General features: G+C 66.2%; 51 protein-coding genes and 4 pseudogenes (2 of these 55 running past the window's edge). 21 read left to right on the forward strand and 34 right to left on the reverse strand.

Annotated elements, in window-relative coordinates:
- The 3 genes from D466_RS0104555 to D466_RS20540 form a co-directional block, all read right to left on the reverse strand.
- Positions 1-273, reverse strand: the 5' end (the start) of a protein-coding gene (locus D466_RS0104555; RefSeq protein ID WP_156004002.1) for a hypothetical protein. The gene continues 1,680 nt to the left of window position 1, outside the view; the window shows 273 of its 1,953 coding nt (coding positions 1-273); it begins with the start codon at positions 271-273; its stop codon lies off the left edge, out of view.
- Positions 270-1,037 (reverse strand): hypothetical protein, encoded by a 768-nt coding sequence (locus D466_RS0104560; protein WP_156004004.1) that lies wholly within the window; start codon positions 1,035-1,037, stop codon positions 270-272. Before D466_RS0104560 ends, D466_RS0104555 begins: the two co-directional genes overlap by 4 nt.
- A 619-nt stretch (positions 1,038-1,656) precedes the next feature.
- Positions 1,657-2,655, reverse strand: a complete 999-nt coding sequence (locus tag D466_RS20540) for a DNA-binding protein (protein WP_018912528.1) — start codon at positions 2,653-2,655, stop codon at positions 1,657-1,659.
- Between the two features lie 137 nt (positions 2,656-2,792).
- Between D466_RS20540 and D466_RS0104570 the strand changes: the two genes are divergently transcribed.
- The gene (locus D466_RS0104570) at positions 2,793-3,905 is read left to right on the forward strand and encodes a site-specific integrase (RefSeq protein WP_156004006.1); all 1,113 of its coding nucleotides are present in this window, start codon (positions 2,793-2,795) and stop codon (positions 3,903-3,905) included.
- A gap of 293 nt (positions 3,906-4,198) precedes the next feature.
- On the opposite strand, the gene D466_RS0104580 is transcribed toward D466_RS0104570, so the two are convergent.
- From D466_RS0104580 to D466_RS0104600, 5 genes are all read right to left on the reverse strand, one after another.
- Complete coding sequence (locus tag D466_RS0104580) at positions 4,199-4,552, reverse strand: copper-binding protein (RefSeq protein ID WP_038165240.1); 354 nt, start codon at positions 4,550-4,552, stop codon at positions 4,199-4,201.
- A 157-nt stretch (positions 4,553-4,709) separates the two neighbouring features.
- On the reverse strand, positions 4,710-5,270 hold the full coding sequence (locus D466_RS0104585; RefSeq protein ID WP_018912532.1) for a hypothetical protein: 561 nt from the start codon (positions 5,268-5,270) through the stop codon (positions 4,710-4,712).
- Between the two features lie 2 nt (positions 5,271-5,272).
- Complete coding sequence (locus D466_RS0104590; protein WP_026284881.1) at positions 5,273-8,428, reverse strand: CusA/CzcA family heavy metal efflux RND transporter; 3,156 nt, start codon at positions 8,426-8,428, stop codon at positions 5,273-5,275.
- On the reverse strand, positions 8,421-9,779 hold the full coding sequence (locus tag D466_RS0104595) for an efflux RND transporter periplasmic adaptor subunit (RefSeq protein WP_231385657.1): 1,359 nt from the start codon (positions 9,777-9,779) through the stop codon (positions 8,421-8,423). Before D466_RS0104595 ends, D466_RS0104590 begins: the two co-directional genes overlap by 8 nt.
- 179 nt (positions 9,780-9,958) lie before the next feature.
- Complete coding sequence (locus tag D466_RS0104600) at positions 9,959-11,269, reverse strand: TolC family protein (protein WP_026284882.1); 1,311 nt, start codon at positions 11,267-11,269, stop codon at positions 9,959-9,961.
- A 312-nt stretch (positions 11,270-11,581) separates the two neighbouring features.
- Between D466_RS0104600 and D466_RS23815 the strand changes: the two genes are divergently transcribed.
- Positions 11,582-11,749: a hypothetical protein gene (locus D466_RS23815; RefSeq protein ID WP_018912536.1), complete on the forward strand. Its 168-nt coding sequence runs from the start codon at positions 11,582-11,584 to the stop codon at positions 11,747-11,749.
- A 275-nt stretch (positions 11,750-12,024) separates the two neighbouring features.
- On the opposite strand, the gene merR is transcribed toward D466_RS23815, so the two are convergent.
- Positions 12,025-12,441 carry an Hg(II)-responsive transcriptional regulator gene (gene merR, locus D466_RS0104610; protein ID WP_026284883.1) on the reverse strand — a complete coding sequence of 139 codons (417 nt, stop codon included), beginning with the start codon at positions 12,439-12,441 and terminating at the stop codon, positions 12,025-12,027.
- An 88-nt stretch (positions 12,442-12,529) separates the two neighbouring features.
- On the opposite strand from merR, the gene D466_RS20545 reads away from it, so the two are divergent.
- The 10 genes and pseudogenes from D466_RS20545 (at position 12,530) to D466_RS0104660 (ending at position 20,668) form a co-directional block, all read left to right on the forward strand.
- Positions 12,530-13,105: a redoxin domain-containing protein gene (locus tag D466_RS20545; RefSeq protein ID WP_018912538.1), complete on the forward strand. Its 576-nt coding sequence runs from the start codon at positions 12,530-12,532 to the stop codon at positions 13,103-13,105.
- The gene (locus tag D466_RS0104620; protein WP_026284884.1) at positions 13,102-13,623 is read left to right on the forward strand and encodes a hypothetical protein; all 522 of its coding nucleotides are present in this window, start codon (positions 13,102-13,104) and stop codon (positions 13,621-13,623) included. Before D466_RS20545 ends, D466_RS0104620 begins: the two co-directional genes overlap by 4 nt.
- Positions 13,624-13,718: 95 nt before the next feature.
- Positions 13,719-15,137, forward strand: a pseudogene (gene merA, locus D466_RS20550) (mercury(II) reductase); the annotation flags it as partial.
- A 220-nt stretch (positions 15,138-15,357) separates the two neighbouring features.
- Complete coding sequence (locus D466_RS0104630; protein ID WP_018912541.1) at positions 15,358-16,026, forward strand: metalloregulator ArsR/SmtB family transcription factor; 669 nt, start codon at positions 15,358-15,360, stop codon at positions 16,024-16,026.
- A gap of 15 nt (positions 16,027-16,041) precedes the next feature.
- Positions 16,042-16,392, forward strand: a complete 351-nt coding sequence (locus D466_RS0104635) for a DsrE/DsrF/TusD sulfur relay family protein (RefSeq protein WP_018912542.1) — start codon at positions 16,042-16,044, stop codon at positions 16,390-16,392.
- 27 nt (positions 16,393-16,419) lie between these two features.
- Positions 16,420-17,151, forward strand: a complete 732-nt coding sequence (locus D466_RS0104640) for an MBL fold metallo-hydrolase (protein WP_018912543.1) — start codon at positions 16,420-16,422, stop codon at positions 17,149-17,151.
- The gene (locus D466_RS0104645) at positions 17,148-18,476 is read left to right on the forward strand and encodes an MFS transporter (protein ID WP_018912544.1); all 1,329 of its coding nucleotides are present in this window, start codon (positions 17,148-17,150) and stop codon (positions 18,474-18,476) included. Before D466_RS0104640 ends, D466_RS0104645 begins: the two co-directional genes overlap by 4 nt.
- Positions 18,473-19,600: a YeeE/YedE family protein gene (locus tag D466_RS0104650; protein WP_018912545.1), complete on the forward strand. Its 1,128-nt coding sequence runs from the start codon at positions 18,473-18,475 to the stop codon at positions 19,598-19,600. The genes D466_RS0104645 and D466_RS0104650 overlap by 4 nt, the downstream gene beginning before the upstream one ends.
- Positions 19,588-20,148 carry a hypothetical protein gene (locus tag D466_RS0104655; RefSeq protein ID WP_369759393.1) on the forward strand — a complete coding sequence of 187 codons (561 nt, stop codon included), beginning with the start codon at positions 19,588-19,590 and terminating at the stop codon, positions 20,146-20,148. The genes D466_RS0104650 and D466_RS0104655 overlap by 13 nt, the downstream gene beginning before the upstream one ends.
- A gap of 79 nt (positions 20,149-20,227) precedes the next feature.
- Complete coding sequence (locus tag D466_RS0104660; protein ID WP_018912547.1) at positions 20,228-20,668, forward strand: TlpA disulfide reductase family protein; 441 nt, start codon at positions 20,228-20,230, stop codon at positions 20,666-20,668.
- A 66-nt stretch (positions 20,669-20,734) separates the two neighbouring features.
- Here the strand turns inward: D466_RS0104660 and D466_RS24395 are convergent, their stop codons facing one another.
- The gene (locus D466_RS24395; protein ID WP_196803421.1) at positions 20,735-21,076 is read right to left on the reverse strand and encodes a multicopper oxidase domain-containing protein; all 342 of its coding nucleotides are present in this window, start codon (positions 21,074-21,076) and stop codon (positions 20,735-20,737) included.
- Positions 21,077-21,164: 88 nt separating this feature from the next.
- On the opposite strand from D466_RS24395, the gene D466_RS24400 reads away from it, so the two are divergent.
- A complete protein-coding gene (locus D466_RS24400) occupies positions 21,165-21,329 on the forward strand; it encodes a hypothetical protein (protein ID WP_018912549.1) in 165 nt (54 codons plus the stop codon).
- A gap of 7 nt (positions 21,330-21,336) precedes the next feature.
- Here the strand turns inward: D466_RS24400 and D466_RS0104675 are convergent, their stop codons facing one another.
- The 13 genes from D466_RS0104675 to D466_RS0104735 all read right to left on the reverse strand — a co-directional run bounded on the left by D466_RS0104675 (position 21,337) and on the right by D466_RS0104735 (position 36,228).
- Positions 21,337-22,479, reverse strand: a complete 1,143-nt coding sequence (locus tag D466_RS0104675; protein ID WP_018912550.1) for a copper resistance protein B — start codon at positions 22,477-22,479, stop codon at positions 21,337-21,339.
- Between the two features lie 10 nt (positions 22,480-22,489).
- Positions 22,490-24,220: a copper resistance system multicopper oxidase gene (locus tag D466_RS0104680; RefSeq protein WP_018912551.1), complete on the reverse strand. Its 1,731-nt coding sequence runs from the start codon at positions 24,218-24,220 to the stop codon at positions 22,490-22,492.
- 177 nt (positions 24,221-24,397) lie between these two features.
- Complete coding sequence (locus tag D466_RS20555) at positions 24,398-25,969, reverse strand: cytochrome c biogenesis protein CcdA (RefSeq protein WP_018912552.1); 1,572 nt, start codon at positions 25,967-25,969, stop codon at positions 24,398-24,400.
- A gap of 8 nt (positions 25,970-25,977) precedes the next feature.
- Complete coding sequence (locus tag D466_RS0104690) at positions 25,978-26,487, reverse strand: TlpA disulfide reductase family protein (RefSeq protein WP_026284886.1); 510 nt, start codon at positions 26,485-26,487, stop codon at positions 25,978-25,980.
- Positions 26,488-26,605: 118 nt separating this feature from the next.
- On the reverse strand, positions 26,606-26,989 hold the full coding sequence (locus tag D466_RS0104695) for a hypothetical protein (protein WP_018912554.1): 384 nt from the start codon (positions 26,987-26,989) through the stop codon (positions 26,606-26,608).
- A gap of 221 nt (positions 26,990-27,210) precedes the next feature.
- Positions 27,211-29,028, reverse strand: a complete 1,818-nt coding sequence (locus tag D466_RS0104700; RefSeq protein WP_369759394.1) for a DUF3141 domain-containing protein — start codon at positions 29,026-29,028, stop codon at positions 27,211-27,213.
- 76 nt (positions 29,029-29,104) lie between these two features.
- Complete coding sequence (locus tag D466_RS0104705; protein ID WP_018912556.1) at positions 29,105-29,533, reverse strand: hypothetical protein; 429 nt, start codon at positions 29,531-29,533, stop codon at positions 29,105-29,107.
- A gap of 16 nt (positions 29,534-29,549) precedes the next feature.
- Positions 29,550-30,827 carry an MFS transporter gene (locus tag D466_RS20560; RefSeq protein WP_081629813.1) on the reverse strand — a complete coding sequence of 426 codons (1,278 nt, stop codon included), beginning with the start codon at positions 30,825-30,827 and terminating at the stop codon, positions 29,550-29,552.
- Between the two features lie 7 nt (positions 30,828-30,834).
- Complete coding sequence (locus D466_RS0104715; protein WP_018912558.1) at positions 30,835-31,080, reverse strand: YHS domain-containing protein; 246 nt, start codon at positions 31,078-31,080, stop codon at positions 30,835-30,837.
- Positions 31,081-31,161: 81 nt separating this feature from the next.
- Entirely contained in the window at positions 31,162-31,530 is a 369-nt protein-coding gene (locus tag D466_RS20565; protein WP_018912559.1) for a hypothetical protein, read from the reverse strand.
- Positions 31,531-31,659: 129 nt separating this feature from the next.
- Positions 31,660-33,156 carry a multicopper oxidase family protein gene (locus tag D466_RS0104725; protein WP_231385658.1) on the reverse strand — a complete coding sequence of 499 codons (1,497 nt, stop codon included), beginning with the start codon at positions 33,154-33,156 and terminating at the stop codon, positions 31,660-31,662.
- A gap of 403 nt (positions 33,157-33,559) precedes the next feature.
- Positions 33,560-33,955, reverse strand: coding sequence for a DUF302 domain-containing protein (locus D466_RS0104730; protein WP_018912561.1), 396 nt, complete (start codon positions 33,953-33,955; stop codon positions 33,560-33,562).
- Positions 33,956-34,017: 62 nt separating this feature from the next.
- A complete protein-coding gene (locus tag D466_RS0104735; RefSeq protein ID WP_018912562.1) occupies positions 34,018-36,228 on the reverse strand; it encodes a copper-translocating P-type ATPase in 2,211 nt (736 codons plus the stop codon).
- A gap of 509 nt (positions 36,229-36,737) precedes the next feature.
- Between D466_RS0104735 and D466_RS0104745 the strand changes: the two genes are divergently transcribed.
- Positions 36,738-37,364 (forward strand): thiol:disulfide interchange protein DsbA/DsbL, encoded by a 627-nt coding sequence (locus tag D466_RS0104745; protein ID WP_018912563.1) that lies wholly within the window; start codon positions 36,738-36,740, stop codon positions 37,362-37,364.
- A gap of 48 nt (positions 37,365-37,412) precedes the next feature.
- Here the strand turns inward: D466_RS0104745 and D466_RS0104750 are convergent, their stop codons facing one another.
- From D466_RS0104750 to D466_RS0104765, 4 genes are all read right to left on the reverse strand, one after another.
- Entirely contained in the window at positions 37,413-37,868 is a 456-nt protein-coding gene (locus tag D466_RS0104750; RefSeq protein WP_156004010.1) for a hypothetical protein, read from the reverse strand.
- Between the two features lie 166 nt (positions 37,869-38,034).
- Positions 38,035-38,715, reverse strand: a complete 681-nt coding sequence (locus D466_RS20570; RefSeq protein ID WP_018912565.1) for a hypothetical protein — start codon at positions 38,713-38,715, stop codon at positions 38,035-38,037.
- Positions 38,716-38,838: 123 nt separating this feature from the next.
- Complete coding sequence (locus D466_RS24405) at positions 38,839-39,603, reverse strand: hypothetical protein (RefSeq protein WP_196803422.1); 765 nt, start codon at positions 39,601-39,603, stop codon at positions 38,839-38,841.
- A 31-nt stretch (positions 39,604-39,634) separates the two neighbouring features.
- Positions 39,635-39,904 carry an SHOCT domain-containing protein gene (locus D466_RS0104765; RefSeq protein WP_038165246.1) on the reverse strand — a complete coding sequence of 90 codons (270 nt, stop codon included), beginning with the start codon at positions 39,902-39,904 and terminating at the stop codon, positions 39,635-39,637.
- 194 nt (positions 39,905-40,098) lie between these two features.
- On the opposite strand from D466_RS0104765, the gene D466_RS0104770 reads away from it, so the two are divergent.
- From D466_RS0104770 to istB, 5 genes and pseudogenes are all read left to right on the forward strand, one after another.
- Entirely contained in the window at positions 40,099-40,785 is a 687-nt protein-coding gene (locus D466_RS0104770; RefSeq protein ID WP_018912567.1) for a heavy metal response regulator transcription factor, read from the forward strand.
- On the forward strand, positions 40,772-42,208 hold the full coding sequence (locus tag D466_RS0104775; protein ID WP_038165248.1) for a heavy metal sensor histidine kinase: 1,437 nt from the start codon (positions 40,772-40,774) through the stop codon (positions 42,206-42,208). Before D466_RS0104770 ends, D466_RS0104775 begins: the two co-directional genes overlap by 14 nt.
- Before the next feature lie 135 nt (positions 42,209-42,343).
- Positions 42,344-42,514, forward strand: a pseudogene (locus tag D466_RS23130) (indolepyruvate ferredoxin oxidoreductase subunit alpha); the annotation flags it as partial.
- 159 nt (positions 42,515-42,673) lie between these two features.
- On the forward strand, positions 42,674-44,254 hold the full coding sequence (gene istA / locus D466_RS20580; RefSeq protein ID WP_051083678.1) for an IS21 family transposase: 1,581 nt from the start codon (positions 42,674-42,676) through the stop codon (positions 44,252-44,254).
- Positions 44,241-45,005, forward strand: a complete 765-nt coding sequence (istB, locus tag D466_RS0104790; RefSeq protein WP_018912571.1) for an IS21-like element helper ATPase IstB — start codon at positions 44,241-44,243, stop codon at positions 45,003-45,005. Before istA ends, istB begins: the two co-directional genes overlap by 14 nt.
- 94 nt (positions 45,006-45,099) lie before the next feature.
- On the opposite strand, the pseudogene D466_RS0104795 reads toward istB, so the two are convergent.
- A pseudogene (locus D466_RS0104795) lies at positions 45,100-45,444 on the reverse strand (IS21 family transposase); the annotation flags it as partial.
- Positions 45,445-45,691: 247 nt separating this feature from the next.
- Between D466_RS0104795 and D466_RS23135 the strand changes: the two are divergent.
- A pseudogene (locus D466_RS23135) lies at positions 45,692-45,847 on the forward strand (transposase); the annotation flags it as partial.
- Positions 45,848-46,028: 181 nt separating this feature from the next.
- Here D466_RS23135 and D466_RS23140 read toward each other — a convergent pair.
- The 5 genes from D466_RS23140 to D466_RS0104830 all read right to left on the reverse strand — a co-directional run bounded on the left by D466_RS23140 (position 46,029) and on the right by D466_RS0104830 (position 55,189).
- Positions 46,029-49,277: a bifunctional diguanylate cyclase/phosphodiesterase gene (locus D466_RS23140; RefSeq protein ID WP_081629815.1), complete on the reverse strand. Its 3,249-nt coding sequence runs from the start codon at positions 49,275-49,277 to the stop codon at positions 46,029-46,031.
- Positions 49,262-51,910: a sensor domain-containing diguanylate cyclase gene (locus D466_RS23145; RefSeq protein ID WP_231385661.1), complete on the reverse strand. Its 2,649-nt coding sequence runs from the start codon at positions 51,908-51,910 to the stop codon at positions 49,262-49,264. The genes D466_RS23140 and D466_RS23145 overlap by 16 nt, the downstream gene beginning before the upstream one ends.
- Before the next feature lie 603 nt (positions 51,911-52,513).
- Entirely contained in the window at positions 52,514-53,707 is a 1,194-nt protein-coding gene (locus D466_RS0104820; RefSeq protein WP_018912575.1) for a chromate transporter, read from the reverse strand.
- A 16-nt stretch (positions 53,708-53,723) separates the two neighbouring features.
- Positions 53,724-54,698 (reverse strand): chromate resistance protein ChrB domain-containing protein, encoded by a 975-nt coding sequence (locus D466_RS0104825; RefSeq protein WP_026284893.1) that lies wholly within the window; start codon positions 54,696-54,698, stop codon positions 53,724-53,726.
- Positions 54,699-54,883: 185 nt separating this feature from the next.
- A complete protein-coding gene (locus D466_RS0104830; protein WP_018912577.1) occupies positions 54,884-55,189 on the reverse strand; it encodes a hypothetical protein in 306 nt (101 codons plus the stop codon).
- Positions 55,190-55,452: 263 nt separating this feature from the next.
- Between D466_RS0104830 and D466_RS23820 the strand changes: the two genes are divergently transcribed.
- Positions 55,453-55,605, forward strand: a complete 153-nt coding sequence (locus tag D466_RS23820; protein WP_156004014.1) for a hypothetical protein — start codon at positions 55,453-55,455, stop codon at positions 55,603-55,605.
- Positions 55,606-55,942: 337 nt separating this feature from the next.
- Here the strand turns inward: D466_RS23820 and D466_RS20590 are convergent, their stop codons facing one another.
- Positions 55,943-56,814, reverse strand: the 3' portion of a protein-coding gene (locus tag D466_RS20590; RefSeq protein WP_018912578.1) for an ATPase domain-containing protein. It continues 7 nt past the right edge of the window; only the last 872 of its 879 coding nucleotides appear in the window; the start codon falls outside the window, past its right edge; its stop codon occupies positions 55,943-55,945.

A 56,814-nucleotide genomic window follows, 5' to 3' on the forward strand; every position in this document is an offset into this window, starting at 1 on the left:
GGCCACCAACGCCGGCCACCCAACCGGACTCCCGTCGGCGCGCAGCTGCACGCAGCGATTGAGCTGGTCGATCAAGCACGGCGGCGAGCAGCCCGCCTCCCGACTGGCAGCGCCGAGCGCGCCCGTCTTCAGGTACAGCCGCATCCCTCGGGCGAATCGCTCAAATCGAGCCAGCGTCGGCTCGTCTTGTTGACTCAAGTCGGCAGCCGGCCATTGCTCCGGATCACGATAGTGCTCGGGCAATGTTCGGAAGGTATAGCGCGCAATGCTCATGGCCCGTGCCCCGGCAGGCAAAAGCGCGAAGCCACGTCCAAAGGCCGCACCTCTAGGTCGCTGGCGTAACGGCCGTGCTGGACGCCTTGGAATAAGGCGGCTGCGTACAACGCGTCCTCGCCGTGTTCACCTAGGGCCAGAACGTCTCCAAGCGTGATGCATGTGCGCCGTTTGAGCAGGGCTGCGACTTGCTTTGCATGGCTATGCAACGGCCATTCACGGGCCTGGGCCAACCACGGCAGGATCCGCAGCCAATTCAGAATGCGCTGGGGACAAGCGTATATCTCCTTCTCCGTCCACACTTCGTGCGTTGCCACCTCATGCGCGTCGCTACCGGTGATCTGGGCTAGAACCGGCAGCGTGGCACGAGCCGCAGCGTGGCTTGCGACCGCGTCGGAACTGGTGATCTCGCGCCAGACGATCCGTCCGCCTACGAGACGGATCTCGGCATCGACGATGGCTGCCACGGCTTGCCCCGCGATGGCCTCGATTCGCGTCCTCGGTGCGTAGTCGGCCGATTCAACGGTCGGATCGGATTCTGCGAGCAGGAAGTGTCCAAACTGCAGGTCACCGCGCAGCACGAAATCCGCCCGAGCCTTGGGGCTGTAGACGACCCACAGGCTGCTGCGTGCATGGCCGCGCGCGCCCAAGGCGTTCGCGAATTCGGATCTCCGACGCGTACCGAGGCGCACCGCGGATGGCCGTGCCGACACGCCCAGAGCGTTGCGGGCCGGCGCATCGCTCGCCTTGTTGTTCGCCGCCATGCTGTAGCCCTCGCTGCGAAGGAGCGCCCCTCGATCTGTCACGGGGCGCTGGCTCGGCAATGGCTACCCACGCGCGAGCGGCTTCTCCTCGAGACAGATCAGACTTGTGGTGGTCATATTCCGTTGCGCGCGTGACGTCAAGCATTTCCATACCGGTGTCATGGCTATCGTTCCTTCCGCGAGAGGCGGTCGATCGCCCAGCTGCGTCTGTTGTGCTCGGTTGGGCACGTTCAGCACAGCCCGACTTTTCAGTCCGCGCATTCAGCGAGTTCTCGCACTCGAACCCGGCGGAGCTCACGCGACCGCTAGCCCTACCGTAGATTGGCGACCCGGTGCACCCGATGGCTCCAGGATGCTGACATAGTCCACGTCGTCATCACACAGTTCGACCTGCATGGCCACCCGCGTCAGCCCGCCGTGCAGACTCTCGGGTCTCGGCAACACGGCATGGTCGCCAAGGACTTGGAAGACTTTCAGGTGGCTCGAGGCACCGCTTGCGGGCCCACCCGGGGGCGCGCGTCCTCGCGATCGGCATGATCGACTCTTGCATCGGCAGGACCGCGTCTATTTCCGAATAGCGTGAGCAGGGCACCACAATCGTGAGCCGTGGCGGAATTCTTCAACGCGTGGGCCCGGGCGGTGATGCGATTGCCGAGCGTTTGCGTGTAACCGGAGTGGCTTTTCGAGTTCCCGACTTGGCAAGATTCGCAAGGCGATCCAGCGACGCTTGAAGCGTGGCGATCTGCGCTCGTGCAGCCACCGCGTCCGCTGCGCTGGCCTCACCGGCGGCGCGCAGGTCCGCGATGCGCTCGCGCTCCAGCGCCAATTCGGCAGCAGCTGCCGCATGAAGGGTGGCCTGCGCCTGTTCCCGGTCACGCGCGGCATTCAGCAACGCCTGCGCTCGATCGCCCGCGGCCAACGCTGCTTGCCGCTCGGTACTCAGGGTCCGTTGAAGCGCATCCACCTGGCGTTCAGACTTGGCCCTGGCGGTACGCTCGCGCTCGAGTTCAAGCGCCACTCGTCGATCGGCTGCGTCCGCGCGCTGCAGCGCCGCTTCAAGCTGCCGCCTGAGCTCGGCCATCTCGGCGCTCGTCTGGGTCTCGTGCTCGCGCAGGGTGCTGGTCGCAGTGGCTAGAGCCGCGCGGACGCCCTCGAGGCGGGCGCGCTCTGCGGCAAGGTCCTGTTGGCCCCTATCGAGTTGGCGTCCTTGCTCCGCCAACAGTTGTTCAAGCCGCGTCGCGTTCGCATGGGCCTCGCGCGTGGCCGTTTGTGCTTGCTCGGCCCGCTCTTTCTCCGATTCGAAGTTGGCGGCCGCCGTCGCGAGACCCTCGCGCAGTCGCGCATCGAAGTCGGCGCGGGTATGCGCCAGCGCCGTCTCCCAGAAGTGCTGCGCGGCCTGAAGGATGGGCTCTGGCACGTCGGGCGGCGCGGCAAAGGCACCGGGATCCTGCAGTCGTCGGCCCAGCCCTTTGAACCAGGCGTCCAGCATGGGACTGACTGTGTTGGGCGAGCCGCGTCCGATCTTTTGGCGTACCCGCTCAATGGTCGGGCGCTCGCCCGCGAGCAGCAGCGCGTCACAGGCAGCGAAGACGTCGTGATCGGTGATGCCGCGTGCCATGGTTCGACCTCCTTGATTTGCGCCCTGCTTCCTGCGATATTCAGTCACGATAATGGATAGTTATCGGGCCCTATGCTCAAGTTGCGTTAGACATCTTACGTTGCTTGTAAGTTTTCAAACTCATGGCCAACCGTCGCATGATCACTCCCGTGGCGTTGCCGCCGACCGGGATCGGAGCGCTCGATCCCGGCGTGCTCGCGCCGTTCACCTCCGCAGCTGTCGAGGCGTTGCTCGCCGAGGGCGAATCCGCCCACACCGTGCGCAGCTACCAGGCGGCGCTGCGCTACTGGGCGGCCTGGTACTGGCTGCGCTATCGCCAGCCCATCGCCCTGCCCGTTCCCGTCGCGGCCGTGCAGCAGTTCCTGGTGGATCACCTGGAGCGCAAGACGCCGGCAGGTCTTGCCTGTGAAATGCCGCCCGTGCTCGACCAGGCGCTCGTCGAAGGCGGCTTCAAGGCCAAGCCAGGCGCGCCCGCGCTGGCCACCGTCCTGCACCGCCTGAGCGTGCTGTCCAAGGCCCATCAGCTCCAGGGAGGATCCAATCCGATTCAGCACGCCCATGTTCGCGAACTCGTCGCCAAGGCCCGCCGGGCCTACGCCAAACGAGGCGTGAAGCCGGACAAGAAGGCGGCGATCACCCTGGAGCCCCTGCAGGCGATGCTGGCCACCTGCGATGATTCGCTGCGCGGCGTGCGCGACCGCGCCCTGCTCCTCTTCGCCTGGGCCAGCGGCGGGCGCCGCCGCTCGGAGGTCACGGACGCAACGTTCGACAACACGCGCAAGGTGGGGCCGCGCGCATATTCCTACACGTTGTTGCGCTCCAAGACGAACCAGGCCGGGGATCTACGACCCGACAGCGAAAAGCCCATTCTCGACGACGCCGCCGACGCGCTGGAAGCGTGGATTGGGCGCAGTGGGCTGACCCAGGGGGCGATTTTTCGGCGCATCCGCCGTGGCGACACAATCGGAGAGCCCCTTGCGCCCGCTGCCGTGCGCGACATTGTCAAGGCGCGCGCCGCGCTCGCTGGCTTGCCCGACACCTTCGCGGCGCACTCTCTGCGCTCGGGCTTCGTGACCGAGGCTGCGCGGCAAAACGTGCCCCTGGCTGAAACCATGGCGCTGACTGGGCATACCTCGGCTGCCACGCTTATCGGATACTTTCGGGCTGCGGAGTCGGCGCGCAGCGCGGGGGCACGGATGTTCACATCCGCCGGTGAAATTGGGCTGACACCAGATTCGCACGACACCTGATTTGTCCCCCAACGCAAGCAGCAGTGCGCCCAAAAAGTCAGCACCACGGACGTCTGCCCGGCGTTAACTATCGTGAGCGGCCTTATCGGGGAACATCTGCTCCCACGCGGAGCATGGCGCGTTGGCTGTGGTCGCGATGCTGCGGTCGTTGATCTCGAGCAGTTCGTATCGATCGGACGTGGACACTTCGGACGGCAGGCGTAGGTCCCGGCGCACTGCGTGCAGCCGCCGCAGGAGCGCGCTGGTGAACATGAATCTCCCAGCCTGAGCTCGACCGCGGCCCCGGCAATTCGCTACCGCCCACTGCGCAGCCTCGTAATCACGTACTGCCCGGACGAGCTTCTGGCCAAGTCGAAGTCCACCTTCTCCCCAGCCTTCACGGACGCCAGATCCTCCCTGTCTCGCACCTGAAAGGTCATGGTCATTCCCGGCCAGCCCAACGCCTTGATCGCGTGATGGGTGATGTTCACGCTGCTCGCGGCCACGTCGACGCTGTTGACGACTCCATAGGCCAAGAAGCCGCGAGCCGCCGCGGTAGATCCAGCGTGCATCGCGCCCATCCCGGGCATCGAGGCCGGGGCCGCGATGGCTGCCGACATGGTTGTGAGGGCGCAGATCAGAACAAGTGCAGAGCGGGAATGGTTCATGGAATGAAGAATGAATCGAGGACAAGTTCGGCAGCTTGGTCAACGCCGCCAGCGCATGGGATTGGCTGCCACGGCAACCCCGCTGGAAATCTCCCTTCCCCAAGTCGCCTTGACGGGTTTCTTGGTGCGCCTGCCGGCCGAGCCGGCGACGCGCGCGTCACATCATCCCGCGCATCATGGCGGGCATTCCCTCCTTGACGAATCGGTCGAGCTCGCGCGCATGCGCCTGGATAATCGCCACCATCCGCGGATCGCTCGACGTCTCGGTGACCGCGACTCCGTCGGGCAAAATCTCCAGCTTTCGCTGGTATCCGCCGGGGTTGGCGAACATCTCCGGAACGCTGTTGCTCATGGGATAAGGGAAAGGGCGGTTCTCGTCCAGGCGCCGGTACATGTCGGCAACATGCTGCTGGATCAGGGCCGCCGTGGCCGGGTCGGACGAGGTCGTGACATCGTGGACGCCATCGGGCAGCTCCGTGACCTGACGCCGGATGAGCTGGTGGCGTTCGAACAGTTGCATGCCGGTGCGCATTGGTCCGCGCATGTTCTCTGGCGCCATCATGTCGCCCATCATCCCGCCTCCCATCATGCCCCCCATCATCTCTGCGCCAGCGGCGGCACGACGGGGCTGGGCGCTGGCCGGGCGACGGCCGAGCAGATAGGTGGACACGGTTCCCAGGAACCCCGCCACCACGGTCACAAACGAACGACGTTGCATGATCAGCTCCAGTTTGGCTTCGACGAAATATCGGGCGAGGCTTGCCCGCCTCCCAGGGCCAGGCGCCGCTTCTGCCACAGGGCGTAGACCGCCGGGATCAGGAGCAAGGCCAGCAAGGCGGCCGTCAGCATGCCACCCACCATCGGTGCGGCGATACGTTTCATCACGTCGGCGCCGGCGCCCTGGCTGAACATGATGGGCAGCAGGCCTCCGACCACCATGGTCAAGGTCATCGCCATCGGGCGCAAGCGCAGCAGCGTTCCCTCGACCACGGCCTGCTTCAGGTCATCCCAGGTGTTGAGCGTGTCATGGATCCTGCGCCGCGCCAGCGCGGCGTCCAGGTACAGCAGCATGACCACGCCGAACTCGGAGGCCACTCCGGCGGTCGCGATGAAGCCCACGCCCACCGCGACCGACAGCTTGTATCCCAACCAGTCGACGTACCAGACCCCCCCCACCAAGGACAGCGGCAAGGTCAACAGGATGATGGCGACTTCGGTGAGATTCTTGAAATTGAAATACAGCAGCAGCGCGATCAGGCCGATCACGCTCGGCACCAGGATCTTCAGGCGTTGCACGGCCTGCTGCAAGGCCTGGTACTGTCCGACCCAGTCCATCGTGAATCCAGGCGGCATGCGCACCCCTTGCGCCAAGGCCGATTTGGCCTTGGCCACATAACCGCTGATGCTGGTACCGGGCGTCAGGTCGATGTAGACCCATGCATTCAACTGACTGTTGTCGCTGGTCAGCATAGGCGGCCCACCCTCGATGCGCAGCGTGGCGACCTGCGCCAGGGGAATCTGCGCCCCCTGAGGCGTCGCCACACGGCTGGCCATCAGCGCGGACAGAGACTGCCGCAGATCACGCGGATAGCGCAGGCTGATCGGAAAACGCTCCAGGCCGTTTACTGCGGTGCTCAACATCCGGCCGCCGATGGCGGTCTCGACCAGCCGATTCACGTCGGCCACCGAAAGCCCATAGCGCGCAGCCGCGCGCCGGTCGGTATCGACCACGATGTAGCGTCCGCCCGTGGCTCGGGCGGCGTACGCGTTCTGGGTTCCGGGAACCTTCTGAAGCACCGCCTGGATTTCCTGGCCGAGTCGGTTGAGCGTGGCGAGATCCCCCCCCGTGACCTTGATGCCCAGCGGTGTCTGCAACCCCGTGGTCAGCATGTCCACCTGGCCTTTGATCGGCTGGGTCCAGGTGTTGGACACGCCGGGTATGCGCAGGGCCCGGTTCATCTCCTCGATCAGCATCGAGGTCGTCATCCCCGCAGGCCACTTGCTGCGGTCCTCGAGGTTGACCACCGACATGAACATCGAGATCGGCGTCGGATCGGTGGCCGTCTGGGCCCGCCCCGCCTTGCCGAACACGCTGCGCACTTCCGGGAAGCTCTTGATGATGCGATCCGTCTGCTGCAGGATGGCGGCCGATTGTCCGATGGAAATCGACGGATCCTGCGCCACCGGCATGTACAGCAGGGTGCCTTCATTCAACGGAGGCATGAACTCCGAGCCGAGATGTTTCCAGGGGAAATACAGGCTTGCCACGGCGACCAGGCTCAGGCCGATGACGAGCCACGGCGCCCGCAGCACGCCATGGATCAGCGGGCGATACAGCCAGGTGAGCAGTCGGTTCAGGGGGTTCGCGCCCTCCGGACGGATGTTTCCGCGGATGAACCAAGCCATCAGCAGCGGCACCAGGGTGATCGAGAGGATGGCCGCAGCGGCCATGGCGTAGGTCTTGGTGAACGCCAGCGGACTGAACAGCTTGCCCTGCTCGCCGCCGAGGGCGAATACCGGAAGGAACGACACCGCGATGATGAGCAAGGAGAAGAACAACGCGGGGCCTACCTCCGAGGCCGCTACCCGCGCCTTCATCCAGGGATCGGCACCGGGTTCGTGCTCCATGTGCTTGTGCATGTTCTCGATCATCACGATCGCGGCATCCGTCATGGCACCGATGGCGATGGCGATGCCTCCCAGCGACATGATGTTGGCCGGGATGCCTTGTGCCCACATCACGACAAAGGCTGCCAGGATGCCCAACGGAAGCGAAACGATCGCGACCAGAGCGGAGCGCGCTCGCATGAGGAAGAGCAGGGACACCAGCGCGACGATCAGCGACTCTTCCAGCAGTTTCTCGGTCAGCGTGTGGATGGCACGCTGGATCAGCGGGGCCTGGCTGTAGGTGGTGACGATCTTCACCCCCGGCGGCAACGAAGCCTGCAAGGTCCGGATCTTGTCCTCCACCCTGCGGATGATGGCATCGGCGTTGGAGCCCTGGTTCATCATCACGATGCCGCCGACGACTGCGCCTTGGCCGTCGAGGTCGGCGGCGCTGTTGGGTAACTCGGGGGCGAACTCGACGCGCGCGACGTCCTTGAGCGTCACGGGCACGCCATCGCGCGCGGCCAGCGGCGCGTTCTCCAGATCGTCCAGCGAGTGTACGTAACCGGTCGTGCGCACCATGTAGCTGGCTTCCCCCAGATCGACGACCGATCCGCTGGTCTCGCCGTTGGCAGCGCGTATCGCATCCTCGACCTGCGGCAAGGTCAGGCCGTAGGCCAGCAGGGCCTGCGGGTCGACCACTACCCGGAATTCCTTGACCATACCTCCGACCGTTGCGACCTCGGCGACCCCCGGAATCCCCTGCAACTGGTACTTGAGGAACCAGTTCTGCAAGGTCGTGAGTTGGCTCAGGTCGCGTGTACCGCCCGTATCGGTCAAGGCGTACATGTAGATCCAGTCCACCCCGGAACTGTCGGGCCCGAGCGCCGGAGTGACGCCTGGTGGAAGCCTCGATTGCACCTGGCTGAGGTACTGCAGCACCAGGTTGCGTGCCTGGTAGATGTTGGTGCCATCCTGGAAGATGACGTAGACGAAGGAGTCGCCGAACATCGAATAGCCGCGCACCGCACGCGCGCCGGGAACCGACTGCAGGGTCGTCTCCAGGGGATAGGTCACCTGGTCCTGCACCACTTGCGGCGCCTGTCCGGGGTACGAGGTCTTGATGATGACTTGCGTGGGGGAGATGTCGGGAATGGCCTCCAAGGGCGTGTTGCGGACCGCCAGCATGCCTGCGGCCAGCAGCATCAGTGCGCCCATCACCGTAAGGGCGCGGTTCTCGAAGCACCACTCCATGAGGCGCCTAATCATGAGAGGCCCCGGTCGCAGTCATGTGCATGCCAGCCATCGAGCCCGCACCTGCCGGGGCCAGAGAGGGCTGTGCCACGGCAGGGTCTTGTGCTCGCCCAGGTATCGGCGTGCCGGGCTTAGTGCCTCCCGGGGGCGCAGCGTCGAGGCTCGTGTTGCCGCCCAGCATGCGCGCTTTCACCGATTGAAATTGCGATTCGGAGTACAGCAAAAACTGAGCGCTTTCCACCACCCTGTCGCCCGCCCGCAAGCCCCTGGCGATGGCCACCCAGCCGTCCGCCTGCGGCCCCAGCGCGACCTGGACCGGAAGGAAATGGCCCTGCCCTTGCGCCAGCATCACGTAGTCGCCCTCTTGGGTGCGCAGTACAGCACTGCTCGGCACGGCTAGCGCCGACTGCGCATGCCCCAGCACGGTAGCGTCGGCATACATGCCTGGACGCAGCTCGCCGTCGCTGTTGGCAAAGCTCAGGCGCGCGGTGACGGTACGCGTGCGCGGATCCAGGGTCGGGTAGAGAAAGCTCAGGCGGCCGCTCCAGGTCCTGCCGGGATAGGCCTGAAGCTCCAGGCGGACCGCGTCGCCGACCCGCACCCAGGGCAGCTGGTAGTCGTACAAGGCCACGTTGACCCAGATGCGCTGCAGGTTGGCGATCTCGAACAGTTCGGCCTGCGGCGAGACATAGCCGCCCTGCCGAATGCGGAGCGCCGTTACCACGCCGCTCCGCGGAGCCAGCACGGGAATCTCGCGCAGGGGCTTGCCCGTGCGCTCCAGGGTCGTCAATGCCGCCCCGGGCATGCCCAGCAGGCGAAGTCTTTCCCGCGCCGCCGCCAGGATCTGCTCGCCGCCTTGCGTGCCTTGCCCCCTCAGCGCGATCAGGTCGTCTTGCTGGGCGCTGTACAGCTCGGGAGAGTAGATCTCGGCGAGCACCTGACCGCGCCTGACGAGGTCCCCCTCCGCCCGAACCCGCAGGCGCACGACCCAACCCGCGAAGCGCGCGGTCACCGCATCGACCCGGTTCTGGTCCTGTGCCACGGTTCCCACCGTGTGCATGGCCTGCCCCATCGTTCGCATCTGCGCGGCGACCAGTCGCACTCCCAGGTTCTGCGCCTGGCGCGCATCGATACGCAGCCCGTCATCGTGCGCCCCGGAGGGCGCCTGGGCGTACACCGGGACGTAGTCCATGCCCATGTTGTCCTTCATGGGATGATCCGAATGAATCGCTGGATTCATGGGGCTCGCCCAATACAGCACCCTGCGCTGCGCGGGCGCGGGCGTGGCGGCACCGGCATAGACCGGAACGTAGTCCATCCCCATGTTGTCCTTCATCGGGTGATCCGAGTGAATGGACGAGTTCATGGGGCTGGCCCAATACAGGACGCGGCGCTCGGCGGGTGCCGACGCTGGGGACTTGTCCGCCGTGGCTACGACAGCCGCTCGAGGCGCCTTGGGTGCCGGAGTAAGCCAGCGGGTGAGGCCTGCGCCGGCGCCCGCACCGGCAAGCAGCAGCCCCAACGCGAATCCAAGCGTTCGCCGCATCATGGTTGTCCCTCCTGGGGGGCTTGTGTCAGGTAATCGAGTTCGGCCTGCGTCGCCAGAAGGTCGCGACGGTCCTGCAGCACCTGGATTTGCGTGGTGAAGACGGCCTGCTGAGCCTTGAGCACGTCGCCGAGGCTGCCCTGCCCGCTCGCGTAGGCCGACAGGGTCGCACGCTGCGCTTGGCGCGCCAGCGGCAGCATCCGAGTGGTCTCGCGCGACCACTTGTCGCGCAGGCTGCGCCAGCGCGCTTGGGCATCTCGCATTTGCCGCACCAGGGCCAGGCGCTGATCCTGCTCGGCGAAACGTGCTTCCAATTCCCGCGCGCCCGCCACATCCACCTCGTCGTCAATCCGGCGTCCAGCAAACAGCGGAACGTTGAAGGACACGCCCACCGAAACAAAATTGGGCGATCCGGGCATGAAGCTCTTGCCATAGGAAGCGCCCACGGTGAAGGAAGGCTCATAGGCCTTCCTGGCCAGGCGCACGGCAATCGCGTTGGCATGCACCTTGGCTCGGGCCTGCTGCAGCAGCGGCTGCGAGGCCAGCCCCGCCTGCGGATCAGCGGGAGGCGCGGACAAGTCGGGCCAATGGCCGTCGATGTCCGGCGCACGTTCCACGCCGAGGAGCTGCGCGATGCGCGCGAGCTGGGCACTCTCGTCTGCGCGCAGAACATCGAGGTCGTTACGCAGTTCCTCGAGCGCGAGCTTGGCGCGCAACACGTCGCTCTGAGGGATCCTGGCCGAACGATACGAAGCCAGGGAGGCTTGCTCGCTCTGCGCGGCCAGACCCTGCTGCTCGCGCACGATCGTCGCGGCTTTGCGCGTGTACACCGCGGCAAGCCACGCGCGGCGAAGCGCAAGCGCAAGCACGGCACGCTGGGCCGCACGCCCATAGCGTTGCTCGGAGGCTTGGGCTTGCAGGCTTCGGCCTTGCAGCGCCAGCTTGCCGAAGGCCGGAAACTCCTGGCTGACCCCCACGCTCAACATCGTCGTGGCTTGCTGGGTCAGGGAGAAATTATTGGTCGGAAGGTTGCTGGCATCCAGAGACACCTTGGGATCCGGCAGTCGGGTCGCCGCGTCGGCCTGTCGCTGCAGGGCGCGGATGCGCTGTTCGGCCCCAGCAAGAGCGGGGTTGCCCGCCATCAAACGCGTCTCGGCGGCGGTGAGCGTGAGCGGTGCTGCTCGAGCTGGGGCGCTCGTGATGGCGAGCAGGAGCAGGCAGCCCACGAGCGGGCGGAAAGTGGCTTGCGCGGTGCGCGCGAGCAGCGAATGTCGTGCTCGCGCACGACAGCGAAGTGAAATCAGGGACATGGGGATCCTCTTCGGCCAATGAGGCGTTGCGCTGCAAGCCATGCAGGCGCAACAGCATCCAGCATGGCGCCCGCGGGTACCGCGAGCGCCTACTGCCGAAAGGATCAGACTTGCAAACGAGCCGCTAGAAAGGCAGGTTGGATGGACCGCCTGGTCGTGTCACGTACGCGACTCCAGGTCCGGGGCGTCGCAACCGCAGTAAGCGGCAGCACCACGCGCGGCACGCTGCTTAGGAAACGCGGAATGCGCGCCTGAATTTGTCGACTCGGAATCGACGCGCTCAGCGCTGCGCACATCGGCAGACACGCCGACATGGTGGCCGAGCGTGTGGCCCCATGCTTCGTCATGTGCAGCGCGGTCGTCGCCATGGACGCCATGCCGGGCATGGCTTCGCAGCACGAAGCCTGGTGGGCCGACGGCCCCGCCATCGCCAGTTGCATCCACGGCAAAAAAAACAATGCGCAGGCAAACGCCCAGTAGCGGGAGTAGGCTCGCAGTGCGCGCATGGAGGTCCGGGAAACTAGGGCGAATAGACTTTCCGGCATCCTAAACGCTTGCGATGCGTTGTCAAGACGGACGGTCGCCCGATGAGCGTGCGCGGTTTGCTCGCCCGCAACGAACACGATGTGTGGCGTGCAGATGGCCCCGCGTCAGCCGGCCCCGCGTCAGCCGTGGCGATGATGGACGCCGCGGAACACGATCGGGCGCTCGCGTTCCCGTGAGGCCGACTCGCCATGGCGCGACATGCGGAAGGCTCAGGCCTCCACCTGTTGCTGCAGGCTGCCGATCAGCGGACAGGAGACCTTGCCCCGGCGTGTGTCGCACGCCTGGATCAGCGCTGCCAGCGCCGATTCCATGCGTTGCAAATCCCGCAGACGAGCACGCACATCGGCGAGCCGATCCGAGGCCAGCGTGGCGGCTTCGCGGCAGTGCGTTCCATCGTCGAGCCGCAACAACTGCTCGACATCGTCCAGGCTGAAGCCCAAGCGCTGCGCCGCCTTGATGAAGCGAACGCGCGCCACGGCCGCGGGACCGTAGCGCCGGATTCCGCTGGCGGGTCGGCCCGGCGTGGGCAGCAAGCCCTTGAGCTGATAAAAGCGGATCGTTTCCACGTGAACCCCGGCAGCCTTGGCGAGTGCACCGATGCTGAGCCTTTCTAGCGGTTGTTCCATGGCGCTTGACTCCGTAGTTGACTACGGGAATAAGGTAGCACCTGTTGCACCTATGGCGCAGTGTCGTCCCGGCAAGGAGTCTTCACCCATGGTCTCTTCTCCCATCTTGCGCAAGATCGCCCAATCCTGCCTCACCGCATCGATCCTTCTGGCGGGCAGCACGCTTGCGGCCATGGCCGGCGCCCCGCCCACGGCACGATCCACGCCGCCCGTGGCCACGCTCGACGGGCTCGCACCGAACGCGCCCTTCACAACCATGGGCGGCAAGGTGCAGCACCTGGACGCCTACAAGGGACATCCCTTCATCGTGTGGCAGGTCACGACGTGGTGCCCGAGTTGCGCCGCGGGGCTGCGCACCTTTGCCGAGCACCAGGCGCAGATCGACCGCTCGGACCTGACGGTGCTGGTGCTGCGCGACTACAAGAACGGTGGCTATCCGGGTCCGGGCATGCGCGACTTCGCTCGGTCGACGGCCCCTGCCTTGTTGAAGGACCCGCACTTCGTATTCGGGCAGGACAGCCAGGCACTGTTCGAGCGCTACAACCCCCACAAGTTCGTCGACATCTATCAGGTCATCGCAGCCGATGGCCAGATACGCCTGGTGTCCTCGGCGCCGTCGGCGACCTTCGACAAGATCGAAGCCTTCATCCAGCCCAGGCCATGAACATGTCCTGGCCTTCATCGGTGGACACGCTGCGGCACGCCCTGGGGCTGGCTCTTGCGTCCGGCCGCGCCCGGATCGGGACGATTTCGTTGTTCCTGGCCGCACTCGTTTTCTATGCCATGCTGCTGCCCGCCACCAGCACGGGCGGAACGCTTGGTCTCGTCTCGCTGCGCTTTCTGAGCCTCGGCGAGCTCCTCATCGCCTTGGCCCTGTCTGCGCTGCTGTCGCTGACCGTGTCGCTGGGCGTGCACGGACTGAGGCAGGGGCGGCGGGTCAACCCCACGGGCACGATGCTCGGAGCGGCCCTCGCCCTGGCGCCTTCGCTGCTGTGCTGCACACCCGCCATTCCGCTGGCCATCACCGCGATCGCCTCGCTGCTGCCCGCAGCCGGACATTTCGGGGTGCCCATCCAGGGATGGATCGCCACGCATGAGGGCACTCTCTACGCGATGGCGATCGCCGCGATGGCCTGGGGACTGCTCGGCAGCGCTCGCAGGGTTCTGTCCTGCGCCTGCTGACCGTCTCCGGACCCTCGACCCAGTGGGCCGAGAGGCCGATTCCTGAGCGTCCCGAACCCATCTCCCCCATGTCGAACTGCGCGCATTGCATCCCTGATGACTCAAGTGGTCCGGGCTCCGCCCCGCACGTAGCGGTCATTGGCAGCGGCGGCGCTGCGATGGCGGCGGCGCTGAAGGCCGTCGAGCGCGGCGCACGGGTGACGCTGATCGAGCGCGGCACCCTCGGCGGCACCTGCGTCAATATCGGCTGCGTTCCGTCGAAGATCATGATCCGCGCCGCGCACATCGCCCACCTACGCCGCGAGAGCCCGTTCGACGACGGCATTCCGGCGACGACACCCGTGATCCTGCGAGAGCGCCTGCTCGCCCAGCAACAAGTTCTCGTCGAGACGCTGCGCAAGACCAAGTACCAAGACGTTCTGGACGCTCAATCGGCCATCACCGCGGTGCGTGGCGAGGCCCGCTTCCATGACGCGCTCACGCTGGCGGTACGACTCCACGACGGAAGCGAGCGCGTCATCCCATTCGACCGCTGCCTGATCGCCACCGGAGCGAGCGCCGCGGTGCCCCCGATCCCCGGGCTCGAGGGCACGCCGTACTGGACGTCGACCGAGGCGCTGGTGAGCGCCACCATCCCCGGGCGCCTCGCCGTCATCGGCTCTTCGGTGGCGGCCGTGGAATTGGCCCAAGCCTTCGCCCGTCTCGGCGCCCGGGTCACCATCCTGGCGCGCAACACCCTGCTCTCGCGGGAAGATCCGGCCATTGGCGAAGCACTCACAACGGCGTTTCGCGCCGAGGGCATCGAGGTCCTGGAATACACACAGGCGAGCCACGTCGCGCACGTGGACGACGAGTTCGTGTTGACGACCCCTCACGGCGGGCTGCGGGTCGATCGACTGCTGGTGGCCACCGGCCGCACCCCGAATACGCGTGGGCTGCGGCTCGAAGCGGCCGGGATCAAGGTGGATCCGCAAGGGGCTATCCAGATCAACCCGGGCATGCACACCAGCGCCCCGCACATCTACGCCGCGGGCGACTGCACCACGCAACCGCAATTCGTCTACGTGGCGGCAGCTGCGGGCTCGCGCGCCGCCATCAACATGACCGGAGGCAACACCGAGCTCGACCTCAGCGCAATGCCTGCCGTGGTGTTCACCGATCCGCAGGTCGCGACCGTAGGCTTGAGCGAGCAGGCGGCGGAACAAGTCGGTCTGCGCACCGACAGTCGCACCCTCACGCTGGACAACGTGCCGCGCGCTTGCGCCGACTTCGACACCCGCGGCTTCATCAAGCTGGTCATCGAGCAGGGCAGCGAGCGTCTGCTCGGCGTGCAGGCGGTCGCCCCGCAGGCCGGCGAGCTGATCCAGACAGCGGCGCTGGCAATTCGTGCTCGCATGACGGCGCAGGACCTGGCCGACCAACTCTTCCCCTACTTGACCATGGTCGAGGGGCTCAAGCTCGCCGCGCAGACTTTCCGCAGGGACATCAAGCAACTGTCGTGCTGCGCCGCTTGAATTGCTACTACGGAGACGGACCGTCCTGCCTAGCCGAAGCCCCGGTTCGAGCAGCAGCAGCTCGAGCACCTTGCGTGCTTCGTGGTCAGAACTTTCCTGGTCCCTGACGGCGATCGATCGCAACGACCGGGACCTCGGTGGAGCAGGCCAGCGCCAGCCTCCATAATACTCGGGAAAGTACCAGTCCGGAGTTCATTCGCGGCTTCGTTAGAATGTTCTCATGAAAGCCCGAGAAATCAAGAACCATCTGTACGCTCAGGTTGCGCGTATCGGAGCAGCGTTATCCAGTCCCAAGCGCCTGGAACTGCTGGAGCTTCTGGCGCAGGGCGAGAAGTCGGTCGAAGCCCTGGCGCAAGGGGCTGACATCGACGTCAAGCTGGCCAGCGCACACCTGCGCGTGCTGCGCGATGCGCAATTGGTGGAAGCCAGGCGCGATGGCAAGAACCGGATCCACCGACTCAGCGGCCCCGATGTGTCGGACTTGTGGGTGAGCCTGCGCGAGCTGGCCGAGTCGCACCTGGCCGAGCTGCAGCTTGCGATGGCCCGCCTGGTCGCCGAGCCCGAGCGGCTCACTCCGGAGAGCGCGCAGTCGTTGTTGGACAAGGTGCGCTCCGGCGACGTGGTGCTGCTCGACGTTCGCCCCGCGGCCGAGTTTCGTGCCGCGCACATCCCCGGCGCGCGCTCGGTTCCGCTGGAGGAATTGCAGACGCGAATTCGAGAACTGCCCCGCGACAAGGACATCGTTGCCTATTGCCGCGGCCCGTTCTGCCTGATGTCGGAGTTTGCCGTCGCCCTGCTGAAGCGCCAGGGCTTTCGAGCTCGCAAATCCATGGATGGAGTGCCCGAGTGGCGTGCTGCCGGAATGTCCGTGGAGTGCGCGGCGGCCTGAACCCGGGAGACCAGCATGGCAGACGTCTTGTTCATTCTCAACGAAGCCCCATACGGCAGCGAGCGAACCTACAACGCGCTGCGCCTTGCCGTCACGTTGTCGGCGCAGCCGGAGCATCGCGTGCGCCTTTTCCTCATGGGCGACGCCGTGCTGTCAGCCAAGGCCGGACAGAAGGTTCCCACTGGCTACTACAACGTCCAGACCATGCTCCACAAAGTCACGCAGCGAGGCGATGTCGCCTTGTGCGGCACCTGCCTGGATGCCCGCGGGCTCCGGGACGAAGAGCTCCTGGCGGATTGCAGGCGCTCGACCATGGTTGAACTCGGACGCTGGACAGGCGAAGCCGAGAAGGTCCTGGTGTTCTGAACCATCCCACAGGGTCGAGTCCCCATCATGTTCTTCAAACAACTTCCTACCCGTGACGCCAGCCTGTCCTACCTGTTCGGCTGCGCCGGCCTCGGCAAGGCCGTCGCCGTCGACGTGGTCGCCGGCGACGAGGACTGGTTCGTCGAGCAGGCGCGGCAGGCCGGGGCCCGGATCACCCATGTGATCGACAGCCACGTGCACGCCGACCACCTCAGCGGCGGCAGGAGCCTGGCTCGCAGGGTGGACGCGCCCTACTGCCTACACGAGGCGGCGCGCGAGTTCGTGCACTTCGACTTCGAGGCCCTGCACGACCAGCAGATCCTCGACGTCGGCAACGTCAGCGTACGGGTGCTGCACACGCCCGGCCACACGCCCGACAGCATGTGCCTGCTGGTCACCGACAAGCGGCGCGGCGACGCGCCATGGTTCGTGCTCACCGGCGACACGCTGTTCGTCGGCGCCGTCGGCCGCCCGGACCTGGCAGGGCGCGAGCGCGAGATGGCGGGCAGCCTGTACGACTCGCTGCACGAGCGGCTGCTGAAGCTGCCCGCCGAGCTGGAGATCTACCCCGGCCATCAGGCTGGCAGCGCCTGCGGCGCCGGGCTGTCGGGCAAGCCGGCGTCGACCCTGGCCTTCGAGAAACGCTTCAACCCGCTACTCGGGCTGGCGCGCGAGGCCTTCGTCGAGCAGCTGTGCGCCGAGATCCCGCCGCGCCCGGCCGACATGGAGCGCATCGTCCTGGCGAACGTCTCACCATGAACGTGCAGGTCCCGCCGACCCCGTCGCACCACGACGCCCACCTGCAGGGCATTCGCGTCAACCTGCCGCAGTTCGTCTGGCAGGCGGTGCAGGTGTTTTTGGTCGGGCTGCTCATCGGCATGGAACGCACCGCGCTGCCGGTGCTCGCGTCGCGCGATTTCGGCGTGCCCAAGAGCTCCTTCCTGTACCTGCTGTCCTTCGTCATCTCCTTCGGACTGGTCAAGGGGGCGCTGAACTTCGTCGCCGGGCGGCTGTCCGAGCGCATCGGGCGCAAGACCGTGCTCGTACTGGGATGGGTGGCCGCGATTCCCATCCCGCTGCTGATCTTTTTCGCGCAGTCGTGGTGGTGGATCGTCGCCGCCAACCTGTTCCTGGGCGTCAACCAGGGCTTCGCGTGGAGCATGACCGTCACCAGCAAGGTGGACATCACGCGCGCCGAGCAGCGGGGACTGGCCACCGGCATCAACGAGTTCGCCGGCTACGCAGCGGTCGGCCTGGCGGGCCTGGCCACCGCGTGGCTGGCCCAGCGGGTTGGAACGCGCGAGGCCTTGCTCGGCTTCGCCAGCATGGTGATCGCCATCGCGTTGCTGACCGCGCTGCTGTTCGTGCGCGAGACCCTGCCGTGGGCGCGCGCCGAGCGCCATCGCCACGCCAGCGGCACCCACGCGGGCCCGCGGCCGCGCTTCGCCGACGGCCTGCCCGAGCACCCCACTTCGCGCCAGGTGTTCGCCTACGTGTCCTTCGGACACCCCACCTTCTCGGCACTGTGCCAGGCCGGCGTCGCCAACAAGGTCGCCGACACCCTGCTGTGGGTGCTGTTCCCGCTGTACCTGCACGGCCACGGGCTGGGCCTGGTGCAGGTCGGCTGGGTCACCGGGGTGTACGGGCTGAGCTGGGGCGCCTCGCAGTTGTGGACCGGTCCGCTGTCGGACCGCGTCGGGCGCAAGCGCCCGGTGGTGGCCGGGCTGTGGCTGCTCGCCGCCGGCGTGGCCGGCGCCGTGCTGGTGCGCGGCTTCGCGGCCTGGCTGGCCAGTGCCGTGGTCATGGGGGTGGGCATGGCCCTGCTCTACCCCAACCTGATCGCCGCGGTGGCCGACATCGCCCACCCGAGCTGGCGCAGCTCGGCGCTGGGCACCTACCGCTACTGGCGTGACACCGGCTACGCCATCGGCGCGCTGGTGCTCGGGCTGGTCGCGCAGGCGCGCGGCGCCGTCGAGCCGGCCTTCTGGGTCAGCGCGGCGTGGCTGCTGGCCTCCGGTGCCTGGGTGCTGCTGCGCGCGCAGGAAACCCACCCTGGCCACCCGCCGAAGGAACCACGCCCTTGAACTCGATCGCGCAACTGCTCGCGGGCGGCTTCCTCGTCTCGCTGGTGCTCGGCGGCGCTGCGCAGGCATCGCAGTTCTGTCCACAGGGAGGACTGCGGGAGGCCGTGCTGGAGGGACGACCGCAGCGTCTGGCCGCCTACTTCGCCGCGACCGGCTTCGCGCTGCTCGCCGTGGCGGGCCTGCAATGGCTGCTGCAGCAGGGTCTGCAGCCCTCGCACCCACCGTATCGGTCGCAGCAGTTCCCCTGGGGGCGCTACGCGCTCGGTGGCTTGCTCTTCGGCTCGGGCATTGTGCTGGCGCGGGGCTGCCCTCTGCGCACGCTCGTGCTCAGCGCGCAAGGCAGCGTACAGGCCCTGCTGTCCCTGGGGGCGATGAGCGTCGCCGCCTTCGCGATGACCAGCAGCTTCGTGTTCAACGACTGGATCGCCCCGTGGATCGTTCGGCTCAACCTCGACCTGGGCCGCTGGGGGTGGCGGAGCCAGGGGCTCGATGCGCTGCTGGGCCTGCACGGCTGGCAGGCCCGCGCGCTGCTCGGCCTTGCCCTGGGCGCGCTGGTGCTGGTGCTGGCCGCGCGCGCATCGGCAGGCGAGTGGCGCCGCCTGCGATGGGCCGGCTCGGCACTGATCGGCTTGACGGTGGCTGCCGGCTACTGGCTGACCGCCGGCCCGATCGGGGCGCGCGCGGCGACCGACGCTGCCTTCATGAGCCAGCCTCCGGACGGCATGGGCGTGCAGTCCTTCAGCTTCGCCGGCCCCTTGAGCGATCTGGCGCATTTCGCCATGCATGCGCACGCGCAGACCTTCACCTTCGGCGTGGTGCTGGTTCTCGGGACCTTCCTCGGCGCGGCGATATCCGCCGTCGTGCGCCGGGAATTGCGCATGCAACTGCCCCGAGCCCCGCGCGAGCTGGCGCTGCGTCTGCTGGGCGCCATGATGACCGGAGCCGGCGCGGTGCTCGGCCTGGGCTGTACGGTTGGCCATGGGCTGAGCGGACTGGCCGTGCTGTCGATGGGCTCGGCGCTCGGGCTGGCATGCATCTTCCTGGGCGCCATGGGCACGGTCTGGATCGAGTCGCGCCTTGGCGCCAAGGCCCCGGTCGGGCTTCGTACGGAATGGGAGAGTTGAGCGTGCTGCGCCGCATCTTGCTGATGAATGTGATGGTCTTTGCGTACTGGCAAGCCGCTGAAGCGGCAACCGCGACCAGCGGCCCGCCGATCTGGCAGAGCCAGGGGGCCCGGTTCAGCGTGCAGCTGACGCCGCTGAACGCCGAGCAGGCGCAGGCCTTCTTCGAGAACATGGGATACCCGCAGGGTTCCGTGCGCGAAGTCGCAGCAGTGTGCGTGTTCGGCACGACCATCCGCAATTCCGCCGGAATGCCCGTGCGCTACGACGTCGGCCGTTGGCGGGCGGTCACGGCGGATGGCAAGCGACACCGCCTGATCACCAAGACCGATTGGCTGGCGCGCTGGAAGGCTTTCGGCCTGCAGGCCGACTGGTCGATCCTGCCGCCGCGCCAGACCCTGCAACCCGGGGACTGGGGGCAGGGTTTCACCACAGTGGACCTTCCGGCCGGAACCCGATTCAACCTGAACTACGAGTGGACCCAAGATGCAATCGAACACCTTGCCAGCGTGCGCGGCGTCCAATGCGCGCCCCGCGCCCTACGCCCTTGACGGACTCAGGCGCCTGAGCGCGGGCGCCCTGTTCGCACTCGCCTGCGCGAGCGCCCCATCACGAGCCGCGCAGCCGTTGATGAGCCTGGTGAGCCCACCGCGTCCGGCCCCGGGCTTCACCTTGCAGGACATCGACGGCAAGACCCACAGCCTTGCCGAATACCGCGGCAAGGTCGTGCTGGTGAACTTCTGGGCCACCTGGTGCCCGCCGTGTCGCGCCGAGATGCCCTCGATCGAAAGGCTCTACGCGTCGATGAAGGGCAAGCCCTTCGTGGTGCTCGCGCTGGACCAGGGCGAAAGCGTCGACAGCGTGTTCGCGTTCATGGGGCAACTGTCGCCCTCGCCCACCTTCCCGGTGCTGCTCGACAGCAAGAGCCACGCTGCCCATGCCTTCGGCGTCATGGGGATCCCGTCGACCTACCTCATCGACCAGCAGGGGCGTATCGTCGCCCAGGCCATCGGAGGGCGCGACTACGACTCGGCGACCATGCGCACGCTGCTGGATCGCCTGATGAAGTGAACCATCGGGTCCGTCGCCGGGCCCATCGCCCGGGCAGTGTGCCGCCCGGCATCGAGCCCGCCGCGCTCAATCGACGATGAAGCGCCCGATCATGCCCCGCTGCATGTGCCCGGGCATGGTGCAGGCGAAAGGCACCGTGCCGGGCTTTCCGAAGCGCCAGATCAACTCGCCCTGCCCCTGCGGCGCCACGGCCACCATGTTGGGCTCCTGTCCGTTGGGCATGTCGGGCATCGCGGCCATCATCTTCGCGTGCTCCTCGAGCTCGGACTGGATGCCGATGGTGAGTTCATGGCGCGTCCTGCCCTGGTTGACGACGACGATGCGCACCGTCTCGCCCGGCTTGACGTGGACCACGTCAGGTGTGAAACGCATCTTGTCGTCGGCCAGGATGCGGATCGTCTGGCTCACGGCGGAAGCCGTGCCCGGTCCGCCCACGCTCGCCGGGTTCCCGGGGTCCGCGGGTTTCGGCATCGTCTGCCCCTGAGGCATCGAGGCCATGCCCGGCATGGAGGCCATTCCCGGCATCGAGCCCATGCCCGGCATCGAGGCCATCGGCGTCGGGGCGGGTGCGGACCAGGCGCTCGCGCAGAGACCGCCAAGGGCCAGGGTCGCCAGAACATTCTTGATCTTGAACATGCAGTGCATCCAGAAGGTGGGTTGAAGGAACATCAGAACCAGAAATGCACGCCGGCGACCACGTCGGTCGTGTCGCGGCGCTCGCCCGCTGCCTGGGCGAAGTCACCGGTGCGCCCGAAGCGTCCGCTCCACTCCACACCGATGTAGGGCGAGAACTGACGCGAGATGTCGTAGCGCAGGCGTAGCCCGGCGGTGGCATCGGACAGGCCGCTGCCGATGCCGAGCGCCGGGTCGTCCTTGCCGTAGACGTTGAGCTCGATCTGCGGCTGCAGTACCACGCGCTGGGTCAGCAGCAGTTCGTAGCTGGCGCTCAGGCGCAAGGCACTGCGCCCCTGGTCGCCCAGGTAGCCGGTGGCCCCGACGTTGAACCAGTACGGCGCCAGGCCTTGCACGCCGAAGGCCAGCCAGTTGCGATCGGGCCCGCCGCCGTTGTCGTGGCGCACGCCGAGCTGCGAGTCCCAATAGGCCGCGATGGCGTGGCCCCACAGCAGCTCGGTGCGCGCATCCTGCAGGCGCCCCTGCGAAGCCTGCCCCTCGGCCTTGAGCACCACGCGATTGAAATCGCGCCCGTACCAGGCCTGCACGTCATAGGTGGTCCAGTTGCCGGAATCGTGGCTGTAGGCGCGCTCCAGACGGTCCACCAGCACGGAGCCGAAACTCTCCTGGTTGGCCAGGCGCGGCGGCTTCACGCCGGCCGGGATGTACGGGCCCGTCGTCAGCGTGTAGCCGCCCGAATCGGCGTTCGCCGTACGTGGGCTCGTGCCTGCGGCAGCCGAAGCCGGTCCCGCAGGCATCGACATGCCCGGCATATTCATTCCGGGCATGGCCTTCGCCGACGCAGGCGCACCTGCCGAGCCGCCGGAGCCGGCCGGCGCCTGCTTCGCGGGCATGTCCATGCCTTGCATGCCCTGCATTCCTGCCATGGACCTCGCAGCTGCCGACGCGGGGGCAGCAGGTGCCGCCGGGCTGGCCGCGGGCATCGACATGCCCGGCATGCTCATGCCGGCCATGTCGATGCCCGGGGCAGACGCGGGCGTGGCCTGCTTCGCGGCGGCGGGGCTGGCCGGCATGTCCATGCCCTGCATGTCCATCGCCTGCGCCGACACCGGAATCACGGCCGCGATGGCTGCCGCAAGGATGCCCGTGTGGATCGTCGTCTCGATCGTCTTGTGCATGTTCGTTTCCTCAGGCCACCAGGATTTCGCGGAACATTCCCGCATCCATGTGCATCATCATGTGGCAGTGCCAGGCCCAGCGCCCCACGGCGTCGGCCGTGACGCGGTAGCTGATCTGCTGCGCCGGCTGCACCGGTACCGTGTGCTTGCGCACCAGGAACCGCCCCTTCGCGTCCTCGACCTCGCTCCACATGCCGTGCATGTGCATCGGGTGGGTCATCATGGTGTCGTTGACCAGCGTGACGCGCAGGCGCTCGCCGTGGTGGAACAGGATCGGCGCGGAGTCGCCGAAGGTCACCCCGTCGATGGACCAGACATAGCGCTCCATGTTGCCGGTGAGGTGGAACTCCAGCGTGCGCCCGGGCTCGCGCGCATCGAGCGGGCCGCCGATGGTGTGCAGATCGGCCAGGGTCAACACGCGCCGGCCGTTGCCGCGAAGGCCCACTCCGGGGTCGTCCAGGTTGGTGCGCGGGCTGTCGACGCGGGCGTCCACGCCGGGACCGTACTCGGTGGGCGCGTGGCGCGCAGCCGGCGACGACCCCATGTCCATCCCCGACATCCCCGACATCCCCGACATGCCCGACATCGACCCCATGCCCATGTCCAGCATGGTCAGGTTCTGGCGCGGGTCCATCGGCGGAACCGGTGCGCTCAGCCCCGGCCGCGCCGCCAGCGTGCCGCGCGCGTAGCCGGTGCGGTCCATGCTCTGCGCAAAGATCGTGTAGGCATCGTCGGTCGGGCGCACCAGCACGTCGTAGGTCTCGCCAGGGCCGAAGCGGAACTCGTCCACCGTCGCCGGCTCGACCTCCTGGCCGTCGGTGGACACCACGGTGAGCTTCAAGCCCGGGATGCGCACGTCGTAGAAGGTGTTGCCGGCACCGTTGATGAAGCGCAGGCGCGCGACCTTGCCTGGGTTGACCTGAGCCGTCCAGTTGCCGGCCGGCGTGGTGCCATTGGCCAGGTAGGTCAGCGTGGCGCCCGAGATGTCCGCCAGGTCGCCCCAGCTCATGCGCATTTGCTGCCACATGGCGCGCTTGTCCAGCGCCGCGCGCAGGCCGTTGCGCTTGACGTCCTCGAAGAAATCCACCGCCGTGGGCTCGTGGTAGTTGTCGAAACCGCTGTCGGCCTTGAGCTTCGCCAGCACGCGCATCGGATCCTCGTCCATCCAGTCCGACAGCAGCACCACGTGGTCGCTGTCCGACTGCACGCGACTGCCCTGGGCCGGATCGATGACGATCGCACCATACAGCCCGGTCTGCTCCTGCATGCCGGCGTGCGAGTGATACCAGAAGGTTCCCGACTGCTGGACCTTGAACCGGTAGACGAAGGTCTGCCCGGGAGCGATGCCGGTGAAGCTCAAGCCCGGCACGCCGTCCATCTGATAGGGCAGGATCATGCCGTGCCAGTGGATCGACGTCATGCGGGCCATGCGGTTGGTGACGCGAATGGTCACCGTGTCGCCTTCGCGCCAGCGCAGCGTGGGCCCGGGCAACGAGCCGTTGACGGTGGTGGCCATGCGCGCGTGCCCGGTGAAGTTCACCGGGGTCTCGGCGATCACCAGGTCGAATTCGGTGCCGCGAAGCTCCGGGGCGCTGCCGCTGTGCGTGAGCGCGGGGCGCCCCTGCGCACGAGCAGCCAGCGTGGGCAGGCCGAACAGCACGCCGCCGGCGGCCAGGCCCTGGACGAAGCGGCGCCGGGCGATTCCAGCCCCACGGAGCGCATCTGGGAATGAGCGTTGCATGGATTCCTCGATTTTTGAAGGAATTCGCCGCGCGGCAAGGTCTTGCCACGCGGACCGTTGTGGAGCGGACGCTGTCCACCCCGAGCAACGCATGCTAAAAACACCATACTTTCCGGAGCATGACCGACAGATGACAGTTTTGTCATCTGCGGCGTCCCGGATGTCATGCCGCTCGGATCAACTCGACGGAGGTCTTGCCACGAAGATCGCCGGCGGCAGGCACAAGCCCGAATCCTTGCAGGCCTGCACCCGCACCCGCACCTGCACAGCGCGCAAGTCGGTCAGCCCTGGCAGGTCGATCATTGTCCCGTTCTCGTAGACCAGGATGGTTTGCCCTTCGATGCGCATGCCGATGTTCTGGCCCGGCGGATAGCGCGGAGTGATCGGCAGCGCACGCCCCGCACGAAAGACGGTCACGCTGGCCGGGATCAGGTACGGCGTAGAGGGCGGGTTGGAGTACACGTGCCATCCTCGCGCGATGTCGAGCGTCACCAGCGCCCCGGCCGGCGTCGAGGTCACGCGGGCGCCCACCTCGTCCGCCGAGTCGCGCGGCGCCCCGGCGTAGGTGGACACGATCGAGGTGGGCAGTTCGTGCAGGCGGCCGATCAACGCGCCGCTGGTGAACAGGCCGGAGAAATGGCCGACCTCCCGGCCCCGGCTGTCGAGCACCGCCAGGAACGGCAGCCCTGCTCCGCCATAACGCGTGAGCAGTTGCTGCAACGCGGGGTCCGGACGGGTCAGGTCGGCCTGAAACGCGACCGCGCCGGATTCACGCACCGCCTTCAACACCGCGGGGTCGCGGTAGACCGTGCGTTCCATGACCCGGCAGTTCAGGCACCATGCCGCGGTGAACTCGACCAGCGCCGGCCGGTGCAGCGCGGAGAGCTGCGCAACGGCGTCGGCGCGAAGCGGTTGCCACGGCATGCCCTTCCCCGCCACGGGCCAGACCCCTGAGCCGAAGTAGGCGAGCACCAGCGCCGGCACCGCCGCGAGCGCCGCCGCCCACCGGCTGCGCCGGTCGCGGGTACGCGTCGCGACGAACAGGACCCACACCGCCAGCGCGGCGAGCCAGAGCAGCCACAGCGCATTGGCCAGCCAGCCCGGCAGCAGGCTTTGCACGAAGAACAGCGCCGCCGCGAGCAGCAGCCAGCCGAAGCTGTGCCGAACCACCTCGGTCCATGCACCGGCCCGCGGCAGGCGCTGCAACCATGAAGGGCGAAGCAGCAGCAGCACGTACGGCAGGGCCATGCCCAGGCCGATAGCGACGAACAGGGTGACGATGTCGAGCGTGGGCCGGGTCAGCGCGAACACCAGCACGCCGCCCAGCAGCGGTCCGGTGCACGGAGTCGACAGGATGCCCCCGGCCATGCCCGATGCGAAGGGCTCGAAATAGCGTGTGCCTCCCAGCTGTGCCAGCCCGCCGGGGATCGGTAGCGAGCGCCCGCTGAAGCTGGCCGCCGCGAGCAGGACAAGCATCAGCACCAGCCCCGCCAGCACCCAGCGTGACTGGAACAGCACGCCCCATTGCAGGTGCGCGAGCGCGGTGAGCAGCCCGAGAGCCGCGAAAAACGAAACCGAGCCCAGGGTGAACAAGACCGCCGACAGGGCCCGCGAACCGGCCGCGTCGCCCGCCTCGCGCAGGATGGTGCGCACCTTGATGGGAACCGCCGGAAGTACGCACGGCGTGAGGTTGAGCAGCGCACCGGCAGCCATCGCCAGCCCGGCCTCGATCCAGAAGGAAGTGTTCATCGTCATGCTCACGCCGGGCGCGCCAGTTCGTCGCGGATCAGGGCATCGAGCGTGGCGAAATCCGGACGGCCGAGAATGCGCTTGACCACGTGGCCCTGCTTATCCACCAGGAAGGTCGTGGGAGTCATGCGTACGTCGTAGAACGCCTTCGCCACCTGACCGCTTTTGTCCAATGCGACCTGGAAGGGCAGATGCCTCGTGCTGCTGTAGTCTGCTACGTAGTGGGCGGGGTCGTAGCTCATCGCCACGGCAATGAATTCGAACTCCTTGCCGCGAAAGCGTTGGTAGGTCTGGATCATCTGCGGCATCTCCGCGATGCACGTGGCGCAGCTCGTGGCCCAGAAATCCACCACGTAGACCTTGCCGCGCAGTTGGCGCGTACTCAGCGTACGCCCCGAAAGCAGCGAGAACGTCGCGCGCGGGGCACGCGGGCTGTCGGTCAGGAAGAAGTAGGACGCTGCCGCAGCCATGGCCACCACCATGGCGGCGGCAGCCGCCCAGCGAATTGGGACACGCATGGAAACACCTCCATCGGTTGTCGTCCGGGAGCCAGCGGGCGTGGAGCCCCCGGAGTCCCTGGTCGTCGGCAATCGGGATGGGCACAAGGGCCCAACGCCGTGTTCGGGAAACGCCGATTCAGGCCCTGGGGGGACGGTAGAGTGTGTCGATGCGCACCGCCGGTAGCCAACGTACCGCGCGTGGGCGCAAGCTCCCGCGCCGCCTCGGGAAGCGCAGAGCCATCGGAGCGGGCGCCGCGGCCAGCGTGAGGGCGCAGGTTCCGTGGCACGCGTGCTGCGCCACGTCATGCGCGGCGACCATCGAAGCGTGAGGGCCCACGCGGGTGATGGCCTGGAACCGCACAGGCTGCGCGATGCGTGGCGCGAACACCGCCGCGCCCCGCACGACGCTCGCCCGCGGACAGGCCTGTCCGGCCATGGCAGCCCCCGCGAGCGCGCCGCCGCCACTCGTCGACACGGCGACGAGCACGAGGGCCAGCAGGAAGTCACGCAGCAGCTTCATGGGATCTAGGCGAGCGACAATCGCATTCTATCCAGGCCCGGCGCGGCAACGAAGGCCCCGTGACCCCGTTGCACGGTTGCACCTTGGAATCGTCGTGCACGGTGTGCAGCCCCTCGGGACCGGAACTCTCGGGTCGGCGGCTGGTCAGTTCGATACGCCATTGGCGCAGTTCATCGCGCAAGGCCTCCACCTCGCAACGCAGGGCGTGCCGGGCGCGTTTTTCAGCGCGTCCTCGGAGCAGCTCGGCGGGTGCGCCTCACCGGTGCCGCGGCCTTGGCCGCGGTGGCGCTGGCCGGCGTTCCGGTCGGTGCGAACAACGCCGCGAAGCTGCGCTCCTGGAGCGTGTCCCGGGCCACGCGCCATGTCCGGATCACCTCGCTGACCTGCCTCATCGCCGCGCGTTCGGCGCTCAGCCAGGGATGCTCGGGCGCAAGTGCCGTGCGCTGCTGGCGAAGTTCCCGCGCCCACGGCTCGAGCCAGGCCATCCATGGCAGGAATCGCGCGGACAGCCCGTAGCGACTCGTGCGCATCGGATGCAGACGTTGCATCAGTTCACTGCTCCAGGGGTTGGCCAGGGCGCGTACCCACGGACTGAAGCATTCGCGATACAGGGTTTCATGGAATTCGGACCACGCACGCACCTGCCGGAATTCGTCCGGCGCTCTGGAAAACTTCAGGTCGGAAACCTCACGCGGCTCGAAGTGCACGGAATAGGACGGTCGGCGTGCATCCGCATCGCCCGAGGGATTGTCGATACGCATCTCGTACAGGCCCGGCTCCAGCTCCTCGACCTGCTTCAGGCTCTCCAGAATGGCGCGATGCTCCAGGCGCGCGACTTGGGCGGAGACGAAGATCCCCAGGTGGCCGACATGCGGGTTGGTCAGGTAGACGATGCGCTGGCCGGCGGCCTTGAGCTCGGCCGTGTTCCTGTACACCGCGGCGATCCATCCCAGCGCCTGGTGCGGCGGCGTGATGTTGTCCCCCCATGAAGCGAAGATGACCAGCGGGTTGCGCACCTGGCGCAGATCCGCGTAGCAGCATTCGCACACGCGGAAGGTTCCCTGCTCGACGCGGTCGCCTATGAACAGGTTTTCGACGATGGCCAGGATCTCCTCCCGGCTGAGCAGGTAGAAGCCGCTCCACCAGCGTTCGAATTGCAGGAAGCGGTCTCGCTCGGCATCCACGTCGGTGAAGAGTCCGGCATACTTGTCCCAGACGGCTTCGGGTTTGAGGTTCTCGAAGTTGGCGACCAGCCAGGCCCCGTCGAAGCGCCCATCCCCGAGGTCGGCCAGCCAGTGCACCAGCCAGGCGCCGCCCGTGAAGCCCGCGGCCGTGCGCATGGGGTTGATTCCCGGCTCGCCGGCCCAGTACGACAGCGGGGAGCCGTTGAGCACCGCCGGTCCGCTCAGGCCCTGGCAGTCGGCCGCCAGCAGCGCGACGGCCCATCCGGCCTGGCAATTGCCGTACAGCACCGGCGGCTTGCCCGGATGCCGCGCCGCGACATGTTCGACAAAGCGCCGCAGCGCGTGCAGCACGTCCGCCAGGGTCTGTCCCGCGCATGGTTCGGGAAAGAATGTCACGAAGTACACGGGATGGCCCTCGCGCATGGCCATGCCGATCTCCGAATCGCGCTTGAAGCCGCCAATTCCTGGGCCATGCCCGGCTCGCGGATCGAGCACGATCACGGGGGGCCTGTTCGCAGCGTCGACGCACTCCTCGCAGCGCGAATCGCCGATGCGCGTGATGCGCAGCAGGGCGTAGTTGACCGGCCGATCGAAAGGCCGGGCATCGAGCAGGGTCTCGTAGTCGAAGTCCAGCAGCAGCGGCTTGCCCGCGCGCTCATGCTCGATCATGTCGTCGGCGCGCTGGCGCAGCGTGTCCCAGAACAACACCCAGCGCTCGCACACATCGCGGGCGTAGTCGAGGGTATCGGCAGCGGACGGCACACGCCCGACGGGAGCCGTGCGCGCAGGGACTGCGGACACCGCGGGTGGCGTGCGCACCGTGCGCGCACCGAGCGCAGAACCCGTGGCGGCCATGTCGGTCCGGGCAGCGGACGCCGTCCGGCGGGATGTCGTGGATCGAGTGGTGTGGGGCATGACGAGGCGGCCGGCTTCAACCAGACATGGCGGACGAGAAGTAGTTGTACAAGGGCCCGAAGATCAGCGCGACGTACCAGCCGTAGGCCACGCTCTCGAGTACCCCAAGCAGGAAGCTGCCCCAGTTGAGCCAGGTGAAGCCCGGCAGCAGCGGCATCCACACCTTGGCCATGGCCTGCGCGGGAAACAACAGGTCGAAGCCCACACAGGCCACGAAGGTCAACGCCAGGAACAGCCTGAGGCTCATGCCCAGTGCGACCACGGGCAGGCGTGCGGGCCGCGAAACACGGGCCGGGACGCTCAGGCCTGCTTCACCGGGTGGGGCCGCCGGCATGTCGGGCGGCTGACGCTTGGGACTGCGGCCCATCACGTGGGCGCCGCAGCCGAAGCGCATGAGCAACACGAAGAATCCTGCGACCAGCAAGTAATAGAGCCACGAAGCCATGATCAACGCACTCCTTTCACGAAGCCTCGACGCGCGCAGGCGTGCGCGGTCTCCAGTACAGCCAAGCGCCCGCGGATCCGCCCAGCAGCAAGATCGCGGCCGCGACGAACGGCGCTTCGGGACGCAAGGTGAACAGCCCACCCGAGACGAAGGCACCCAGCGCCTGCCCCAGGTTGCCCGCAGCGGCCAGGCGGCCGAGCTTGACGCCCTTGGCCCCGGGGTCATGGTCCAGCAAGGCGTAGGCCAGCGAAGGCGCGACCAGGCCGATGCTCAGCGCCACGGCCGCGACCGTCATGCCCAGCGAAAGCATGCTCGGCATGCGTGGCGCCGCCAGCATGAAGCCCGCGCCGGCCGCCAACACCGCGGCCATCCAGCGACGCTCGAAGCGTTCGCGCAGCGGGCCCCAGGCGAGCAACCCCTGCGCTACCAGCATGAAGCCGCTGCACGCGACGAACAACAAGGCGACGGCTCCGACTGCTGCTCCCAGGCGCATCGCACCAAGCAGGTTGAAGCCGGTCTCGAAGCTGCCGACCGCATAGGCGGCGAGGCCTGCCAGGATCATGCTGGTCCATGCGAAACGCCGGTCGCGCACGACCGACGTGGTGCCCGCCTCCTCGATGGCCCGCGGCCCCGGCGCGCGCAGGCTCCACGCCAGCAGGGGCAGGAGCATGACCCCCAGCACGGCCACGACCGCCAGGGGCAGTTTCACCATCCAGGGCATGGCCTGCGTGCTCATGCCCATCACCGGCCCGGCCAGCCATGTTCCGACCAGCGGGCCGGTGACGAAGCCGATGAAGCTGGCGCTGGCCAGCAGGGCGAATCGGCGATTGCGCGCCGGGCGGTCGCTGACGTCGGCCAGATAGGCCTGCGCCGCCGGGATCACAGCGGCGGCACCCACGCCCGACAGGATTCGGGCCATGTAGGCCTGCGCCAGGCTCGCGGCCGGGGCGGAGCCGAACATGCCGGCAAGGTAGACGGCGAATCCGCCCATCAGTACCAGGCGCCGACCGTGCCGGTCCGAAAGACGCCCCCACCACGCCGCGCTGGCGAACAAGGCCAGGGTATAGGCTCCGCTGAGCAGCCCCACGTTACCTGCGATCTCGGTCGTGCTTCCCGGCGCGACGTAACTGCGCAGATAGAGGGGCAGCAGGGGCATCCACGCGCTGTATCCGAGCGCCTGCACGAAAGCGGCGGCCAGCAGCACGGCCAGGGCCATGCGGCTCACGCCGTGGCCGCTGGCTCGCCGGATGTCGCCCCGGGAAGCGGTGCCTGCACGGAAGCTGGGGTTTCTCATCGCCGGCCTACTTGCAGCAGCCGTGCCCCGAGTGTCCGGCGTGCCCGCAGTCGCCCGCCTGCGCGGCTGCGGGCTGTGCCGCCTGCACGTAGCGTGCAGGATCCTGGCGGAACTTGTCGCGGCACGACGCCGAGCACAGGTAGTAGGTCTGGCCGCCGTGATGCTCGGTGGCGAAGGCCGCGGTGGAATCGATATCCATGCCGCAAACCGGATCCTTGGTCTTCATCTCGTACTCCTTGGTGAGTTCATGCATCGCGCCTGAAGGAGGGCGCCCGCCGTGGCCTGCCCGGGTGCGCTTGCCGCTTGCCGCCCCGGCGCAGCCCATTCCGATCCCTCAGCAAGCGCCGTGGCGGTGAGACTGGAGCTGCTGCGCCTGCGGCAGCGCGAACTGCCCGGGAGAGGCTTCGAAGCGGTCGCGGTTCTCGCGTGATTCGAAGTACACGGGCACGCCGCGATACACCGTGCTGACCGCGGTGGATGGGTCCACCGGGCGGCCGCTCACCGGATCGACGGCCTGCGCCTGCATCGGCGCCGAGCCATGGTCGTGCGGCGAAGCGCCGCTAGGGCCCCCGCCCTGCCCGCCTCCCTGCCCCCCGTGACCGCCGCCCCCCATGCCGCAGCCCATGCCGCCACCGCGCATCATGAAGAAGATCACTCCCGCACCGAGCAGCACGAAGAGCCAGTTCTGTTCAAGCCATTGCATTTCAACCTCCATTCGGTTGTGGCGCTCCGCCCCCCTGCGGGCGACCCGCGCAAGCCTGGCGTTCTTGCGATCCACTCTAGGCCGCGGCTGCGAACGCGGAGATGACGTGCGGGTTACGTTTTGGTCAGATCAGAGCACCGTGAACTGCCCCATCATTCCGTTGCCCTCGTGCTCGAGGATGTGGCAGTGGTACATGTAGGGATGCGCCTCGTCGGCCCGCTGCGTGAAACGCATGGCCAGGCGCACCGTCTCGCCGCGGTGCACGAGCACCGTGTCCTTGTGGCCGCGTTCCCACTCGGGCGGGCTCGCGCCATCGCGCGACAACACCTGGTATGACACGCCATGCACGTGGATCGGGTGCGCCATGTGGGCCTCGTTGCGCAGTTCCCAGATCTCCACGCCGCCCAGGCGGGCGCGTTGGTCGATCCGGTTCATTTGCATGAATTGATCGTTGATCGAAAACAGGTTCTGGCCGCCCACGCCGAGGCTCATGCCGCCCGGGCCCGAGTGGATCGGGGCGCCGCGGTCCACGTTGCGCGGCCCACCCATCATCGAGCCCATGCGCATGCCCTGGAGGGTGAAGCGCCGCACCCTGGCCGCCGCGACGGCAAGCGGATCGATCTCGGCCAGCTTCGCGGGAACGCCGGATTGCGCCCCGCTGGGCGCGCCGACGCGCAACTGCAGCAAGTCGATGGTGCTCTGGTCCCAGGCGTCGGAGTCCATCGGCGAACCGTTGAGGGCATCGACCACCTCGGCGGAGCGGCTCTGCAGCACCAGCTGCCTGCCCTGATCTCCGGACAGATCGACGACGACCTCCGCCCGCTCACCCGGCGCGAGCACCAGGCGTCGGGTCGCCGCGGGACGAGCCAGCAGTCCGGCATCGGAGGCGACGACCTGGAAAGCTCGTCCGTCGTCGAAGGCAAAGTTGTAGATGCGGGCGTTGGAGCCGTTGAGCAGACGCAGGCGAACGTGTTGCGCCGGCACCGAGACATAGGGCTGCTCACACCCGTTGACCAGGAAGCGATCGCCCTTCATACCCATCAGGTCGTGCATGCTGGTCATGTAGAGCAGCGTGCCGTCGGCCGCGATGCGGCGGTCCTGGACGATCACCGGGATGTCATCGACGCCCCAGGTATGCGGAAGCCCGAGGCGGCGATCCACACCGTCATCGACCAGCAACAGCCCGGCCAGGCCCGCATAGGCCTGCGCACCGGTGCGCGTGTCGGGGTGAGGATGAAACCACAATGTCGCCCCCGGTTGGTCGAGCGTGAAACCGACCCGCTGCGTCCCTCCCGCCTGTATCGGGCTGTGCGGGCCTCCGTCGGACGCCCCCGGCACGATGGCGCCATGCCAATGCAAGGTCGTCGACTGCTCAAGCCCATTGCGCACCTCCACGCGCACCGGCTGTGCGCGAGGAACGACCAACGCGGGACCGAGCATGGAGCCGTTGTAACCCCAGGTAGGAGTCCGCAACCCGGCAACCAGTTCGCTGGCGCCCGCCTGCGCGCTCAACGCGAAGTGCAGCACGCCGTCGCGCCTGTCGCCGCGCAGTTGCGGCGGAATCGGAAGGGATCGCTGAAAAGGCCGAGCAGGAAGTAGTGCGGCGCCTGCCTGCGCGTTCATCATGGGGCCCATCCGACCCAGCCCTTGCGAAGCTGCGGCGCGCATAAGCAGCGCTGGAGCCACCAGCATGCCCGATGCAAGCACCAGCCCGCGGCGCCTTGCATCGACAGTGCCAGTCCTCGGGGGCAGAACGCTCGCGCTGCTCGCGAGACGCGACGTATTCCAGGATTTCATGGGACAACACCTTTGGGTGAGAGACTTGGATCGCGTCGGTCATGAAGCGCGCCATGCGCGCATCCGACCTACGAGACGAGCCTATGCCTCCGGTGCTGTCGACTCGATGACGGCTGCGTGAAATTGCTGTCATCTTCAGGCCGCGTCGGCGCGTCACCTGCCGCGGCTGCGATTCAACGCGTCCCCCACAGGGCCGCGCCGTCGTCAGGCAGACCAACCTCGCCCGAGCGACTCAGCCGCGCAGCGACTCGGCCACGCGCTGCAACCTCGAACGAACCTCCCTACCCAGACTCTCGATCTCGGGCCGGGCGACCATGCCCAGCACCGCCTGCGGATCCATGAACACGACATGGACCCTGCCATCGGCATCCTCGCGCACGACCACGTTGCAGGGGAGCAGAGCCCCGATATCCGGGTCGGTCTGCAGGGCCTGGTGCGCGAAATGGGGGTTGCAGGCTCCGAGAATCAGGTACGGGCGCTGTTCCACGCCGAGCTTGGCCTTGAGCGTGGCCTGCACGTCAATGGTGGTCAGCACGCCGAAACCCTCCTGCTTGAGCGCGTCGGTGGCGGCCTGCACGGTGGACTCGAAGCCCTTCGGGCTGCGGACGCTGAAGACGTAGGAACTCATGACACTCTCCTCGTGGAAGCTGGGGTCGGCTCATGCATTTTGCCGCTTGGCCGCTCGCGGCCCTATAGCGCCGCCCGCCGCAGGCGCAACGCGTTGGCCACCACCGAGACCGAACTGAAGGACATGGCCGCAGCGGCGATCACCGGCGACAGCAGGACACCGAAGAAGGGGTACAGGATGCCGGCTGCCACCGGCACGCCCAGGCTGTTGTAGACAAAGGCGAAGAACAGGTTCTGGCGGATGTTGGTCAGCGTGGCGCGGCTCAGGTGGCGCGCGCGCGCGATGCCCCGCAGATCGCCCTGGATCAGCGTCACGCCGGCGCTTTCCATGGCGACGTCGGTGCCGGTGCCCATCGCGATGCCCACCTGCGCCTGGGCCAGCGCCGGCGCGTCGTTGATGCCGTCGCCGGCCATCGCGACGAAGCGCCCCTCGGCCTGCAGGCGCTTGACGTGCTGCGCCTTCTGCTCGGGAAGCACGCCGGCGATCACCTCGTCGATGCCCAGGTCCCGGGCCACGGCCTTCGCCGTGGTCTCGTTGTCTCCGGTGAGCATCACGATGCGCAAGCCGTCGTCGTGCAATTCGCGAATCGCCTGCGGCGTGCTGGCCTTGACCGGGTCGGCCACCGCCACCAGGCCGGCTGGCTGGCCGTCGACGGCCAGGAACATGGCCGTGCGTCCCTGCGTGCGCTGCACCTCGGCCGGAGCGGCCAACGCCGAGGTGCCGATACCGTGCCCCGACAGCAGCGCTGCGTTGCCCAGCAATACCTCGCGCCCGCCGATGCGCCCGCTGACGCCCTTGCCCACCGCGGCCTGGAAGTCCGCGGCAGCCTCCAGCGCGAGCTTGCGCTGCTGCGCGCCCTGCACGATAGCCGCCGCCAGCGGGTGCTCGCTGCCCTGCTCCAGGCTGGCCGCCAGGCGCAGCACCTCGTCGGCTTCCCAGCCCTGCATCGGCACCACCTCCTGCAGGCGCGGCTTGCCTTCGGTGAGGGTGCCGGTCTTGTCCACCACCAGGGTGTCGACCTTGCGCAGGGTCTCGATGGCCTCGGCATTCTTGAACAGCACGCCCATAGTTGCCCCCTTGCCCGTGGCCACCATGATGGACATCGGGGTGGCCAGGCCCAGTGCGCAGGGGCAGGCGATGATCAGCACGGCCACCGCGTTGATCACGGCATAGGCCATGGACGGCGCCGGGCCGAGCCACGCCCACAGCGCGAAGGTCAGCAGCGCCACCACGACCACGATGGGCACGAACCACGCCGCCGCGACGTCGGCCAGGCGCTGGATGGGCGCCCGGCTGCGCGAGGCCTCCGACACCATGTGCACGATTTGCGCCAGCAGCGTGTCGGAACCCACGCGCCGGGCCTCGATGATCAGCGAGCCGCTTCCGTTGACGGTGGCGCCCACCACCTTGTCGCCGCCCGACTTCTCGGCCGGGATGGACTCGCCGGTGATCATCGACTCATCCACCGCCGAGGCGCCTTCCACCACCACACCGTCCACCGGGATCTTCTCGCCGGGACGCACGCGCAGCCGATCGCCCACCTGCACCTGCTCGAGCGGAACGTCCGATTCCGAGCCGTCGGCCGCGATGCGCCGCGCCATCTTCGGCGCCATGCCCAGCAGCGCGCGGATCGCCGCATTGGTATTGCTGCGCGCGCGCAGCTCCAGCACCTGGCCCAGCAGCACCAGGGTCACGATCACCGCCGCCGCCTCGAAGTACACGTCCACCGCACCGGTGGCCGGATCGCGGAACGCCGGAGGAAAGATCTGCGGCGCCAATTGCGCCACCATGCTGTACAGGTACGCCACGCCGACACCGAGGGCGATCAGCGTGAACATGTTCAGGTTGCGCGTGCGCAGCGAATCCCAGCCCTTGACGAAGAACGGCCAGCCGCCCCACAGCACCACCGGCGACGCCAGCGCGACCTCGGCCCACGACCATCGGACCTGATGCAACCCGAGCGTGGCCGCGAGGCCGGGAACGTCGTGGCCCATCGCCAGCACCAGTACGGGGATGGAAAGCACGAGGCTGGCCCAGAAGCGCCGGGTCATCGACTCCAGTTCCGGGTTGCGCTCCGGCTCCGCGGTCACGCTGCGCGGCTCCAGCGCCATGCCGCACTTCGGGCACGAACCCGGCGCATCGCGCACGATCTCCGGGTGCATCGGGCACACCCACTGCGTGCGCGACGCCGGCGCCGCCGGCATCACGGGCTCCAGCGCCATGCCGCACTTGGGACAGGCGCCCGGAGCATCGCTGACGACCTCGGGGTGCATCGGGCACGTATACCGCGCGCCGGGCGCGCTTCCGGCATGCTCGGCGTGCATCGATGCGCCCTCATCATGCCCGCTCCCATGTTGGTGTTGGTGCGCATGGGCGTGTTCGCGTCGATGCGAGACCGCATGCGCTTGCTTCGTCGGCTGCTCGTACGTTCGGTCGTCCATCGTGTTCCCTCCTGATCGGGATTGCTTCGACCCTCGCGCATCCAGGCGGCGCGGGGTCCGCGATCGCAGGCTCGCCCGGAGCCTCGACTCATTGGCTGATCATCTACAGTCTAGGCATTCATTTCCATCGGGCACATGACCGCGCGATGACGATCCTGTCACGTTCGAGGGCACGCGGCCCCGAGGCCGGCCTGACATGGATTCCCGCTGCTTCAAGTCAAAGGTCATCCCGTCGATCACGGCTACGGTTTGCTGCGGCGAACCGACGCCGCACGCCTCACCTATTCGAGAACCTGATCATGAATGGACATCCGATACAACGCCTCCTCGCCCTGCTCACCATGCTTCTCGCGATCGCCGTGGGCGCCACGATCACGCAAGCCGCCGAACCCTTCCAGAGGGGCACGGGCTACAACGAGCTGTCCGCGCGCCAGCCGGTGGGGCACCCGGGCAAGGTCGTGGTCACGGAGTTCTTCTGGTACAACTGTCCGCACTGCAATGCGCTTGAGCCCGAACTCGACGCGTGGGTCCGCAGGCAGCCGGCCTACGTGGTGGTCGAACGCGTTCCAGTGGCCTTCACGGCGAAGTTCATCCCGCAGCAAAAGCTCTACTACACGCTGCTCGCGCTGGGCAAGGTGGACAGCCTGCAGGGTGCCATCTTCCAGGCCATTCATGAACAGCACATCGCGCTGAACACTCCGGACCAGATGGCCACGTGGCTGGCCGCGCACGGCATCGCCAGGCAGACCTTCCTTGCGACCTTCAACTCCTTCGGCGTGGCCATGCAGGCCCGACGCGCCACGCAGATGATGAACGACTATGGCATCGACGGCGTACCGACCATGGCGGTGGAAGGCACCTACGAGGTCTCGGGCGACCTTCCGCAGACCCCGACCGACGGCCGCATCCTGCAAGCCGTCGATTACCTCGTGGGCCGGGTCCACGCGCAGCAGGCCGGCGCGAGGTAACCGCGGCCGTCGGGCGGCCGGTGCCCCGGCGAGGGCACCGCGCAGCGGCTACGCCGCTGCCGTGCGCGCGATGATCCAGTTGCCTGTAAAGCCCGTGACGGTAACTCTCTGCCCCGGTTCCAGGCAAGGATGCTGCATCATCGCGTGGGTATGAAGCACCAGGATGCGCGTGCCGTTGTCGAGGTCGATCCCGTTGTGGCAATGGCTCAGGCCCCGCGGGTCGGGCGCGCAGTTCGTGTCGCCGGTCACGGTTCCGCGCAGCGTCGCTCCGCGCGGAAGCTCGATGCCGCCGATGATCTGCAGCAGGGACATGCCCCCTTGGCCATTGTCGGCCCAGCTTCGTATCGGCGCGCCGGCCGGAATGCGCGGTTCATCGGGCACCGCGAGCTGCGTGGCCCGGGCGTGGGACACCCAGAACAGCGCCCCGCCCACGACGCCGGCCAGAGCCAGCACCGCGGCGGCACGGCGCAACGAGACGAAGGAAAGGCTTCGTGAGGCTTGCATGGTCGTCGATCTCCGGGCGAATCAGGGATGCGGACAGGCGCGCTGGGCCTGCGTTTTCAGACATGATCGCCCTCGGTTCCCGACACGCCGATGACCGTGCGATGACAATTGCGTCAGATTCGCGCCGCACCTGCCGTACCGAGGCCGGGCAAGCCGCGTTCCGACATCACCGGATGATGAATCGGCCAACCATGCCCTTCTCGGCATGCTCGGGTGTCGGGCACACGTTCCAGTACGTTCCCGGCTCGCCGGCGACGAAGCTGGTGGAAAGCGCCGCATAGCTTGCAGCCTGCAGGCGACTGTCGCTGCGCCACGGCAGCAAGGGCTCGAGCTGCACCAGCCCCGGGCCGGCCGCCATCATGGACATGTAGGGATAGGGCGGCGGAACCGGTGTAATGATCAGCCCGTGCTCCATGTTGCCGCCGTAGTCCATGTTGACCAGGTCGATGCGCACGGTGGCGCCGCGAGGAACCACCAGCGTCGGGTTGGTCAACCCTGCCACCTCGAAGGTCTGGTCCGGGTGGCCGGGCTGCAGGGCGACCATCGCGATGCGCACGTCACGGCCGCTGTAGGTCACCGTGTTGCTGCGAGCGTCCACCCGGGCGCCCTGCGCGCTGCCGGCCAGGAAGTCACGCACCTGCGCGTAATCCAGCACCGCCCCGCCCCAGCCGGGCTCGACGGGCCGGTCGGACTGGGCGAAACCCATCATGCCGCCGCCCATCATGCCGCCGTAAGCTCCGTAACCTCCACCGGCCATTTGCGCCTGGGCGCTGGTGCCCCAGGCCGCGGCCAGCAGGGCCGCCATCACGAAGGCGCCGCGCGCGCGGCGCCTGACCGTCGGTTTCATCGCATACTCCTGTTTGGCGAGTTACGTCAGGCGCCCCGAAGGGCGCCGGGGCTCGCCGAGGTTCCGCCGGGCCGGCAAGCGGGGATTTCGGTTTCTCACGCAGGCCGCCCGGCGGGGCTGGACTCAAGGCGCGTCGCCGAGGCTTTCGTGCTGCTGCGGCGTCAGCACCGCGTCGATCTGCCTGGCCGCCTCGAGACGGTTGCGCAGCATCTGCAGTCGCACGTTCGACAGCGCAGTGGCGCGCTTCATGATCGCGTCGACATCGAGCTTGTTGCCGACGGCCTGCCCCCAGGACTCGAACATGACCTTCTGCATGGACTGCATCAGCGGCCACTGCTTGTCGAATAAGGCTTTCTCGATACCCACGAGCTTCGTGCGCTGCGCGTCACTGAGCTGGGGATTCACGCCCCATCCCCCGTAGCCGCCGAAGCCGCCCATCATGCCGGGACCGTAGCCGCCGTAGCCCGCCATCATCCCCGGACCGAAGCCGCCATAGCCCCCGTAGCCTCCCATCATCCCGGGGCCGAAGCCGCCATAGCGCGCCATCATCCCCGGACCGTAGCCGCCGTAGCCGCCGTAGCCGCCGTAGCCGCCATAGCCTCCCATCATGCCGGGACCGAAGCCACCGTAGCCGCCATGTGCCCATCCCCGCGGGTGCGGACCCACGGCTCCACGCTGCCAAGCACCGCCCGCATAGCCCGGACCATAGCCGCCCATCATGCCCGGGCCCATGCCGTAGCCGTAGCCCGGGCCGTAGACGTCGGACTGCGAGGTCGTCGCGGGAGCGCTGGCCGTTCCTGCCGCCAGGGCAGGAAGCGCGGCCGCGGCGAGGATCATCATCGGCGCGGCCACCAGGCCGAGCGCCGCACGCTTGTTCCACTTGATCATGATTCGCTCCTTTGCGAACAGAAAATCCGATTCAATGCAGGTCCAGGTCGGCGCGCCGGCGCTTGTATTCGTCGGCGTCGATCTCCCCCCGCGCATAACGCTCGTCCAGGATGGCTCGTGCCGAAGACCCCGGGACCCTCGGCGTGGCGTGATGCCCACGCATGCCGATGAACACGTCGCGCAGCAGTCCCACCACGAGCGCCACGACGACGATGACCAGCAGCAGCATGAACACCCAGCCGAAGCCGCCCATCATCCCGTAACCCCATCCCCATCCACCGGGGTGTCCGTACCACATCATGTCGTTCTCCTTTCGGTCGGTTCGCGTCCGACACTCGCGGCAGGTCGCGTTGCGCGCCGCCACCGGATGCCTTATACCCAGATTAGTATCTGGCGCCTGTCCCCCGGATGACCCGTCGATTACATTGATGTCATCTTGCGGTCATGCGTGCGCAAGCATGCACTGGCTAGAGTGCAGGCAAGGACGGTACATTGATGAAACTGCTCATGGTCGAAGACGAGGCCAAGACGGCCGATTACCTGCGCCAGGGATTGAGCGAAGCTGGTTTTGTCGTCGATCTCGCGCGCAACGGCCTGGACGGACACCATCTCGCGATAACCGGCGACCACGACCTGATCGTGCTCGACGTGATGCTTCCCGACGTCGACGGCTGGCGCATCCTGCGCGCGCTGCGCGAAGCCGGGCGCGACGTTCCGGTGCTGTTCCTGACCGCGCGCGACAGCGTCGAGGACCGCGTCAAGGGGCTGGAGCTCGGCGCCGACGACTATCTGGTCAAGCCCTTTGCCTTCACCGAGTTGCTGGCGCGCGTGCGCACGCTGCTGCGGCGGGGTCGCAACCCCGCGCTGGCCGAGAAGCTGCAGGTCGCCGACCTGGTGCTCGACCTGCCTCGGCGACGGGCCAGTCGCGGCGGCACGCGCATCGCCCTGAGCAACAAGGAATTCGCGCTGCTCGAGCTGCTGGTGCGGCGCCAGGGCGAGGTGCTGCCGCGCTCGCTGATCGCCTCGCAGGTGTGGGACATGAACTTCGACAGCGACACCAACGTCATCGACGTGGCCATCCGGCGCCTGCGCGCGAAGGTGGACGACGCTTTCTCACCCAAGCTGATCCACACCGTGCGCGGCATGGGCTACACGCTGGACCTGCCCGATGCCGACGATTGAGCCGGGCGCGGTGCGCATCGGGCGCCGCGCGCGTCGCCCGGCCTCGCTGGCGCTGCGCGTGACGGCGTGGGTCGGCCTCGCCACCACGCTGACCTTCCTGGTCGCGGCGTGGGCGCTGGAAGTGTCGATCGAGGAGCATTTCGCGGGCCAGGACCTGGCGCAGCTTCGTCCGGTGGCGCAGACCCTGCGCCTGTCCCTCGACGACGCGGCCGCCGGCGCAGGCAGCGTAGACCTGCAACGGCGTTTCGCCGAGACCATCGCGGACCACCACGAGGTGTATTTCCGGGTCGAGGGCGCGGACGGCCGCGTGCTGTACGACGCGACGCCGTCGGGGCTTGCCGCCCGCGCGCACGCCGAACCGGCCGTGCAGAAGCTGGATGCCGCGGCGCTGCGCATCTGGACCACCGGCGGGCGCAGCTACCGCGGCGCGGTGCTGCGCATCGACCGCGACACCGTGATCCTGGCAACCGCCATCGGCTACCACCTGCACTTTCTCGCCGCGCTGCAGCGCGCGCTGTGGCTGGGTACGCTGTCAGCCAGCGCCTTCAGCGTGCTGGTGGCGTGGCTGGCGGTGCGCCAGGGGCATGCGCCGATCCGGCGCATCGGCGCGCGCATGCGCGACGTCAGCTCGGAACACCTGGACGTCCGCCTCGACCCGGACAAGGTGCCGGTGGAACTGTCCGAGCTCGTCGCCTCTTTCAACGCGATGCTCGAGCGCATCGGGCAGAGCTTCGAGCGCCTGTCGAATTTCTCCGCGGACATCGCGCATGAGCTGCGCACACCCGTCACCAACCTGCGCACCCAGACCCAGGTCGCGCTGTCGCGCGCGCGCAGCGCCCACGATTACCGCGAGATTCTCTACTCCAACCTCGAGGAGTACGAGCGCATGAGCGCGATGATCGGCGACTTGCTGTTCCTCGCCCAGGCCGAGCACCAGTTGCTGCGGCCCGAGCCGGCGGAGGTGGACCTGGGCGCCGAGGTCGCCGGGCTGTTCGAGTATTTCGAAGCCTGGGCCGAGGAGCGCGGGGTCCGCCTGCAAGCTGTCGGCCACGCCCGACGCATCCGTGGCGACCGCGCGATGCTGCGACGCGCACTGTCGAACCTGCTCTCCAACGCGATTCGCCACACCGCGGCTGGAGCCACGGTCACCGTGCGTCTCGGCAGCGATGCCTCCGGCTGGCTGGAAGTCTGCGTCGAGAACCCTGGCGCCGACATTACCGCCGAGCACCTGCCCCACCTGTTCGACCGCTTCTACCGCGTCGACCCTTCCCGCCAACGCAACGGCGAGGGAGCCGGCCTGGGCCTCGCCATCGTGAAATCGATCGTCGAAGCCCATGGGGGAAGCGCAGGCGCCGTGTCGGCCGGAGGCCTCACGCGCTTCTGCATGCGTCTGCCAGCGCCCGCTTCGAAAGCGCGGCACTGACCGTTCCGAGGCGGCATAGCGGAGGGGCCGCCCTGGCCGAGCAACCATGCCTGCGGTGTCAGCTTGTCCCCCCGCTCCAAGTGTCCGCGAAGCGGGGAGCGACTCGACCTCCCTCGGCCCTCAGGCAACTGCAAGATCTGTCCGGTCGACGCCCTCCGCGAGGGCCCGACCTTCCTCGCCATCGACCCGAGCGAGTGCATCGACTGCGCGGTCTGTGTCCCGGAGTGTCCCGCGCAAGCCATCCTCGCGGAGGACGACGTGCCGGCCGATCAACGTATGCTCACGCCGCTGAATGCCGAGCTTGCCCTCGATGGCCACACAAACTCCACCACCTTTGGCCACCTAAATTCTCCCACCCTGGCCACGGCGCGATGAGGCGCTGACGGGCCGGCGAGCACGCCGGCGGCCAGAGGTCTGGCAGGACGTTACTTTCCCCTCCCTCAACGTCGAGGGAGAGGCACAGAGGTGAACGTCTTGAAGCCGCATTTGCAAACGACCATCTGGACGCTGCTGCGCAAGGGCAGCAGCCAGCGGGAGATCGCGCGCTTGACGGGGATCGACCGCAAGACGATCCGCGCCTACGCGCAGCGCTTTGCCGAGGGCGAAGCAAACTCCCCCGGGGTGGCCACCGGCTCGGCCGAGCAAACTCCTCCACCCCGGCCACCGGCTGCGGCGTCCTCGACGACATCGCTGTGCGATCCGCACCGGGTCTTCATCGAGGCGCAGCTGCGTCTGAAGCGCAACGCCACCGCGATCTACCAGGACCTGGTCGACCAGTTCGGCTTCGCCGGCCACTACAACTCGGTCAAGCGCTTCGTGGCCCGGCTCAAGGTGCGTGAGCCCGAGCAGTTCGACCGCCTGGAGTTCGCCCCCGGCGAGGAGATGCAGGTCGACTACGGCGAGGGGGCCCTCACGCGCGTGCCCGGCACCGACCGCTTCCGCCGGCCGCGCCTGTTCGTGGCCACGCTGCGCTACTCCCGGCGCAGCTTCCGCCGTGTGGTCTGGAAGTCCAGCCAGCAGGTCTGGGCCGAACTGCACGAGCAGGCCTGGCGCTACTTCGGCGGCTCGGCCCACTACGTGGTGCTCGACAACCTCAAGGAAGGGGTCGTCAAGCCCGACCTGTACGAGCCCGAGCTCAACAAGGTCTACGCCGCCACGCTCAAGCACTACGGCGTGGTCGCCGACCCGGCGCGGGTGCGCGACCCCAACCGCAAGGGCAGCGTCGAGAACGCCATTGGGCACACCCAGGCCACCGCCCTCAAGGGCCGACGCTTCGAGTCCCTCGAGGAGCACAACGCCTTCCTCGAGCACTGGGAGACCCGGTGGGCGGCGCCGCGCATCCACAGCAGCGCGCGCCGGCAGTTGCAGGCCATGTTCGAGGAGGAGCGCGCCCACCTGCAGCCGCTGCCGGTGCTGGGCATGCAGTACTTCACCGAGGCCGAGCGCACCGTCTGCGACGACAGCTGCGTGCGCGTCGACCACTGCAGCTACGCCGCGCGCCCGGCGCGCATCGGCACCCAGGTGCTGGTGCGCATCTATGCCCGGCGCATCGAGATTCGCGACCTCAGAACCCAGGAGCTGCTGCGCACCCACGATCGCGCCGAGCACCCCGGCACCGTGGTCCTGCCCGCCGAGGAGCGCGTGTTCAACCCCTCGCGCGAGACTCGCCGCATCCTGGCCCAGGCGCGTGCCATCGGGGCCGAGGCCCTGCGCCTGTGCGAGCTGCTGTTCGCCGTCGAAGGCCGCGTGGGCCAGCGCAAGCTCTGGGGCATCGTCTCGCTGGCCGAGCGCTACCCCCGCCGCCTGGTCGACGCCGCCTGCGCCCGCGCGCTGCAGGAGGGCGTCTACAGCTATCGCCACGTCAAGGCATTGACCGAGCGCCTCGTCACCGACGCCTTGCAGGCCCTCGACGCCGCCCCGAGCGCCGAGCCCCTGACCCAGCAGCACGAACTGATCCGCCCGGCCGAGGAGTACGCCGATCTGTTCGCCCGTGCCGCCGCCGATTCCCTCACCCACGACAGGAGCCCCCAGCATGACCCTCAATGAGATCGAACGAGCCCTGCGCGAGCTGCGCCTCTCGGGCATCGCCGACACCCTCTCCACCCGCGTGCTGCAGGCGCAGAGCAGCCAGGAGCCGTTCCTGGCCACCCTGGGCGCCATGCTGCAGGACGAGCTCGACCGGCGCCACTCGCGCCTGACCGAGCGGCGCTTCAAGCAATCGCGTCTGGACGAGCGCCCGACGCTTGCCGACTTCGACTGGCGCTTCAACCCCAAGCTGCCGCGCGCGGCCTGCTTCGAGCTGCACACCCTCAAGTTCCTCGGCGACGGCGCCAACGCGCTGATCATCGGCAAGCCCGGCACCGGCAAGAGCCATGTGGCCAAGGCCGTGGCCTACCAGGCCACGCTGCAGGGCTATGACGTGCGCTACGTCGAGGCCGACACCGAGTTCGCCCGCTACGCCCTGGCCAGCACGCCGGAGCAGGCCACGCTGCTGCGGGCCTGGATCGAGCCCGACCTGCTCGTGCTCGACGACCTGTTCCTGGCCCGGCGCATCGGCGACGCCGCGGCCGAACTGCTGCAGGCCATCGTCCACCAGCGCTACAAGCACCGCCGCTCCATCATCGTGACCTCCAACCGCGTCGTGCAGGACTGGGGCAAGTACCTCGGCGACGCCACCATGGCCACCACCATCCTCGACCGTCTCATGCATCGCGCCGCCATGCTCGAGTTCGAGGGCCGCAGCTACCGCCTCAAGGAGGCCGCTGCGCGCATCGCCGTCACCGCCGATGCCTCATAATCCGCTCGTCCTGCATGGGGGAGTTTGACTGGCCATAAGTGGGGGAATTTGAAGTGGCCATCGGGGAGTTCTCGCAGAACTGGCTGTAGCGCTACGTCGCCTGCCCCGGGTGGGCCTCGACATACTCCTCCCACAGCAGCGCCAGCGTCATGCCCTTGCGGCGCAGCTCGTGATGCACCTGGCCGTAGTCGGGCTGGGCGTAGTGGCTGGGGCGGTCGGCACGCCCGGCCAGCAGCCGGCGCTCCAGCGGCGCCGACTCGCTCAGGCCCTCCACCGTCGGCCAGTCCAGCCCGCACGCCGCGGCCAACGTGCAGTACTTGGCCACCACGCCCCTGGAGATGCCCAGCGCTGCCGCAATGCGTTCGTGCGACAGCCCGGCTTGGAGTTTGAGACGTAAGACGTCCTTGATCTTGCGCATGGGGATCCTTGGCGCGGGCATGCCTTCTCCGGTCAAAAAACCGGCAAGGCTACCCGCCTGGGTTGATCAACTTGCGCAACACCAACACGCTGCCATACAGCACCGTTCCGGCATCGTGACCGGCCATTCCGGCCGAACGTGACCGCGGATTCCGGTCGAACGTGACCGGCCGTTCCGGTCCAATGTGACCGATTTCTAAGGGTGACCGAAATGAGCGGTCACGATCCCGGAATCGCCGGTCACGATGCTCCGGAATACGCAGCAGGTGATGCTGGGTATTCACTTCCTGCAGCAATGGTTCGGGCTGTCAGACGTGGCGATGGAAGAGGCGCTGTTCGACGTCCCGCTGTACCGGCAGTTCGCGGGCCTGGGCGGCATGAACCGGCTGCCTGATCGAGTGAGCATCCTGCGGTTTCGACATCTGCAAGTCGTTGATCGATATAGGTCACCACCTCGAAAACCGGCCCTCCCCGGGGGGGGGGCGTGTCGAACTCCGGTGCCCTGGGATTGGCTCCGTGGTTGCCGAACCTCGCGCACCTCGCCAAATCAGGATCTTAGTCCGACCACTCCACCTCGGTGAACAGCACCGACATCATCCTATCGGCTCAAGATATGGAAATCATGGGACCGTTTTTCTGGAGTAATGCCGCAAAGTCACCCGCTGGCACAGGTCGGCTGAACAAGTAGCCTTGGTAGGCATCGCAACCATGACAGCGTAAAAATTCAAACTGCCCCATATTTTCTACCCCTTCAGCCACAACTCGCAGTCCCAACTCTCGCGCCAGTGAGAGCACAGCCTTGGTGATCGCCATATCTCTGACACCCATCGGGAGATCTTTCACGAAAGCGCGGTCAATCTTGAGCGAAGATACAGGCAAGCTTTTGAGATACGCTAGCGATGAATAACCGGTTCCGAAATCGTCGATTCCTGTCAATATGCCAAGCCCCCTCAGTTTTTCGATCAGCCTCGCAATCTTCTCGGGTGCCTGCATCAAAACGCTCTCTGTTATTTCGATTTCCAATAAACTCGGGTCCAGTGAGTGCCTTTGGAGAGCGTTCTGGGCATCGTTGATAAACTGATCGTCTTGCAACTGAGCAACTGCGCAATTCACTGCAATAGGAACAATCGCGACGCCCTCTCTACGCCATTGGGCTTGTTGTGCGCACACCGCATTGAGCACCCATTTCCCCGCTGGAACAATCAAGCCTGTTTCTTCCAAAATCGGGATAAATTCCACGGGCGCCACAAGTCCTTGCTCAGGATGTTTCCAGCGCAACAACGCTTCCGCTCCGATAATTCTATCGGTGGCAATATCGACCTTGGCTTGGTAATACGGCACGAACTCAGATGTATTGAGCGCTCTGCGCAGCGCGCCCTCCATCTCGAGAACCTGCCGTTGTCGTGCATACAAGCCGCGCCTGTAAAGAGACCATTGCGCTGCCCCCTTCTTCTTCGCTTCGTGCATCGCGATGTCAGCGCGGCTGAAAACTGCGCTCACATCGTCTCCATCAGCGGGGTATCGGGCGATGCCGACGTGGGTGCTCACCTGGATCTCACGGGCTCCCAACACAAGAGGACTCTCGAACGCTCGGCAAACTTGCTCCGCTCGCTCGATGGACGCATGGACATCGTGCATGTACTCCAAGACTACCGCGAATTCCTCGCTCCCAAGATGGGCCAACAATTCGCCCTCACGCAGGATTGAGCGCAATCGCGCTGAAACCTGGACAAGAAGTTGATCACCGACAACGTGCCCCAATGCATCATTGATAGCCTTGAATCGATCGATACCAATCATTAATAATGCTACCTCTTTCTTGCTTCCGCGCGCCCTGGCCATCGCCTGCCCTATATATTCCAGAAGCTTGTTGCGATTGGGGAGTTCAGTCAAAGAATCATGAAAAGCCATCCAGTGTGCGCGGGCATGCGCTGTCCGGATTTCTGTCACGTCGCGCGAAATGGCAACGGCCCCGACAAAGTCGCGCCTCTCATCATAAAGCGGGTAACTCGATATCTGTAATTGGCGCAAATCGCCCTTCCCGCTATGCGCAAGAAACTCAGCTCCAGAGACAATCTCACCATGAAATGCTCGTGAAAGTGGACGTTCAGTGAGCGACGCAGGGCGGCGGTCGGGATGGAGCAGCTTGTGCCCGGACGCCCACTCGTCAAGTCCGATTGAGCGATTGACGCGTTCATGTTGGCAATCAATGAGCGCATTGGTGTATTGGATATAACCACGCTCATCGCAAGCGACCACGCCATCGGTCATATTATCCAAAACCGCTTGCAAGAAGGTATGGTTGCGCCGCAAGGCATCAGCCTTGCCCAGAACTTCATTGACGTCCTGAACGAACACAATGGCGAAGCTCGCGCTGCCGTGCTCGCCAAAGATTGGAGCGACATGCAAGCGCACCCAAATAAAATCATCCGATTTGCGACGATAGCGGCGCTGCGCGCAATAACCTCCACTCAATTCCGTAAAGATGGCAGCCACACTCCCAGCGCCCTTTTCCAAATCATCCGGATGAAGCAAGCTCAAAACGCTGGGTAGCCTGCGTAACTCATCCTCGGAGAATCCAAGCAGAGCAAGCAGCGCGTTATTGGCTTCCTGAATGCGCCCGTCTTTTCCAAAGAGCATCATACCTACGCCCGAATAGTCGAGCGCAATGCGGACCCGTTGTTGGCTGTCATACAATTCGCGCACCATCGGACGCAACTGCCAGTACAACAGTCCCAGCCCGGTAATCAATATGATGGGGATCAGCAAGAGCACCATGCGGGAAGTCGCGATCAAAGAACGAAACAACTCTCTTGCGGATATCTGACTGACCATGCCAAGTCCAGTGTTGCCCACTGGTGCGTAGGCCACGATCATCGGGCCGGCATGTCCGTTTTGTTGGCGGCTCGGGCGAATCACCACCCCGTGCTCAGCGCGCAAAGCCCGAAACTCGGGACCATTGCTTTGTAGCTGGCGGTCAGTGATGAATTCTGGATTTTCATTCGCAAGCCCCGGCAAACACAACGCGCCAGCCGGTCCCCGAGCGCAAACCACAACGGTATGGCCTGGGTTGCTCTCGTGGAGTGCAAGCTCGGAAAAGTGATCGGACTGCAGGGGAAGTATTGCTTCCAGAAATCCGAAAACAAATCCGTTGCTCCGAATAGGCTCGCGAACTCGAACCAGGAACTGCAAACTATGCGGGTCCCGGAGGAGCCACGCTTGACCTAAATACCCCCAGCGCAGAGGCAATCCGCGATCACTTGCCGTGACGTTTCCTAACTGGAACTTGAGCTGCCCTTCGGCGTTGCGCAGAGCAAGCCAATCTGGGGAGATTTGTTGAGCGCGGTCTTCCACCGCGTCCTGAAGGCCGTTGTACTGTGAGTCGATGCCTACGCCCCCCCCCAGAAGACTTTTGAGTCGCTGATCTTTCGCTAATGCGGCGATTTCCTGTCTGCGCTTCGCTATCTCTTGATTTAACGTGGATGCAAGCCGATCGTTGTCTTGTTGCAAGTGGTATTTCAGCGCGTGCTCGGAATAACCTCCCATGAATATCGTTGCAAGAAAGCCAGCCCCGCCTCCAGAAAAAATAAGAATCAGCGCCGTGAAAAACAGGATTTTGTGCGCGATTTTTTCGCGCAGGCGGCGGCGCAGCCAAATAAATCTGCTGAAGATCGCCATCACGAGCCCTGCGAACGTAAGGAGCAAGACTGCCGGCGGTAGGAGTTTCCGAGTGGGAATGAGGCCCAAGCGATACTCCGGGAAGCGTAGCAGTGCGACTGTCGTCGCAGATGCGATAATGAGCAAGATGCCAACGTCGATACATTTCCCGGGGTTGGCGATCAACTTGACTTGCATGTTCTGTCGCCCTTTGCATGAAGTGAATCGTGTTGCGGGCCGTCATGAGCGGCGTCTGATAGAGTGTTCGGACAAGCGGCCTGGCTCCAAATATGCCAACCGCGTTGACGTGAACACTTGCGCGCTTTGATTGTATAAAGTGCTTCATCGGCATGGCCTAGCAGGATGTCGGGCGCGCAATCATCAGAGGGATAAATTGTCAGGCCGAGACTGATTCCCACACCCACGGAGGCTCCTCCGGGCAATGTGTAGGGCGCTGTCAACTCACGTTCCAGACGATCGAGTATCGTTGGCAGGTCGGGCGATGTCGAAAGCTCTTCGAGGACAAGAACAAATTCATCGCCGCCGAGTCTTCCGACCGCGTCGGGAATGCGTAGCGTGGCCTGCAATCGTCGGCTTACCTCGCGCAGCAGGGCATCACCTTGGGCGTGACCCCACGTATCATTGATGGTCTTGAAATCGTCCAGATCCAAAATGCCGATGGCCATTTGCTTACGGCGGTTTTTCACCCGGACAAGAGATTGGGATATGTGTTCTAGGATGGCTCGGCGGTTGGACAGGCCGGTCAACGAGTCCGTCAAGGCCAAGGCTTCAATCCGCTGCCGGTCGCGCGCCTGGCGTAGAGCAATAGCCGCACTTTCGAGGATGTTGGTGACCAGATGTTGGAGCTCTTCATCAATAGCGTGCGGATCCCGGGCCACCAGCAGGACCACGCCTGTCGGCTCCCCGGTGTCGACCGCCAAGATGGGCCAACCCGCGAGCAGCCCCATGTCAGATAATGGAGGTTCCCGCCAGCGCGGCGACAACTGGGGATCGGCGGACGGGCTCTGAATGAGAACAGGAGCCCGCGCGTTCCACACTCGCGCACGCATGTAAGCGCCTTCTCCTTTGGCAAGCGCTCGTAGCGGTACGTCTGTCAGATGGCTCAGCGCATGCTCAAGCGCCCCGGCGACGACGCGGCGCTTGAGGATGTCTGCCTCGAGGGCGAAGACTTCAACGGCGTCGGCTCCAGTTTCCACGGCTAACGTTTGCGCGAGGATGTCATACACATCCCCGGCCGCGGTGGCCTCCAGAAGCCCGCGCTGGATTTTTCGCCGCGCCGAACGGTAACGCTCAATGCGTTCCAGCTTGGTGATATTTGCTTGTCGTTCAATGTATTCTGCGAAGGCATCGGCCATGCGCTGGAATACTTGGCGCGCCTCCGGGCCTATCACACTATCGCTAGAGTAATACGCGCAGACGAGCACTGCCTCTCCAGTCTGAGTCCGTGCTGCGGCCGATAGAACGCCCGCGATCTCGCAGGCTTGTGCACGCTGTCGCCAAGGCCCGAACTCCGGGGACTCGATCGTGGCATGTTGCGCCTCTCCTGTCGCTATGGCCTGATGGCCGGGGCCCCACCTTTCCGGACCATGCTGGTCATTACCGCATTGCAGGTGCTGGGCGAAATCGCTAGCGGGGCCCGCACAGGCGGCCATCTCACTTCTGCGCCGATCCGCAGGGAATCGTCCCACGCAGACGAGACGTGCCTGCAACAAAATGCAAAGACTGGTCGCCAAGTCGTGGAATGTGGTCGAAACATTACTCGCTGTATGCCCCATCAGTGCCTGCGTCGTGTGGGCCAGGGCGGCGTAGAACAACGATGATTGGCGTGCTGTGCGCTCTGCTTGCGCCAGCTGCGAAGCGCGTTGATGCTCGAGCCTCTGAAGTTTGTTCAGGCGTAAGGCCATAAGTGCAAGGACAACCCCCAGCAGGGCCCATTCGAGCAAAGGGATGCGCAGTTGCTGCCACCAAGCATCCCGGACAGTCGCACTCGGAATGGACACGAAGGCTTCGAGGGGCACTCCTTTCAGTGGAACAAGTGCACTCCAAGCCATGCGGTCCGTGCCAGCGTCATCCACGTGGAGCAGTCCGACGTCATGCACAGGTGCTGGCACCAGCGTAGCCTTCGGGAGCGGCGGCAAAGCATGGAGGCGCAGCCAGGCTGAAAGGCCCTCAGCGTAGGTCGTCCGTGCGGTGGGCTCCGGCCAGAGCCCCAAAAGATCGCCCTGTCGGGTGACCAATCCCATCTGCAGATGTCTGTCTGTGCCCGTGATCAATTCCGGGCGCAGCCAACTCGCAATCTGTCGGTGTAGGTCAACGTCGGCAACGAGGTCATACGCCGTAGAGCCCCTTGCCGTACGCTGCGCGAATCCCAGACGGACGACGGCTAAGCCAGCGGCCGATGCTTTCTCTTTGGGAAAGGACGTACGCACTCCGCGCTGATTACTCAGGATTTCCAGATATGCATTTGTGATAGCGTGGACTTCACGCTGCTCTTGCTCGGATGCACTGGCAATAACCCGGCCGCCAGGCAGAATAACGAAGACGGCGTCGAAATCGGGATACATCCCGCGAAATTGCCGCAGCAAGGCGACAATCTTCTGCTTGTCGGCACGGTCAAAGTAGGGAGCATCTTCCTCGATGTGATGATCAAGGAAACGGAAGCCACGGAAATACTGCTTCAGATTCTGCTCTGTCACAGATTCCGCCAGTACTGAAGTGGCATCAAGTTGAAGCCAAGTCTGATTCGCAACACTACGCCAGATCTGAATGCCATACCCCAATGCGGCAGCAGCCCAGACGATGAATCCCATCACGAGGAAAGATCGAAATGCGCGGCGTCCTGGATGTTGGCTTTTGGGTGGGCTTTTTTCCATGAGAAAATAACTTGAAGGGTACTCCCGACCCAACTCCCCCCATCCGCGCAGGGAACAGATCAACTTCAGCCAGCCGGCCTCTGCATTGTTGAGTGCCAGCAATCTAGATCGAAATTTTTCCGAAAAGTATGAGGGTAAAAAGAAAACCGCCAACTTTCGTGAACAAATTCACGCACCACGGTTCGTGGACCATGGCGCCAGGGGGCCGCCGGAAAGCTCCTGCTTGAGTGGAAGTTTCGTGATGAGGCGCGACACTCGCCTGGCAGCTAAGCAAAGGGTCTCGGCCACACAGCATGCTCGGACGACGTGAGAGGATGGTCCTGGGTTTGCGTTCAATAGCTCATGCATGAACGACGGGATCGGCCCCTCGTCAGCCGTGATTGCGGGGAATTCATTCACAGCGTCTCAGCTGACATGGCGCGTCATGCGGGCCTTGAGGGCGGCCGCCAGCGCTTCGATCGCCGACCCTGATCATGGACGCTGCTGACGTTGATCTCGCACAGGATGAGTAGTGTTCGGGCTCTTCGGGTGCAGAGCCTCTCAGCCATGGTGAAGCAAGGGGAAGGCAATCAGGCCGATAAGAGCCGCGGCAACCACGATCATTGGCTCGGGGAGCTTCTTGAATTTCCACAGCGCAATGGCAGTGCTGACGGCGAGTAGAGCGGTCAGCCAGTCGGACACCGAGCGCTGGCCGATCACGATCACTGAACCCGCGATCGCACCGATCGCAGCCGCGGTCGCACCATTGATAAAGGCCAACAGTCCAGGCCGCTTGCCATGCGACTTGAAATATGGAGCGGGCACGACGGTTAGCAGAAAACATGGAAGGAAGGTGCCCACGGCCGCTAGGACGGCTCCCCAGAAACCTTGCACCAGGAAGCCAATGAACGCTGTCGTGATGACGACGGGCCCGGGCGTGATCATCGCGACGGCGACGGCGTCGACGAACTGGCGATCGGTCAGCCAGTGGTAGTGCTGGACCACGCCGCCGTACAGGAACGGCACGATCGCCAGGCCGCTGCCAAAAACGAAGGTTCCGGCGTAGGCGAAGTAGCCGAGGATCTTGAGCAGCTTGTCAGGGTCGACCGAGGCGAACGCCAACACCGCGAGCAACGCGCCGGAGGCCGCCTCGGGAACACGCGCGGTGCCGCCAAACTTTGGCGGCGCGCGCAGCAACCAGACGAACACGCCAGAGCCGATCACGACCCAAACGATTTCGGCCTGCATGACGACAGTGAGCACTGCGTTGAGCCCGAAGATCGCCCAGAGCACCATGTCCTTGCCAATGTTCTTGGTCGTGAGCTTGTACGCGCTCATCGCGATGATTCCGATGATCGCAGCACCCACCCCATAGAACACGGCTTGCATCCAGCCGATGCCCCCGAAGGCGACGTAGGCTGCGCCGAGCGCAACCACCATGAAGAATGACGGAAGCACGAACGCCAGGCTCACCAGCATCGCACCGAGAAGTCGGTAGTGCACGAAGCCCAGATACATCGCGAGCTGCGCAGCCATCGGCCCAGGCATCAGTTGTGCGAGCGTAAGGCCCTCCTTGTACTCGCTCTCGGTGATCCACTTGCGTTTCTCAACCAGGTCACGGTACATATAGCCAACAAGTGCTACCGGACCGCCGAAACCCCACGTACCCAGCCCCAGCAAGTAGCCGACAAGTTGCCACAACGTGTAGCTCGGGGCGACGGGCAGAGCGTGCTCTAGCGAGTGTGAATCGCTCATCACCTTCTCCTAGTTCTCAGAGGCCTGCGCGCACGGGTGCACGCTGAAAATGGACATAGAGCGAATCCAACATGCTCGACATCTCGCTCAGGAGTGCGTCGTCGTCGTCGAGCCGCGCCCTTGCGCCCGTCATGACTGCCTCGAAGCCAGCGGCCTCCGGTACCGGCTCGCCGCCGACGTCCAGGTGGTGGACGAGCGCTGCCAGCCGCACCAGCGCGGGATCTTCCTCGAGGTCGAAGGAAGCCATCAGTGTCTCGAAGGTGACGCGGTCGCCAACGTGCGTGAAGGCCGCACCGTCGAAGTCGAAGCCGAGTACTCCCTTCGGAAGTTCGGCGGGCTGGGACAGCCAGACGAAAGTCGCCTGAGGATCGATGAAGCGGAGAATCAGCCAGGCGCTCGCGACTCTATCGATCCACAACTTTCGTCGTGTAGCCCAGATCTTTCCGAGGTACCGCTCCTTCAAGAGACGCGGGATGCGAGCGTCTATCTCCTTTGGCTCGTCGGGCGAGAGCACCGATTGGATACGCTTTGCCAGCTCGTCGAGGGCAACCTCAGCCTCTACGCTCGCATCGCTGGGGAAAAAATCGATCGCGCGGACTGCCTCGAAATCCCGACGCAGCTTACGCTGCAGGCGCGCAAGTTCGGCCGGGCCGAGCGCAGCCAAGCTGCGGCTTGCGTCCTTCCAGGCCATGCGCAGATCCGCGTAGTCGTTGCTGCGATCGAATAGCCCACGCCAAGCCTGTTCGTTCTCAGTGCTGTGCGGCTGGGCGCCGACGAGCCAGGCAGCGCCGCCTTCGTGGATGCAGTCTCTCGCGATTCCAAGCAGGGCATCCTCGCGGGTTTTGTCGGCTGGCAACAGGTAAGCACCGTCGCGCAACGCCATGCACCCCAGCGCCTTCAGCGCGCGCCAGACTCGCATGCGCGCAGCCGCACTCGGCGTCGGGAGGGAAATGACGAGCAGCAGCCATGAAGGTTCAGACCTGAACGACATGTCTCAATTATAACAATCATGTTATGTAACGTACGCCGGATGGTCTTGCCCAATGAGGCATGAGCCTAGCGACGACCAAAATTCCAGCGAGAGGTGAGCCGGGACGGTACCCGTACGGGCGATTGAGCGGATGACGGGTAGCGCGTGGGCGCGGCGCATCGTTCATCCTAGGCTCGGTGATCGACCTAAGCGAAGCGCAACTGCGCACCGTGGTGCAGGTGCACCAGGTTGTAGATGGCACGCAGGAGTTGGAGTTCCGTGTGGCCGAGTTCAATGAGGGCTAATACCGGTGGATCGGCGAGGTCCTGCAACGACCGGGCTACCGACACTCGGGCGTGGGAGTCTGGGTGCCCACCGGGGGTCTTGGTCAGCACTGCACGCTGCTGGCGGTAGCCGTCGCTACCGCGCAGGTTGGACAGGTGGGCGACCGCGAGCGAGCCCAGGCGCTCGAACCAGACGTCGGCGAAGACGTCGCGCTGACGGCGCAGCACGCACGCGTGGCCGGTCTGGACAGCGTGCTCATGGCGCGGTCCACGTCGGTGGCCAGCAACGCCACGTCCGCCGCCGTGTAGCGCCGGGCAAAAGCCCGATCCGGGGCAGCATATCGTTTCACCGGAGCCTGACCAGGCGCGTGACCTGGGCGGGGCTGTAGCAGCTGAGGTGCCATAGGCAAGCCACCACCGCCCTCCGGTTCTCCCCTGGCAATGGCGCGATGAGGCGCCGACGAGCCGTCAAGCGCGCCGGTATCAATCGCATGGGAATTCTGGGCCGCGCCGACGTCCACGCTGTGGTGCCGATCGGACAAGGAGCACAGCGGCTCATCGAGGCGATCAAGCCAAGGCGCTATCGCTATGGCGGCTCGGAAAACATGTACTTCTCCGGCGAAATCGTGGCCCAAGGGCCATGACTCGACCTCGCATCCGGGACTACTCATGCAATCCGCGACACGCCGAGTGCCCCTCGAGCCCCCTTGGTACGGGGCGCGTCTAGAGATCAGGAGGCGGCCGACGGCAGTCTGATTCTCGCTGGCGGGGGGGCAATCAATGGTCGGCGCAGGCCTGCCCTGGCTATAGCTCAGGTTGTTCGCCGAGTCGATGGCAACGTCCGGCGCTGCAGTCCGCAGTTCCATAGCGTAGGTCTGCATCGTGGAACTGCTGGTCTCGACTCCGTTGGTCTGCGCAATGCTGATGGCGATCGTCGCGTTCAGCGTGGCCTGCATCCACGCAGGACACTCCGCCCCGGCGTCATTCGGTCGCGTAGCGCCGGCGCGTCGGGCGCCCGTTGAGCTGGCCTTCCTGGTCGCGCATGATCTCGCCGACTCGCAACCCGCCGTCGTCGGTAGTGAACGAGTGCAAGGCGTCCGAGTGGGTACTTGCGCGCACCTTGACCACCCCCATCATGTGCTGCAGCCGGCTGTCCACCTCGACGTAGCGCTGCACGATGATGGCATCGGTGAGGAAAGCGGCGCCGTAGGGGCTGAAGCGCAGGTCGCCGTAGCGGTCCTCGAGCTCCGAAGTCATCAATACCGTGATCCCGGCGTTGGCCAACGTGGTGACCAGGCGCAGCAGCGATTCCCGAAAATCTTGCTGAAAGGTCGGTGCCAGGGCCAATTCGAGGCCCGACAGCGAATCGATGACCACGCGGCTTGCCTGGAGCCGGTGTACCTCGCGCATGAGTCGCACCAGGAACTCGTCGATCGACAGATTCCCCGGCTGACCGTGAATCATTCCGACCTTCCCGACGCCGATGAGCTCGACGAGTCGGCCGTTGCGCGACTTGCTCGGGTGTTGCTCGAATGCGGCGATCACGCAGGCTTCGCAGCAGCGCGCGCCCTCGGCAAGGAACACGGCGGAGAGAATGCTCTTGCCGGATCCGGAGGGACCGGCAACAAGCAGGGAGTACCCGCGTGGCAAGCCGCCACCCAGCATGCCGTCGAGTCCCGCCTCTCCCAGGCTCAAGCGTCGGAAGTCCCGCGACTGGGCTGCCGACTGCGCCGCTGATTGCGTATCGCGGAGATCGGGATAGGCGAACACTTCAAGCCCGCCCCTGCCGATGGTGTAGGAATGCAGCCCCGGCCGCGTGGCCTGGCCGCGCATTTTCATGACCTCGAGCTTGC

This window comes from Thiomonas sp. FB-6 (assembly GCF_000377645.1).
Lineage (GTDB): Bacteria > Pseudomonadota > Gammaproteobacteria > Burkholderiales > Burkholderiaceae_C > Thiomonas_A.

Bases quoted from the DNA above. Each gene is read 5' to 3' on its own strand.
- D466_RS0104560 (WP_156004004.1), bottom strand. From the start codon at position 1,037: ATGGCGGCGAACAACAAGGCGAGCGATGCGCCGGCCCGCAACGCTCTG.
- D466_RS20540 (WP_018912528.1), bottom strand. From the start codon at position 2,655: ATGGCACGCGGCATCACCGATCACGACGTCTTCGCTGCCTGTGACGCG.
- D466_RS0104570 (WP_156004006.1), top strand. From the start codon at position 2,793: ATGATCACTCCCGTGGCGTTGCCGCCGACCGGGATCGGAGCGCTCGAT.
- D466_RS0104580 (WP_038165240.1), bottom strand. From the start codon at position 4,552: ATGAACCATTCCCGCTCTGCACTTGTTCTGATCTGCGCCCTCACAACC.
- D466_RS0104585 (WP_018912532.1), bottom strand. From the start codon at position 5,270: ATGCAACGTCGTTCGTTTGTGACCGTGGTGGCGGGGTTCCTGGGAACC.
- D466_RS0104590 (WP_026284881.1), bottom strand. From the start codon at position 8,428: ATGATTAGGCGCCTCATGGAGTGGTGCTTCGAGAACCGCGCCCTTACG.
- D466_RS0104595 (WP_231385657.1), bottom strand. From the start codon at position 9,779: ATGAACTCGTCCATTCACTCGGATCACCCGATGAAGGACAACATGGGG.
- D466_RS0104600 (WP_026284882.1), bottom strand. From the start codon at position 11,269: ATGTCCCTGATTTCACTTCGCTGTCGTGCGCGAGCACGACATTCGCTG.
- D466_RS23815 (WP_018912536.1), top strand. From the start codon at position 11,582: ATGGTGGCCGAGCGTGTGGCCCCATGCTTCGTCATGTGCAGCGCGGTC.
- merR (WP_026284883.1), bottom strand. From the start codon at position 12,441: ATGGAACAACCGCTAGAAAGGCTCAGCATCGGTGCACTCGCCAAGGCT.
- D466_RS20545 (WP_018912538.1), top strand. From the start codon at position 12,530: ATGGTCTCTTCTCCCATCTTGCGCAAGATCGCCCAATCCTGCCTCACC.
- D466_RS0104620 (WP_026284884.1), top strand. From the start codon at position 13,102: ATGAACATGTCCTGGCCTTCATCGGTGGACACGCTGCGGCACGCCCTG.
- D466_RS0104630 (WP_018912541.1), top strand. From the start codon at position 15,358: ATGAAAGCCCGAGAAATCAAGAACCATCTGTACGCTCAGGTTGCGCGT.
- D466_RS0104635 (WP_018912542.1), top strand. From the start codon at position 16,042: ATGGCAGACGTCTTGTTCATTCTCAACGAAGCCCCATACGGCAGCGAG.
- D466_RS0104640 (WP_018912543.1), top strand. From the start codon at position 16,420: ATGTTCTTCAAACAACTTCCTACCCGTGACGCCAGCCTGTCCTACCTG.
- D466_RS0104645 (WP_018912544.1), top strand. From the start codon at position 17,148: ATGAACGTGCAGGTCCCGCCGACCCCGTCGCACCACGACGCCCACCTG.
- D466_RS0104655 (WP_369759393.1), top strand. From the start codon at position 19,588: ATGGGAGAGTTGAGCGTGCTGCGCCGCATCTTGCTGATGAATGTGATG.
- D466_RS0104660 (WP_018912547.1), top strand. From the start codon at position 20,228: ATGAGCCTGGTGAGCCCACCGCGTCCGGCCCCGGGCTTCACCTTGCAG.
- D466_RS24400 (WP_018912549.1), top strand. From the start codon at position 21,165: ATGCCCGGCATGGAGGCCATTCCCGGCATCGAGCCCATGCCCGGCATC.
- D466_RS0104675 (WP_018912550.1), bottom strand. From the start codon at position 22,479: ATGCACAAGACGATCGAGACGACGATCCACACGGGCATCCTTGCGGCA.
- D466_RS0104680 (WP_018912551.1), bottom strand. From the start codon at position 24,220: ATGCAACGCTCATTCCCAGATGCGCTCCGTGGGGCTGGAATCGCCCGG.
- D466_RS20555 (WP_018912552.1), bottom strand. From the start codon at position 25,969: ATGAACACTTCCTTCTGGATCGAGGCCGGGCTGGCGATGGCTGCCGGT.
- D466_RS0104690 (WP_026284886.1), bottom strand. From the start codon at position 26,487: ATGCGTGTCCCAATTCGCTGGGCGGCTGCCGCCGCCATGGTGGTGGCC.
- D466_RS0104695 (WP_018912554.1), bottom strand. From the start codon at position 26,989: ATGAAGCTGCTGCGTGACTTCCTGCTGGCCCTCGTGCTCGTCGCCGTG.
- D466_RS0104700 (WP_369759394.1), bottom strand. From the start codon at position 29,028: ATGGCCGCCACGGGTTCTGCGCTCGGTGCGCGCACGGTGCGCACGCCA.
- D466_RS0104705 (WP_018912556.1), bottom strand. From the start codon at position 29,533: ATGGCTTCGTGGCTCTATTACTTGCTGGTCGCAGGATTCTTCGTGTTG.
- D466_RS20560 (WP_081629813.1), bottom strand. From the start codon at position 30,827: ATGAGAAACCCCAGCTTCCGTGCAGGCACCGCTTCCCGGGGCGACATC.
- D466_RS0104715 (WP_018912558.1), bottom strand. From the start codon at position 31,080: ATGCATGAACTCACCAAGGAGTACGAGATGAAGACCAAGGATCCGGTT.
- D466_RS20565 (WP_018912559.1), bottom strand. From the start codon at position 31,530: ATGCAATGGCTTGAACAGAACTGGCTCTTCGTGCTGCTCGGTGCGGGA.
- D466_RS0104725 (WP_231385658.1), bottom strand. From the start codon at position 33,156: ATGATGAACGCGCAGGCAGGCGCCGCACTACTTCCTGCTCGGCCTTTT.
- D466_RS0104730 (WP_018912561.1), bottom strand. From the start codon at position 33,955: ATGAGTTCCTACGTCTTCAGCGTCCGCAGCCCGAAGGGCTTCGAGTCC.
- D466_RS0104735 (WP_018912562.1), bottom strand. From the start codon at position 36,228: ATGCACCCCGAGGTCGTCAGCGATGCTCCGGGCGCCTGTCCCAAGTGC.
- D466_RS0104745 (WP_018912563.1), top strand. From the start codon at position 36,738: ATGCTTCTCGCGATCGCCGTGGGCGCCACGATCACGCAAGCCGCCGAA.
- D466_RS0104750 (WP_156004010.1), bottom strand. From the start codon at position 37,868: ATGCAAGCCTCACGAAGCCTTTCCTTCGTCTCGTTGCGCCGTGCCGCC.
- D466_RS20570 (WP_018912565.1), bottom strand. From the start codon at position 38,715: ATGAAACCGACGGTCAGGCGCCGCGCGCGCGGCGCCTTCGTGATGGCG.
- D466_RS24405 (WP_196803422.1), bottom strand. From the start codon at position 39,603: ATGATCAAGTGGAACAAGCGTGCGGCGCTCGGCCTGGTGGCCGCGCCG.
- D466_RS0104765 (WP_038165246.1), bottom strand. From the start codon at position 39,904: ATGATGTGGTACGGACACCCCGGTGGATGGGGATGGGGTTACGGGATG.
- D466_RS0104770 (WP_018912567.1), top strand. From the start codon at position 40,099: ATGAAACTGCTCATGGTCGAAGACGAGGCCAAGACGGCCGATTACCTG.
- D466_RS0104775 (WP_038165248.1), top strand. From the start codon at position 40,772: ATGCCGACGATTGAGCCGGGCGCGGTGCGCATCGGGCGCCGCGCGCGT.
- istB (WP_018912571.1), top strand. From the start codon at position 44,241: ATGACCCTCAATGAGATCGAACGAGCCCTGCGCGAGCTGCGCCTCTCG.
- D466_RS23140 (WP_081629815.1), bottom strand. From the start codon at position 49,277: ATGCAAGTCAAGTTGATCGCCAACCCCGGGAAATGTATCGACGTTGGC.
- D466_RS23145 (WP_231385661.1), bottom strand. From the start codon at position 51,910: ATGGGATTCATCGTCTGGGCTGCTGCCGCATTGGGGTATGGCATTCAG.
- D466_RS0104820 (WP_018912575.1), bottom strand. From the start codon at position 53,707: ATGAGCGATTCACACTCGCTAGAGCACGCTCTGCCCGTCGCCCCGAGC.
- D466_RS0104825 (WP_026284893.1), bottom strand. From the start codon at position 54,698: ATGTCGTTCAGGTCTGAACCTTCATGGCTGCTGCTCGTCATTTCCCTC.
- D466_RS23820 (WP_156004014.1), top strand. From the start codon at position 55,453: ATGGGAATTCTGGGCCGCGCCGACGTCCACGCTGTGGTGCCGATCGGA.